This window comes from Azospirillum sp. A29, assembly GCF_042604625.1.
GTDB classification, from domain to species: domain Bacteria; phylum Pseudomonadota; class Alphaproteobacteria; order Azospirillales; family Azospirillaceae; genus Azospirillum; species Azospirillum palustre.
This window is the reverse complement of the sequence record NZ_CP170467.1, coordinates 1018534-1076204: the sequence shown is the minus strand read 5'-3', so window position 1 is coordinate 1076204 and position 57671 is coordinate 1018534. Positions and strand designations below refer to the sequence as shown.

General features: G+C 68.1%; 47 protein-coding genes (2 of these 47 only partly in view). 15 read left to right on the top strand and 32 right to left on the bottom strand.

All coding sequences use genetic code 11. From position 1 onward, the window contains the following. Nucleotides 1-59, bottom strand: the 5' end (the start) of a protein-coding gene (locus tag ABNQ38_RS32975) for an ABC transporter ATP-binding protein (RefSeq protein WP_204561907.1). Its footprint begins 835 nt before the window's first position; the window shows 59 of its 894 coding nt (coding positions 1-59); it begins with the start codon at nt 57-59; its stop codon lies off the left edge, out of view. Nucleotides 60-259: 200 nt separating this feature from the next. On the opposite strand from ABNQ38_RS32975, the gene ABNQ38_RS32970 reads away from it, so the two are divergent. Then, nucleotides 260-2005 carry an AMP-binding protein gene (locus ABNQ38_RS32970; RefSeq protein WP_377810490.1) on the top strand — a complete coding sequence of 582 codons (1746 nt, stop codon included), beginning with the start codon at nt 260-262 and terminating at the stop codon, nt 2003-2005. A gap of 77 nt (nt 2006-2082) precedes the next feature. Beyond that, nucleotides 2083-2652: a TetR/AcrR family transcriptional regulator gene (locus ABNQ38_RS32965; RefSeq protein ID WP_377810489.1), complete on the top strand. Its 570-nt coding sequence runs from the start codon at nt 2083-2085 to the stop codon at nt 2650-2652. A gap of 4 nt (nt 2653-2656) precedes the next feature. Here the strand turns inward: ABNQ38_RS32965 and ABNQ38_RS32960 are convergent, their stop codons facing one another. The 13 genes from ABNQ38_RS32960 to ABNQ38_RS32900 all read right to left on the bottom strand — a co-directional run bounded on the left by ABNQ38_RS32960 (nt 2657) and on the right by ABNQ38_RS32900 (nt 23313). After that, on the bottom strand, nt 2657-5620 hold the full coding sequence (locus tag ABNQ38_RS32960; RefSeq protein ID WP_377810488.1) for a methyl-accepting chemotaxis protein: 2964 nt from the start codon (nt 5618-5620) through the stop codon (nt 2657-2659). A gap of 275 nt (nt 5621-5895) precedes the next feature. Next, the gene (locus tag ABNQ38_RS32955) at nt 5896-6390 is read right to left on the bottom strand and encodes an Lrp/AsnC ligand binding domain-containing protein (RefSeq protein WP_098737064.1); all 495 of its coding nucleotides are present in this window, start codon (nt 6388-6390) and stop codon (nt 5896-5898) included. A gap of 132 nt (nt 6391-6522) precedes the next feature. Next, nucleotides 6523-8127, bottom strand: a complete 1605-nt coding sequence (locus ABNQ38_RS32950; RefSeq protein WP_377810487.1) for a sensor histidine kinase — start codon at nt 8125-8127, stop codon at nt 6523-6525. Next, nucleotides 8108-8932 (bottom strand): response regulator transcription factor, encoded by an 825-nt coding sequence (locus tag ABNQ38_RS32945; protein WP_377810486.1) that lies wholly within the window; start codon nt 8930-8932, stop codon nt 8108-8110. The genes ABNQ38_RS32950 and ABNQ38_RS32945 overlap by 20 nt, the downstream gene beginning before the upstream one ends. 28 nt (nt 8933-8960) lie before the next feature. Continuing rightward, complete coding sequence (locus tag ABNQ38_RS32940) at nt 8961-9683, bottom strand: hypothetical protein (RefSeq protein ID WP_377810485.1); 723 nt, start codon at nt 9681-9683, stop codon at nt 8961-8963. A gap of 703 nt (nt 9684-10386) precedes the next feature. After that, nucleotides 10387-13929 carry a class I SAM-dependent DNA methyltransferase gene (locus ABNQ38_RS32935; RefSeq protein WP_377810484.1) on the bottom strand — a complete coding sequence of 1181 codons (3543 nt, stop codon included), beginning with the start codon at nt 13927-13929 and terminating at the stop codon, nt 10387-10389. 386 nt (nt 13930-14315) lie between these two features. Next, nucleotides 14316-15215: a hydroxymethylglutaryl-CoA lyase gene (locus tag ABNQ38_RS32930; RefSeq protein ID WP_377810483.1), complete on the bottom strand. Its 900-nt coding sequence runs from the start codon at nt 15213-15215 to the stop codon at nt 14316-14318. A 2-nt stretch (nt 15216-15217) separates the two neighbouring features. Then, on the bottom strand, nt 15218-17221 hold the full coding sequence (locus tag ABNQ38_RS32925) for an acetyl-CoA carboxylase biotin carboxylase subunit (RefSeq protein WP_377810482.1): 2004 nt from the start codon (nt 17219-17221) through the stop codon (nt 15218-15220). Between the two features lie 5 nt (nt 17222-17226). Beyond that, entirely contained in the window at nt 17227-18009 is a 783-nt protein-coding gene (locus ABNQ38_RS32920) for an enoyl-CoA hydratase/isomerase family protein (RefSeq protein WP_377810481.1), read from the bottom strand. A gap of 10 nt (nt 18010-18019) precedes the next feature. Then, the gene (locus ABNQ38_RS32915) at nt 18020-19627 is read right to left on the bottom strand and encodes a carboxyl transferase domain-containing protein (RefSeq protein ID WP_377810480.1); all 1608 of its coding nucleotides are present in this window, start codon (nt 19625-19627) and stop codon (nt 18020-18022) included. Nucleotides 19628-19669: 42 nt separating this feature from the next. After that, nucleotides 19670-20803 (bottom strand): acyl-CoA dehydrogenase, encoded by a 1134-nt coding sequence (locus ABNQ38_RS32910; protein ID WP_377810479.1) that lies wholly within the window; start codon nt 20801-20803, stop codon nt 19670-19672. A 73-nt stretch (nt 20804-20876) separates the two neighbouring features. Then, nucleotides 20877-22058 (bottom strand): acetyl-CoA C-acyltransferase, encoded by a 1182-nt coding sequence (locus tag ABNQ38_RS32905; RefSeq protein ID WP_377810478.1) that lies wholly within the window; start codon nt 22056-22058, stop codon nt 20877-20879. A gap of 82 nt (nt 22059-22140) precedes the next feature. After that, nucleotides 22141-23313, bottom strand: coding sequence for an isovaleryl-CoA dehydrogenase (locus ABNQ38_RS32900; RefSeq protein ID WP_377810477.1), 1173 nt, complete (start codon nt 23311-23313; stop codon nt 22141-22143). Between the two features lie 300 nt (nt 23314-23613). On the opposite strand from ABNQ38_RS32900, the gene ABNQ38_RS32895 reads away from it, so the two are divergent. Then, nucleotides 23614-24609, top strand: a complete 996-nt coding sequence (locus ABNQ38_RS32895; protein WP_377810476.1) for a bile acid:sodium symporter family protein — start codon at nt 23614-23616, stop codon at nt 24607-24609. 16 nt (nt 24610-24625) lie between these two features. Here the strand turns inward: ABNQ38_RS32895 and ABNQ38_RS32890 are convergent, their stop codons facing one another. Both ABNQ38_RS32890 and ABNQ38_RS32885 read right to left on the bottom strand, forming a co-directional pair. Further along, complete coding sequence (locus tag ABNQ38_RS32890) at nt 24626-26056, bottom strand: hypothetical protein (RefSeq protein WP_377810475.1); 1431 nt, start codon at nt 26054-26056, stop codon at nt 24626-24628. After that, nucleotides 26053-27159: a hypothetical protein gene (locus ABNQ38_RS32885; protein ID WP_377810474.1), complete on the bottom strand. Its 1107-nt coding sequence runs from the start codon at nt 27157-27159 to the stop codon at nt 26053-26055. The genes ABNQ38_RS32890 and ABNQ38_RS32885 overlap by 4 nt, the downstream gene beginning before the upstream one ends. A 401-nt stretch (nt 27160-27560) precedes the next feature. Here ABNQ38_RS32885 and ABNQ38_RS32880 point away from each other — a divergent pair, with 401 nt between their 5' ends. Continuing rightward, the gene (locus tag ABNQ38_RS32880) at nt 27561-27965 is read left to right on the top strand and encodes a 6,7-dimethyl-8-ribityllumazine synthase (RefSeq protein WP_109447523.1); all 405 of its coding nucleotides are present in this window, start codon (nt 27561-27563) and stop codon (nt 27963-27965) included. 6 nt (nt 27966-27971) lie between these two features. Here the strand turns inward: ABNQ38_RS32880 and ABNQ38_RS32875 are convergent, their stop codons facing one another. Further along, nucleotides 27972-29183, bottom strand: a complete 1212-nt coding sequence (locus ABNQ38_RS32875; RefSeq protein ID WP_377810473.1) for a benzoate/H(+) symporter BenE family transporter — start codon at nt 29181-29183, stop codon at nt 27972-27974. A 96-nt stretch (nt 29184-29279) separates the two neighbouring features. Between ABNQ38_RS32875 and ABNQ38_RS32870 the strand changes: the two genes are divergently transcribed. Further along, a complete protein-coding gene (locus ABNQ38_RS32870) occupies nt 29280-29993 on the top strand; it encodes a GntR family transcriptional regulator (RefSeq protein ID WP_377810472.1) in 714 nt (237 codons plus the stop codon). A gap of 28 nt (nt 29994-30021) precedes the next feature. Here ABNQ38_RS32870 and ABNQ38_RS32865 read toward each other — a convergent pair whose 3' ends face one another. After that, the gene (locus tag ABNQ38_RS32865) at nt 30022-32481 is read right to left on the bottom strand and encodes a PAS domain-containing protein (RefSeq protein WP_377810471.1); all 2460 of its coding nucleotides are present in this window, start codon (nt 32479-32481) and stop codon (nt 30022-30024) included. 121 nt (nt 32482-32602) lie between these two features. Next, nucleotides 32603-33490: a LysR family transcriptional regulator gene (locus tag ABNQ38_RS32860; RefSeq protein ID WP_377810470.1), complete on the bottom strand. Its 888-nt coding sequence runs from the start codon at nt 33488-33490 to the stop codon at nt 32603-32605. 75 nt (nt 33491-33565) lie between these two features. Here ABNQ38_RS32860 and ABNQ38_RS32855 point away from each other — a divergent pair, with 75 nt between their 5' ends. After that, nucleotides 33566-34819, top strand: coding sequence for an MFS transporter (locus ABNQ38_RS32855; RefSeq protein WP_377810469.1), 1254 nt, complete (start codon nt 33566-33568; stop codon nt 34817-34819). A gap of 5 nt (nt 34820-34824) precedes the next feature. Then, nucleotides 34825-35370 carry a GNAT family N-acetyltransferase gene (locus tag ABNQ38_RS32850; protein WP_377810468.1) on the top strand — a complete coding sequence of 182 codons (546 nt, stop codon included), beginning with the start codon at nt 34825-34827 and terminating at the stop codon, nt 35368-35370. A gap of 12 nt (nt 35371-35382) precedes the next feature. On the opposite strand, the gene ABNQ38_RS32845 is transcribed toward ABNQ38_RS32850, so the two are convergent. Beyond that, nucleotides 35383-35634, bottom strand: coding sequence for a hypothetical protein (locus tag ABNQ38_RS32845; protein WP_377810467.1), 252 nt, complete (start codon nt 35632-35634; stop codon nt 35383-35385). 153 nt (nt 35635-35787) lie between these two features. After that, nucleotides 35788-36564 (bottom strand): SDR family NAD(P)-dependent oxidoreductase, encoded by a 777-nt coding sequence (locus tag ABNQ38_RS32840; protein WP_377810466.1) that lies wholly within the window; start codon nt 36562-36564, stop codon nt 35788-35790. 300 nt (nt 36565-36864) lie between these two features. On the opposite strand from ABNQ38_RS32840, the gene ABNQ38_RS32835 reads away from it, so the two are divergent. The 7 genes from ABNQ38_RS32835 (at nt 36865) to ABNQ38_RS32805 (ending at nt 43365) form a co-directional block, all read left to right on the top strand. Then, on the top strand, nt 36865-37677 hold the full coding sequence (locus ABNQ38_RS32835) for an IclR family transcriptional regulator (protein ID WP_377811134.1): 813 nt from the start codon (nt 36865-36867) through the stop codon (nt 37675-37677). Next, the gene (locus tag ABNQ38_RS32830; protein WP_377810465.1) at nt 37641-38660 is read left to right on the top strand and encodes a 2-dehydro-3-deoxygalactonokinase; all 1020 of its coding nucleotides are present in this window, start codon (nt 37641-37643) and stop codon (nt 38658-38660) included. Before ABNQ38_RS32835 ends, ABNQ38_RS32830 begins: the two co-directional genes overlap by 37 nt. Continuing rightward, nucleotides 38653-39303: a 2-dehydro-3-deoxy-6-phosphogalactonate aldolase gene (locus tag ABNQ38_RS32825; protein WP_377810464.1), complete on the top strand. Its 651-nt coding sequence runs from the start codon at nt 38653-38655 to the stop codon at nt 39301-39303. Before ABNQ38_RS32830 ends, ABNQ38_RS32825 begins: the two co-directional genes overlap by 8 nt. Before the next feature lie 73 nt (nt 39304-39376). Beyond that, on the top strand, nt 39377-40342 hold the full coding sequence (locus tag ABNQ38_RS32820) for a Bug family tripartite tricarboxylate transporter substrate binding protein (RefSeq protein ID WP_377810463.1): 966 nt from the start codon (nt 39377-39379) through the stop codon (nt 40340-40342). A 65-nt stretch (nt 40343-40407) separates the two neighbouring features. Next, nucleotides 40408-40935 carry a tripartite tricarboxylate transporter TctB family protein gene (locus ABNQ38_RS32815; protein ID WP_377810462.1) on the top strand — a complete coding sequence of 176 codons (528 nt, stop codon included), beginning with the start codon at nt 40408-40410 and terminating at the stop codon, nt 40933-40935. Between the two features lie 16 nt (nt 40936-40951). Next, on the top strand, nt 40952-42451 hold the full coding sequence (locus ABNQ38_RS32810) for a tripartite tricarboxylate transporter permease (protein ID WP_377810461.1): 1500 nt from the start codon (nt 40952-40954) through the stop codon (nt 42449-42451). Continuing rightward, entirely contained in the window at nt 42448-43365 is a 918-nt protein-coding gene (locus ABNQ38_RS32805; protein WP_377810460.1) for an SMP-30/gluconolactonase/LRE family protein, read from the top strand. The genes ABNQ38_RS32810 and ABNQ38_RS32805 overlap by 4 nt, the downstream gene beginning before the upstream one ends. A 96-nt stretch (nt 43366-43461) precedes the next feature. On the opposite strand, the gene ABNQ38_RS32800 is transcribed toward ABNQ38_RS32805, so the two are convergent. The 5 genes from ABNQ38_RS32800 to ABNQ38_RS32780 all read right to left on the bottom strand — a co-directional run bounded on the left by ABNQ38_RS32800 (nt 43462) and on the right by ABNQ38_RS32780 (nt 49952). Beyond that, on the bottom strand, nt 43462-45000 hold the full coding sequence (locus ABNQ38_RS32800) for an AMP-binding protein (RefSeq protein WP_377810459.1): 1539 nt from the start codon (nt 44998-45000) through the stop codon (nt 43462-43464). A gap of 72 nt (nt 45001-45072) precedes the next feature. Then, complete coding sequence (locus tag ABNQ38_RS32795; protein ID WP_377810458.1) at nt 45073-46836, bottom strand: ABC transporter permease subunit; 1764 nt, start codon at nt 46834-46836, stop codon at nt 45073-45075. Next, on the bottom strand, nt 46833-47930 hold the full coding sequence (locus tag ABNQ38_RS32790) for an ABC transporter ATP-binding protein (RefSeq protein ID WP_377810457.1): 1098 nt from the start codon (nt 47928-47930) through the stop codon (nt 46833-46835). The genes ABNQ38_RS32795 and ABNQ38_RS32790 overlap by 4 nt, the downstream gene beginning before the upstream one ends. Before the next feature lie 25 nt (nt 47931-47955). After that, nucleotides 47956-49056, bottom strand: a complete 1101-nt coding sequence (locus ABNQ38_RS32785; protein ID WP_377810456.1) for an ABC transporter substrate-binding protein — start codon at nt 49054-49056, stop codon at nt 47956-47958. Nucleotides 49057-49175: 119 nt separating this feature from the next. After that, nucleotides 49176-49952: an enoyl-CoA hydratase/isomerase family protein gene (locus ABNQ38_RS32780; RefSeq protein WP_377810455.1), complete on the bottom strand. Its 777-nt coding sequence runs from the start codon at nt 49950-49952 to the stop codon at nt 49176-49178. 201 nt (nt 49953-50153) lie between these two features. Here ABNQ38_RS32780 and ABNQ38_RS32775 point away from each other — a divergent pair, with 201 nt between their 5' ends. After that, nucleotides 50154-51011: an IclR family transcriptional regulator gene (locus tag ABNQ38_RS32775; RefSeq protein WP_377810454.1), complete on the top strand. Its 858-nt coding sequence runs from the start codon at nt 50154-50156 to the stop codon at nt 51009-51011. Between the two features lie 80 nt (nt 51012-51091). On the opposite strand, the gene ABNQ38_RS32770 is transcribed toward ABNQ38_RS32775, so the two are convergent. The 6 genes from ABNQ38_RS32770 to ABNQ38_RS32745 all read right to left on the bottom strand — a co-directional run. After that, on the bottom strand, nt 51092-52966 hold the full coding sequence (locus ABNQ38_RS32770) for a TRAP transporter large permease subunit (RefSeq protein ID WP_377810453.1): 1875 nt from the start codon (nt 52964-52966) through the stop codon (nt 51092-51094). Further along, nucleotides 52963-54000 carry a TRAP transporter substrate-binding protein gene (locus ABNQ38_RS32765; RefSeq protein WP_244592502.1) on the bottom strand — a complete coding sequence of 346 codons (1038 nt, stop codon included), beginning with the start codon at nt 53998-54000 and terminating at the stop codon, nt 52963-52965. The genes ABNQ38_RS32770 and ABNQ38_RS32765 overlap by 4 nt, the downstream gene beginning before the upstream one ends. 43 nt (nt 54001-54043) lie before the next feature. Further along, nucleotides 54044-55132, bottom strand: coding sequence for a maleylacetate reductase (locus tag ABNQ38_RS32760; protein WP_377810452.1), 1089 nt, complete (start codon nt 55130-55132; stop codon nt 54044-54046). A gap of 65 nt (nt 55133-55197) precedes the next feature. Beyond that, on the bottom strand, nt 55198-56418 hold the full coding sequence (locus tag ABNQ38_RS32755; RefSeq protein ID WP_222529853.1) for an enolase C-terminal domain-like protein: 1221 nt from the start codon (nt 56416-56418) through the stop codon (nt 55198-55200). Continuing rightward, the gene (locus ABNQ38_RS32750; RefSeq protein WP_377810451.1) at nt 56415-57416 is read right to left on the bottom strand and encodes a 2-hydroxyacid dehydrogenase; all 1002 of its coding nucleotides are present in this window, start codon (nt 57414-57416) and stop codon (nt 56415-56417) included. Before ABNQ38_RS32750 ends, ABNQ38_RS32755 begins: the two co-directional genes overlap by 4 nt. A gap of 143 nt (nt 57417-57559) precedes the next feature. Next, nucleotides 57560-57671, bottom strand: the final stretch of a protein-coding gene (locus tag ABNQ38_RS32745; RefSeq protein WP_377810450.1) for a LysR family transcriptional regulator. 779 nt of this gene lie beyond the right edge of the window; only the last 112 of its 891 coding nucleotides appear in the window; its start codon lies beyond the right edge, outside the window; its stop codon occupies nt 57560-57562.

Here is a 57671-nt window from a genome sequence, read left to right as displayed (position 1 = left end):
TTTTGGCCAAGGGAATTTTGGCCAGGGCCGGGGTGTGGTGCGACGGGCGCGCCGGACATTTCCTCCTCCGTTGCTGTTGGTACCGCTTCTTCGGGTCACGATCCGGCTCTTTGGCGGCCGGCGGGGTCCATATTGTGGACCGTTTCATGAGCAACTTCCGCACTATATACCGGGCTGCGGTCTGTTTTCAACACTGACATTCCGTCATTGCATGTTTTTTGTTGCGATGGACGGTCGCACGGTCCATATGATGGACCTCATGAGCAGTCACGCCGACATCGTCCCCACCCCGGCCGCTTCCCCCTCCACTCCGGGCGCGGCGGGTGGCACCCAGAGCCTGGAGCGCGCCATCGCGCTGCTGCGCGCGGTCGCCGACGCCGAAACCGACGGCGCACGGCTGGCCGACCTGATGACCGGGGTCGGGCTGTCGAAGGCCACCGCCCACCGGCTTCTGATGGCGCTGGCGCGCGACGGGCTGGTCGAGCAGGACGGCCGCAGCAAGCGCTATCACCTGGGGCCCGATCTGGTGGCGCTGGGCGATCTGGCGGCCCTGCGACACCGCTCGCCGCCTTCCCCTGCCCCGCCCCAGCCGCCGGAGGCCGCAGCACCTGTGACCGTGCAGCCCTCGCCGCCCGTCCTGACGGTGAGGCCCTCGGCCTTCCTGCGGCCGGAATACCGCGGCGAGTCCATCGCGCTGGCGGCGTTGCTGTGCGACCGCCATGTCCGCGCCGCCGACGGCGCGCGGGCAGCGCTGCTGCATGAAAGCGTGGCCGGACAGACGACGGAGCTGAGCTTCGCCCGGCTGGCCCGCGATTCGGCGCGCTTCGCCGCCGTGCTGGCCGGCATGGGGGTGGGACCGGGCGACCGGGTGGCGGTGCTGCTGCCGAAGGGGCCGGAACTGCTGATCACCGCGCTGGCGATCTGGCGGCTGGGCGGCGTCTACATGCCGCTGTTCACCACCTACACCGCCTCGGCAGTCGCCTACCGGCTGGCCGACAGCGACGCGCGGGCCATCGTCACCAACGGCTTCCTGCGCCGCAAGGTGCCGCGCGACAACACCCGCCCGGTGGTGACGGTGGAGGGCGACGAGGCCTTCGGTCCCGACGCTGTGCCCTTCTGGTCGTCGCTGCACGAGGCCACGCCGCTGGCCGAGGTGGCGCACTACCGCGAGGGCGACGCCTTCGCCCTGATCTACACCTCTGAGTCGGAGCCGACGCCGCTCGGCGTCTCGCTGCCGGTCAAGGCGCTGTCGGGGATCGAGCAGTACATGCGCATCGGCCTCGATCTGCGCGACGACGACATCTACTGGAACATGGCCGATCCCGGCTGGGCCTATGGCGCCTATTACGGGCTGGTCGGGCCGCTGCTGCTGGGACGGACGACGATCTTCTGCGACGGGCCCTACGACGTGCGGCAGGGCTACCGCATGCTGACCAAGTTCGGCGTCACCAACCTGACCGCCGCCCCGTCGCAGATCCGCGCCTGGCACGGCGCCGATCCCGGCGTGTCGCACCAGTTCGCCCTGCGCATCCTGTCGGTGGTGGGCGAACCGCTGCCGCCCGATTTGATCGCCTGGGCCAACCGGACGGTGAAGGTCCCCCTGCTCGACCAGTATGGCCAGCGCGAGACCGGCATCTTCATCGTGAACCGGTACGATCCCGACGGCATCGGCCGCCACGAGTCCGAAGGGCCGGACGGCGCGGATGCGGTCCAGCCGGCAAGCGGCTCGCTCGGCCGGCCGATGCCGGGCTTCCGCGTCGTCATCCTCGACCCCGACGGGCGGGAGGCGCCGGTGGGCGGCGCCGGCGAGATCGCCATCGACGTCGACCACTCTCCGCTGTTCTGGTTCGAATCCTACGCCAACAACCCGGACCGCACCGCCCAGCGCTTCCGCCACGGCCGGCGCTATTATCTGACCGGCGACCGGGCCTTCCTGGACGGCGACGGCAACATCCATTACCGCGGCCGGGCGTCCGACGCGATCCAGATGCAGCAGGGCGAATAGTCACGGACCACCCTTTTCGGGTATAGAACGCGTTCGGGACTGCGGCTGCGGCAACGGGAAGAGCGCGAAGGACGGGTATGGAATCCAAGACGAAGAACCGCGAATCCTGGCTGGCCGCTGCCTTCGCGGCGCTGGCCGAAGGCGGCGTCGACAAGGTGCGGGTGGAGGTGCTGGCGAAGGCCCTGAAGGTCACCAAGGGCAGCTTCTACTGGCATTTCCGCGACCGCACCGAGCTGATGAGCGCCCTGCTGGACAGCTGGAAGCTGGGCCGCATCGCCGCGATCAAGGAACAGACCCGGCTGGACGGGCGCGAACCGGCGCAGCAGCTGCGCGACATGCTGGCGCTCTATGGCGGCAGCAAGCCGCGCGGCATGGCAATCGAGCTGGCGGTGCGCGACTGGGCCCGGCGCGCGCCGGAGGCGGAAAGCGTCATCGCCGAGGTCGACCGCGAACGCCTGCACAGCGTCGCCGGTCTGTTCGTGGCGCTCGGGCTGCCCGCCGACCAGGCCTTCGCCCGCGCCTACCTGTTCTACGCCTTCGCCTTCGGCCAGGGCCTGCTCGCCCCCGGCGCCGCGGCCGACCGGGCCGAGGTGGTGCGGGCGATCTGCGCCGACGTGCTGGTGCCGGCGGCGCAGCCGCAGCCATAAGTCGTCAGGGCATGTAGGCCAGCCGCAGATTGCCCCAATGGCGGCCGCGCACCATGATCGGCGCATCGACCTCCTTCAGGCGGACCATCTGGCCGCCGCCCATGTCGCGGCGATAGGCCTGCAACAGGAACGACCGGGTGTTGCGTGCCGCGGCGAGGCCGGAGCGGTCGGCGAAGACCCGGCGGTTGCGGCAGTGAGCAGCGTTCCACGCGGCATCGCCCGGCCGCTGCGGGGCTGAATAGCGGCTGTTGTGGGTCGGCAGATAGCCGACGGCATTGACCGCCGCACAGAACTGGATGCGCGGGTTGGAGGCCAGCACCGGCTCCTGGATCGCCGGGAACAGGCGGTCGGTCAGGTCGGTGAAGGGGGCGAGGCACTGTTCAGGCTCCGTGCCGGGAATGGTGGACAGCTCGGTCGAGAACAGGGCGTCCTCGCCGATGCCGCCGCTGGCGAGCGCGCCCTCCAATGCCTTGCCCAGGGCCGCCGCGGCGTCCTGCGCGGTGGCGATGATGGCGGAATCGGCCTTGACCATCGCGTTGTAGACACTTTCCAGACGGCTGGCCTGGGCGTCCGAGAGGTCGTCCAAGGCCAGATGCAGGCCGAGATCGCTGGTTCCGGCGACGATGGCCGGCAAATCGCCGACCTCGCGCAGGGTCACGGTCAGCCGCGTCTGCTCGGGCAGCTCCGGCACCCCCTTGCTGTCGATCAGCAGCCCGTCGAGCGACAGGTCCAGCATGGTGACGGTGCGGCGGTCGCCCGCCACGGTCATGGCGATCGGCTCCTCGCAGGGGATGCGGTTGGAGACGCGGCGGTCACCCGCCACCGACTGGCGCAGCGCGATGACCAGCCGGCGCTTCAGGTCGGCCACCGCGCCCTGGGTGTCGGTCATGCGGCGAGTGACGTCGGTGGCGATGCTGGTGATCTCGTCGGTCTGATCGCGGATTTGCAGCACGCTGCCCGACACCTGGGAGGCACCGCCGGCGGAGTTGGTGGCGCTACGCCCGATCTCCGCATTGGCGGCGGACTGCTCCTCCACCGCGGCGGCGGTGGCGGTGGCCGCCTCGTCGATCTCCTCGATCACCGAGATGACGGTCTGTATGGCCGAGACGCTGCCACCGACCGCATGCTTCAGCTGTTCGATCTGGCGGGCGATGTCCTCGGTCGCACGCGAGGTCTGGTTGGCGAGCTGCTTAACCTCGCTGGCGACGACGGCGAAGCCCTTGCCGGCCTCCCCTGCCCTCGCCGCCTCGATGGTGGCGTTCAACGCCAGCAGGTTGGTCTGGCCGGCGATCTCGTTGATGAGGGTGGCGACCTTGGCGATCTCCTCCGTCGCGATCTCCATCCGGCCGATGGCGGAGGCCGAGCCGCGGGCGCTGTCCACCGCACGCCGCGCCACCTCGCTGGAGCGCGCCGCCTGCCGGGCGATTTCCTGCCCGGAGGAATTCAGTTCCTCCGTCGCGGCGGCGACCGACTGGGCGTTGGAACTGGCCTGCTCCGACGCGGCCGACACCACCACGGTGTTCTGGCGCACCACGCCCAGCGCCTCCATCAGGTGCTCGATGCCGTCGCCGGCCCGCCGGCTCGCCAGCTCCACGCCCATCCAGGTGGAGTCAAGGTCGCCTTCGATGGATTTGCAGGTTTCCAGCAGGGCCTGGCGGGTTAGCGCCTTCTGGCGCAGCTCGGTCTCGTGCTTCTCGTGAATGCCATAGGCCAGCTTCGCCTTCATCGCGTTCAGCTCCGACGCCACGCGCCGGAATTCCGGCACGCCGATGGCTTCAGCCGGGCTGACGAAATCTCCATGAGAAATGCGGGAAAACGTCTTTTCGAAAGATTTCAGCGGTCTCCGGAAGGTCATGAGCAGCCCCCAGGAGATCAGCCCGGACGCGATCGCCAGAGCGGAAACGATTGCCACCGTCTCCATGAACCGAACAGAGAAGTCATTCTGCGCCTCCGAAACCTCTTGCCCGGCGCTTTTCATCTGGAAGTTCAGCAGGTCACGGTTTGCTTCGAAGGCCGATGTGAACAGCGGCGTGACGACCGTCCGGACATCCCGTTCGACCGCAAGCGAATCGCCGTCCTTGATGTGCTCCATCGTCGGCCGCAGTCCGTCCTTCACGTATTTCGAGCGCAATTCGAAGAAACGGTCGGCCAACACCCGTTCCTCGGGCAGTTTCGGCAAGGCGCTGTATTCGGCCCAGACCGCCGTGATGGCGGCGATGTTGCCTTCGATCCGGGACAGCAGATCCTTGATCGCCGCCGGCTGGCCGCCATCCCGCACCTCGATGATCAGGCTGGTTATGATCTGCCGGTTGTCCGCCATACGGGTCAGGATTTCGTTGCTGATCCTGGCGGCAGCCAGACGTTGGCTGTACACGCGCGTCAGGGCGTCGTTCGATGCCGACATGCCCTCCAGCCCCAAGCCGCCCACGAAGATCATCGCCGCAATCAGCAGAACGAAAGCACCGAGTAGCCGCCCGGTCATGCTCGTCCATGCAGCATCCAGCCAGCGACGCGGCCCCTTCCGGTACAGTCCGCCACCGCGAAGCTCCACAGCCGCCCGGCTGTCGCGCATCTCCGCGTACAGCCTGTCGGCCGCCGCGATCTCGTCCCGCGACGGCTTGGAGCGGATGGAGATATAGCCGGTGATGGCACCGTCCTCCATCACCGGCGTGACGTTGGCGCGTACCCAATAGAAATCGCCGCTCTTGGTCCGGTTCTTTACCAGCCCTTCCCACGGCCGCCCCGTCTTCGCCGTCGCCCACAGATCGGCGAAGGCCTCCTTCGGCATGTGGGGGTGGCGGACAATGTTGTGCGGGGCGCCGATCAGCTCGTGCTCATCAAAGCCACTGATCTCGACGAAGGCCCGGTTCACGAATGTGATGCACCCGCCGGTGTCGGTGCGCGACACCAGAGGAACCCCGTCGGTCAGATGAACTTCTCGGTCGGTGATCGGTGTGTTGACGCGCATGTCGCGGTTCCGCTCCAGCCATAGCCTCGAACAAGTCGGTCGGGCATGGTGGCGAACCGATAGCAACAGCATGAAAGCACCGGTCGGCCTCCAGGACCGGAGCTTGCGCTGCAAGCGGCATGCCGCATCATTTTGTCGGTAAGCGAACAAATTTCGCGTTCGGGCGCACCGTCGGAGCGAAATCGAATGGCATCGCCCGTCGCAAAATGCCTCTGGAAAAGCGGACCGATCCCAAAGTATTACGCAATTTGGAAAAAGCTATATCGTCTGATCGTTCAGCCGCGCAACGGCCCGTTGGACAGCCCGTCCAGCGGGATGGCGGTGACGCTCTTCACCTCTTCCATCACGGCGTAGGTGTGGGTTTCCCGCACGCCGCGGGCGGTGGACAGCAGTTCGCCCAGGAACAGGCGGTATTCGTTCATGTCGCGCACGCGGGCCTTGACCAGATAGTCGAAGCCGCCCGCCACCATATGGCATTCCATGATCTGCGGCATGCGCAGGACGGTGGCCTTGAAGTCGTCGAAATTGTCCGGCGTCGTGCGGTCCAGCACCACCTCGACGAAGACCAGCATCCCCGCCTCCAGCCGGTGCGGGTCGAGCAGCGCGACGTAGCGCTGGATGATGCCCTCGGATTGCAGGCGCTTCACCCGTTCCAGGCAGGCGGCCGGGCTGAGGTTGATGCGGCGGGCCAGTTCCACATTGCTGAGGCGTCCATCGTCCTGCAACTCGCGCAGGATCTTGATGTCGGTGGAATCGAGGCTGCGGTCCATCGGCGGCTCGGAATGCTGTTCGGCTGGCGGCCCCGATCCTAGCGGAAAAATTGGCGCCAAGCCATGCCGGACCATAGCCGCAGCGGTTGGAACGATGCGGCTCCGAAGCCTGTTTGCCGCCAGCGGATTCTTTCAGGCCGCCAGCGGCAGGGTAACCGTCATGCGCAGGCCGCCGGTCGGACGGTTTTCGGCGCGCACACGGCCACCGAAGGCTTCGATGTTGCGCCGGACGATCCACAGGCCGATGCCGAAATGCGCCGCCCCGGCCTGATGCGCCGCCGCCTCGTCCTCCGGCATGCCGCGGCCGGGCTCGCGGTGGGAGAAGTAGCGCTCGAAGATGCGTTCCAGATTGGCGGGATCGACCCCCGGCCCCTCGTCGTCCACCACAAGCTCGGCGCAGGATGCGACACGGGTCAGGCGGACGCTGACCGTCCCGTCGGCTGGCGAGAAGCTGACGGCGTTCTCCACCAGATTCTCGACGATGGTCTCCAGCGTCTCCTCGCTGGCCCGCACCACCAGCCCGGCATCGATGCGCGAGCGCATGTGCAGGCGGCGTTCGGCCAAGAGCCCGGTGTAGCCGCCGGCCATCCGTTCCACCAGCGACGACAGGTCGACGCGGCGCCGTGCCGGGGCCAGCAGGTCGGCCGCCGCCTCGTCCATCCGGCGGGCGAAGGAGACGAGGCCGTCGAGCTTGTCCAGCGACTTCTCAATCATCGTCAGGGCGCGCTGGCTGCGGGCGTTCTCCGCCGGCAGGGCGCGGCGCAGCGGTTCCACCGACTGGCGGATCACGGCGATGGGCGTCTTGAAGGCGTGGGCGTTGTCCTCCGCCGCGCGGCGCAACGACTGGGCGCTGTCGCGCAGGGTGGAGACCAGCCGGTCGAAATCCTCGGCCACGCCGGCCAGTTCCGGCACGGTGTTGCGGGCGGCGAAGGAAGCGTTGCCGCTTTCCTGGTCGGGCACGTCCTCGCCGCCGACGATGCGGCGGGCCAGATCGCCGAAGCGGTTCAGGTTGCGCCAGATGCCGGCCAGCACGGCCAGCACCAGGGCGGCCATCGCCAGATAGATCGCCGCGGCGGCCTGCACCGCAGGCGTGCTCCAATAGGGGCGGCCGATGGAAGAGGAGATGTAGGCTTCGGTCGCGTGGCTGGTCACCAGCGCCCAGCAGCCGAAGCTGGTCTTGATCGGGGTGATGGAGGACAGCACCTCCTCCCCGCCTTCGGCATGGGGAACGCGCATCGCCAGCGTCGCGTTGCCGGCGCAGCTCGATCCCAGACGGTCCAGCACGCCCTGTTCGAGCAGCAGGCGCCGTTCGGCGTCGATGTCGGCGGTCGACAGGCTGGGCGCCGCCGCGACATAGAAGAAGGGCTCCGGACCGGCCTTGGCGCCGGACGCGCTGGCCGCCACCCGCGGGCGCACCAGCAGCTTCAGCCGCGTGCGGTCGTCGCCGTAGCGGGCAAGGGCGATGCTCAGGCTGGGAAGGGCCGTGCGGTCGACGCCCAGCAGTTCGGGCTCCAGCGCGCGGGCGATCAGTTCGCCCTGGCGCTGGGCGCTTTTCAGCAAAAGCTGCTGAGACGCCTCGTCGGCCCGCTGGAACTGGTCGTAGAGCAGGACCGGCACGGCGACGAAGACGAGGGTGAGCAGCACCAAGCGGCTCGCCATCGAGCGCCAGAGCCAGAGCAGGCGGGCGGACGCCCGTCGGGGCGCCCGCATCGCAAGGTCAATCGGCAGCAGCGCCATCGATCAGCATATCCTCGCCCATACCATCCTCGTCACGGCCCTGGTTGGCCGCGTTCTCACCCTTGCCCCAGCGGTAGCCGAAGCCCGGATAGTTCTCGATGCAGGCGAAGCTGGCGTCGACCGACCGGAATTTCTGGCGGATGCGCTTGATGAAGGCGCGGACGTTGGCGCGGTAGCCCGACGGGCCGTAGCCGGCGACAAAGCCCTTGCCGTGGACGAGGTCGTAGATCTCGCGGTAGGAGACGTCCTCCTCCGGGCGGGTCGACATCAGCTTGACGATGTTGAACTCGGTCAGCGTCAGGTCGATGCGCTTGCCCTTCCAGAAGGCGCGGCTGTTGTCCAGGCGCAGCTCCAGCTCGCCCAGGCGGTGGCTGGTGGCGCTGCCGCCGGCCTCCCCGTCCTCCGAGCCCTTGGCGCCGTCGCCCTTGATGCCGTCCAGGATCAGGCGCATGCGCTTCAGCAGGATCGACAGGCTGCGCGACTTCTCGACGAAGTCCAGCGCACCGCCGGCCAGCGCCGCCTCTTCATAAATCTGGTCGGACAGCACGGTCAGGAAGATGACCGGCGTGGCGATGCCGCGGGCGCGCATCTGGCGCAGCACGTCGATGCCGTCCAGCTTGGGCATGCGCCAGTCCAGCAGGACGATGTCGACCGATCCGCCCTCGGCGAAGAAATCGAGCGCCGGTTCGCCGCGGTCGAAGGTGATGACCTCGTAGCCCTCGTCGCCGAGGTTGAGGCTGAGCGACTCACGGAACAGATCGTCGTCGTCCACCAGAGCGATGCGGGCAATGGTCGGATCGGTCATCGCGGACATTCCCTTGTTCGGCTCCGGCTTACTGAAACCCGGGGCGGACAGGGCGCCCTGCGTCAGCTTGAGCGAGGAGTTGGGCGAAGCATCGGTGGTCGGCGTCAGGGACATTTTGGCTGCTCTTCATGTCGTAGGAAAGGGCGCGGAAGTCCTGGGACGAGGTCATATCCATGAAGAAGAAGACCTTAAGGGTACAATCGCCCTTGGCATACCGCCAGATCTTGGCGGGAGGCGCCTCTTCCCGTGCAACGGGGGACCCCAGGAGTTTGAGAGTCTGGACTTCGTCCAGCCCGACAAGGCTGTCGGGGTCGGCGTTGGGAGTTGCGGGTGGGGTGGACATGCCCCCCATGGCCGGCACCGTCATCGGCACCGCAGCGGCGTTCGCCGCCTGGGGAGTTGTATCGGGTGCGATGGCCGCCAGCTGTGTGGAGGCCTGGGTGGACGCCGCAGCGGTGGCCACGTCGCCGGTGGTCACCGGCGGGCCGGGCTGCGGCATCGGCAGGGCCGGCGCCAGCGCGGCGGCGTCGGGAACCTTGCGGGCCGGCTTCTGCCTGGGCACCGGCGGGGTTGCCGCGCGGGCGTTCGGGTTGGCCGATGTCACATCCGCCCCACCCCATCCCGGCCCGGCCGTGTTGGCCGGACAGCCGGCCAGCAGCAGGACCGCGACCAGCAGGCCCGCATGTCGGCCCCGGCCGGCGGCGTAGGCGCCGAACTGCGCCACATCGCGGAGGACTGCCGGCACGGTCATAGGGGCGGGCCTTTCAAATCCAAGAGGAACGGACATAACGCCATTAACACGGGACGACCCATTTCCATCTAGCCTGGAAGTCAACTTCGCGTGCTGGTTGGAGTTGGCCGCGTCTGATGTCTCTAAACTCAATCCAGTCTGGTTAATGGCGCGTTAAAGCCACAGCCCTTACCCCCATTTTGCGAAAGCGCATCAATATTTTTCGAAGTTTCGTTTGATTTTCGAGCGAATCCACGGGGGATCTCGCGGCTCTTTGCTCAAAAGTGGTATGAAAACCGGTCAAATCCATTGCTCGCCAGCCGCTTCGTTGAAGATTTGCGGGGCGACAGGACGTGACAGAAATGAGGCGGGAGGATGGCCGGAACGGGTCGGGACCGTGGCGATTGCCCAAAAAACAATCTGCACAAAAACAATCGGCGGCGGAGCCACCCGGGTATGGCTCCGCCGCCGTTCAGCCGGACGGGCAACAGGTCATGGAGCGGCGCGCGTGAAGCGGCCGTGGGTCGTTGCCACTGGAACTCCAGCCGTGGTTCCGGCCGGCCGTCAGGCCGGTCGGCGTCGTGGGAACGCTGCGTTTTCGGCACCATTCATCACGTAAATCATGATGCACCCACCGGATGGCAGCGTCAAGTTTGTGGCACGTACAATTTAGGATGCCACATATCCGGCCGATGGGGGAGGCGAGCGGCCGGGACGGTTCCGGTCACGGCGCATAGAGGTTGTTGATCTGCCGGGCATGGCCGACCGACACCAGGATGTCGAGCAGTTCCCGGACCCGCGGCGACTTGGCGCCCTTGAACTGGCGGGCGAGGCTTTCGGCTTCGACGGCACGGGCGCAACGGCTCAGCGCCGCCATCAGGCTGTGGACCTGTTCGGTCGGCGCCTTCGGCCAGACGATCCGCTTCGCCGTGTCCGCCGCGATGTCGAGCGTCGCCACGATCTGGACGGCGGCACCCTGCCCCTTCGGGTTCTGGTAGTCCGGCCGCAGCCAGCGGACGAGGCCGTCGCGTTCCTCGCGGTGGCGCTCTGCGTTCAGCGCCACGAGGTTTTCCAGAATCCGCGCATCCTCCAGATCGGCGGGCCAGCCATAGGCGTCGGCCACCGCATGGTCGATCCGGCCGTGGAGGTCCAGCATCACGCCGACCTGCCCCAGCTGGTAGATCTCCATCTCGCGCGCGGTCAGTTCCTCCCGGCTCCGCCCCTTTTCCAGGACATTGTAAAGCTCGGTCAGCGTCAGCCGGTCGGGATGCTCGGCCAGCACCCGCTTGCGATGGGCGTCGAGTTCCTCGGCAAGCTGACCGATCACGCGCTTTTGATGCGGCGTGGCGTTGGGGAAGGGGAAGGTGTCGAAGCAGCGGGTTTTGTTGTAGCGGGGCCGGTCTTCAAGCGTACCACCTGCCGCCAAAGACCATTTGACATGAATTTTGCTACTCAAAACACCAAGGGCATACCCCTCACTGAGCGCAATATTAATTAGCATATTGTCAGGAAGAATGATTTTTTCTAAAAATTGAAATACTCTATGTCTTGCCGTCTCCACGGTCGACACATATCTAATATGTCCACACAATGAACGCCTCAGTTCTTTCCTCGGCTCGCCAAATACCAGCCAGCCCTCACGATACGACTGTCTGCTGTTGGAATCTCGCTCCGGTTTCACGCGATCCAACAGCCACTGATAAACATCAGGATACTTCTGCCTGACCTCGGCTTCCGTCATGCCGAACAGGTCGATCACCATCAGCCCACGGGAGCGGCCGGTCAGATCACGGCCGTTCCGGTATTCGCGTATCCTCTCTTCCAATCCGGCAATCCGCCCCAAACCGAGGGCGCGCGCCTGTGCCGGGGTGACGAGAAAGCCCGACCCGTGCAGCTTCACGCCGGGAGAGGACAGCCCGTCATTTGCCTTGAGCGCTTTCGCTGCCGTCACGTCCGCTCCGGTGGTCAGGTTCGCGTGTATGCGCCCTTGCCGCACGGCAAGCACCACCGGCACCGCCCCATCCCGGTCCGGTGCCTGCCCTTCGCGCTCCACCGTCTTTAACAAGCCGGTCCGCTCGTCATGCTCGACGGGCGCACCCACCGTCATCGCCACCCGCACAGCCGCCGCGCCTTGTCCGTCCGCCCAGGGGTGGTCCGGGATGGCGAAGGTCAGATACAGGGGCGTCTTCGCGTCCAGATGGCGTTGGATGACCCGGCGGCTGAAGGTCTGGGTGATGCTGTTGGTGGTGATGAAGCCGAAGCGCCGGGCCGCTCCCTTGCGCACCAGATCGGCCGCCTTGTCCCACCAGTAGGTGACGAAATCGGCGCCCCCGGGCATGTGCGGATAAGCCTTCCACAGCGCTTCGGCATAGCCGTCGCCCAGTTCGGCGCGCAGGTCCTTGCCGGCGATGAAGGGCGGGTTGCCGACGATGTAGTCGGCCTGCGGCCAGTCCGCGGGCCTGGCGCCGACATGGCGTTGCAGCGGAACCGTCCGGCTTTCGTCCGGCACCTCCTGGCCGGTGAAGGGGTCGGTCTTCCAACTGACACCGTCCCACTTCACCCGCGGCTGCCCAGCCTCGTCCAGCATCGGCTCCACCCGCTCCCAGTTCAGCACCGCGTCGCACTGCCGGATGTTGTCGTAGGAGTGGAGGATCGGCTCGCTCAGGCTTTCCGGCCCGCGCTGGCGCAGGTGGCATTGCAGATGACCGATCCAGATCACCAGTTCGGCAATCGGCACGGCGCGGGGATTCTTTTCCAGCCCAAGAAGCTGGTGCGGGCCGACGGTATGACCGGCAAGGTCGAGATTGGCCTGCGTCCCTCCGCCGATTTCCTCCAGCGTCGCGATGACCTCCCCTTCCAGGGCCTTCATCTTCTCCAGGGCGACGTAAAGAAAATTTTCGCTTCCGCAGGCGGGATCCAATATTTTTACCGAACAGAGATCCTGGTGGAATTCCTTGATCTGCTTAATCGCCTGCGCCTGATCGTTCTTTTGCCGCGCGTTCTCGGCGATCACCTGCGCGTTGCGCCATTTCGCCATCAGCGGTTCGATGACGGCCGGCACCACCAGCCTTTCCACATAGGCGCGCGGCGTGAAGAACGCGCCGTACTGGCTGCGCTCGCGCTTGCTCAGTGCGTTTTCCAGCAGGGTGCCGAAGATCGCCGGCTCCACATTCTTCCAGTCGCGTGAACAGGCGGCGATCAACTCGCCGATCTCCTGTCCGTCGAGCGCCAGCGCCTCGGCTTCGCGGAACAGGCCGCCGTTGAAATGGCGGACGCGGGCGCGGATGGTGGTGTCGTGATCGCTGCCCTTGTCCATGTTGCGCCAGAAGGGCTCCAGATAGCGCGGCAGGAATTGCGGGTTCGGCCGGGCATCGTTCAGCACGCCGGTGAAGGCGCCGTCCGGCAACAGCCCGACATTCTGCGCGAAGGCGGTGAACAGGCAGCGCATCAGGAACAGCGCGACCGCTTTCGGTTCGTAGCGCTTTTCCAGGCTCTGCGCCAGCCGGGCGAGGCGTTGCGCGATGTCCCGCGTCACCTCGGCCCGCCGGGCGCTGGGATCGAGGCTTTTGGGGGCTTCCCAGATCGCCTTCAGCCGCGCCCGTATCTCCGGATCGGCGAGATCCGCCAGCCTGATCCGGTGCGACCGGCTGTCGGGAAAGGGCATGTAGGCCTTGCCCAGCCCGGTGAAGTCAGCATAGGTCTCGATCACATGCCCGACATCGACGACGATCAGGAAGGTCGGCCAGCCATGATCGGTCGGCAGCGCCTTGGCATAGCGTTCGGCCTGGGCGCGCGCCTGCCGCATCAGCCGGTCCCATGATGGCCGTGTCCCGGCCAGCGGGGAGCTGTGGGGCAGCCCGCCGAACAGGTCGCCGCCCTCCTGCCCGCCGCGCTGGCGCTTGCGCGACTGCTTGGCCTCGAGAACGAAGCAATCCCGCTTGTAGCAGTCGAGATAGTTGTTCCGCCCGTCGTCGCCCTCGAGGTCAAGCGCGCGAACCCTTTTCTCATAGACGTAGTTGTTGAGCGCGTCCTGTTCCGAAGAGGCGTCCGGCTCCGCCGTACCGATCAGGGCGCAGAGCTGGTTGATGAATTTCTGGTAGTTGGCACGCTCCGACCCGCCCTTGTCGCTCCAATATCTGATGAAGGCTTCGGGGGAGTGATGTGTCGCTTCATCGGCGGGAATGCCCTTGCGGTCAGCGCCAGGACCGGTATAGCCATCGAAATGCGACCTTGGCGCGCTTTCCCCAACCACCACAGACGATGCCATACCATCCCCGCCGAAGATTTCCCCAAATACGAGAAACTCGACCGTGAGATAGATATTTTCACGCCGTCAAAGCCTTCCTAATGTCGCCTCAATTTTGCAAGACTGAATGCATAAATCGCGTCATTCGGTGGAAGATATCCGCAGAGTTGATGACCACATTCCTTGCGTAACGAGGACTCAACAGAAAAACACCACCGACTCGGCAAGAGCAATGCGATGGTATGCATTGAGCTCATCATCTCTGATTTTCAAATATCATGCAGAAACTGCTAATTTTCCGCGGTAAAATTTGCAACATGCATATGAATTACTTTGGCGCTCCCCCAAAAATACGAAAGGGCCGCGCCCCCAGCCGGAGGCGCGACCCTTCGTTGCCGAAGGTTCCCTTACGCACAACCACGAGCGCGGGCCACCTTCGATGCGGTGGGGCGGCCGATGGCGTCGCTGATGAACGCCCCGGCCGCGATCAGCCTGTCCAGATCGACCCCGGTCTCGATGCCGAGGCCGTTCAGCATGTAGAGCACATCCTCGCTCGCCACATTGCCGCTGGCCCCCTTGGCATAGGGGCAGCCGCCCAGGCCCGCGACGGAGCTATCAACCACCGCCACACCCATCTGGAGCGCCGCAAGGATGTTGGCGAGCGCCTGCCCGTAGGTGTCGTGGAAATGGACGGCGATCTTGTCGACCGGCACCCGCTCTGCCACCGCGGCGATCATCGCCTGCGCCTTGGTCGGCGTGCCGGTGCCGATGGTATCGCCCAGCGAGATCTCGTAGCAGCCCATGGCGAACAGGCGTTCCGCCACGTCGGCCACCGCCTTGGGTGCGATCTTCCCCTCATAGGGGCAGCCGAGCACGCAGGAGACGTAGCCGCGGACCGGCACGCCGGCCGCCTTGGCCTGCTCCATCACCGGGGCGAAGCGGTCCAGGCTCTCGGCGATGGAGCAGTTGATGTTCTTCTGGCTGAAGCTCTCCGAGGCGGCGCCGAACACCGCCACCTCGTCGGCCCTGGCCGCCAGCGCGCCCTCCAGCCCCTTCAGGTTGGGGGTGAGGGCGGCGTAACGGACACCGGGCTTGCGGGCGATGCCGGCCAGCACCTCGGCGCTGTCGCCCATCTGCGGCACCCATTTGGGCGAGACGAAGCTGGCTGCCTCCACCACGCCCAAACCGGCGTCGGACAGGCGGTTGACCAGCTCCACCTTCACCGCGGTCGGCACCATCGACTTTTCGTTCTGGAGGCCGTCGCGCGGGCCGACCTCCACCATGCGGACGAATTTCGGCAGCTGCATCGTCAGGCCTCCGCGATGTCGAGAACCAGCAGGTCGACGCCTTCCGACACCTGATCGCCCGCCGCGAAATTCACCGCGCTGACGGTGCCCGCCGCCGGGGCCTTGATGGTGTGCTCCATCTTCATGGCCTCCAGCAGCATCAGCGGCGCGCCGGCCTCGACGCTCTGGCCCGGTTCGACCAGCACGCGGACCACGGTGCCCGGCATCGGCGCGGTCAGTCGGCCGGATCCGCCCTCCTGCTCCGCCGCGCGGGCGCTGGGGTCGTCCAGCGTCAGTCGGGACACCGCACCGTCGATCAGCACGGTGAGGTCCAGCCCCTGCCGCACCACGGTGGCGCGGGTGCGCATGCCATCCAGCGTCGCCGTCAGCAGCCCGTCGGCAAGGCTGACGCCGGTCACCGGCATCGGCTTGCCGCCATCCACCGCGACCTCATAGCCATCACTGCGGAAATGCAGCGTCACCTCGCGCGCGGTGTCGCCGTCCATCAGACGCAGGTCGTAATGGTTCTCCTCGTTCAGCCGCCAGCCATTGGCGAGCAGCCACGGGGAATAGCGGTCTGAGCGGGCGCGCAGGGCGGCCTGGGCCTCCTCCCGGCGCGTCAGCAGCACCGACAGGGATGCTGCGGCCAGCGCCCTGTCGGCCACCGGGGCCGGCGGCGGCAGCAGGTCGGCGCGGTGGCGCTCGATGAAGCCGGTGTCGATCTCCACCGCCTTGAAGGCGGGATGGCCGGCGATGGCACCGAGGAAGGCGACATTGGTGGTGACGCCGACGACCTCATACTCGGCGAGCGCCACGCGAAGGCGGCGCAGCGCGCTGTCGCGGTCCTCGTCCCAGACGATCAGCTTGGCGATCATCGGGTCGTAATACATGGTCACCGAATCGCCTTCGCGGACGCCGGTGTCGACGCGGACATGGTCGCTCTCGGCCGGCGGACGCAGGCGGACCAGCCTGCCGATGGCGGGCAGGAAGTCGCGCTGCGGGTCTTCGGCGTACAGCCGAGCCTCGAAGGCATGGCCCCGGCGGGTCAGCTGCTCCTGGCGCAACGGCAGCTCCGCCCCGGATGCCACCCGCAGTTGCCACTCGACCAGATCGAGGCCGGTGATCTTCTCGGTCACCGGATGCTCCACCTGCAACCGGGTGTTCATCTCGATAAAGTAGAAGCCACCATCCTCATAGAGGAACTCGACGGTGCCGGCGCCGACATAGTTCACCGCCTTGGCGGCGGCGACCGCGGCCTCGCCCATGCGGCGGCGGAGGTCGTCGGGCAGGTTGGGGGCCGGCGCCTCCTCGATCACCTTCTGGTGGCGGCGCTGCACCGAGCAGTCGCGCTCGAACAGATAGACGCCGTTGCCGTGGGTGTCGCAGAAGACCTGGATTTCGACATGGCGCGGCCGGCCGAGATACTTCTCCAGCAGCAGGCTGTCGTCGCCGAAGGCGGCCTTGGCCTCGCGCTGGGCGCCGGCCACCGCATCGGCCAGCTCGTTGGCGGCGCGCACCACGCGCATGCCCTTGCCGCCGCCGCCGGCCGATGCCTTGACCAGCACCGGATAGCCGATACGCTCGGCTTCCGCCGACAGGGTGGTGAAGTCCTGGTCGGTGCCGTGATAGCCCGGCACCAGCGGCACGTCAGCGTTCGCCATCAGCCGCTTGGATTCCGCCTTGGAGCCCATGACGCGGATCGCGTCGATCGGCGGGCCGATGAAGACGACACCGGCCTCGGCACAGGCGGCGGCGAAGCCGGCATTCTCCGACAGGAAGCCGTAGCCGGGATGGATGGCCTGGGCACCCGTGCGCTTCGCCACGTCGAGGATGGCGTCGCCGCGCAGATAGCTTTCGCCGACCGGGGCCGGGCCGATGCAGACGGCCTCGTCGGCCATCTGGACATGCATGGCTTTGGCGTCGGCCTCCGAATGGACGGCGACGGTCTTGATGCCCAGGCGGCGGGCGGTGCGGATGACCCGGCAGGCGATTTCGCCGCGGTTGGCGATCAGGATCTTGTCGAACATGTGGATCAGCTCCGCCAGGACGGGGTGCGTTTGTCGAGGAAGGCGCCGACGCCCTCCTTGCCTTCGGCGCTGGCGCGCTGGCGGGCGATGCGCTCCGCCGTGTCGCGCACCACGTCGTCGGTCAGCGGCCGGCGGGCGACGGCGCGGATCAGTTCCTTGGCGGCGGTGACCGCCGTGGGCGCGCTGTCCATCAGACTCTTCACCGTCTTCGCCACCGTCTCTTCCAGCCCGTCGGCATTGGTCAGCTCATGCAGCAGGCCGATGCGGTGGGCCTCCGCTGCGCTGAACCGCTCGCCGGTCAGGAAATAGCGGCGGCAGGCGCGCTCGCCGATGGCAGCGATGACATAGGGGCTGATGGCGGCGGGGATGATGCCCAGCCGAACCTCCGACAGGGCGAAGGTCGCGGTCTCGACGCCGATGGCGATGTCGCAGGCCGACACGAGGCCGACGCCGCCGCCGAAGGCCGGTCCCTGCACCACGGCGACCGTGGGCTTCGGGCATTCGTCCAGCGTGCGCAGCATGGTGGCGAGGCCCATGGCGTCGGCCAGATTCTCCTCGCGGGAGTAGCCGGCCATCTTCTTCATCCAGGACAGGTCAGCCCCGGCGGAGAAGCTCTTGCCCACCCCGCGCAGCAGGACGACGCGCACCGCCGGATCCTCGCCCACCCGGCGGAAGGCAGATGTCAAGTCGGCGATGACCTGCTCGTTGAAGGCGTTGTGCACGTCGCCGCGGTTCATGGTGACGGTGGCGACGCCGCTGTCGGCGATGTCGATGAGGATGTCGCTCATGGTCGCCCCCTCACATCCGGAAGACGCCGAAGGGCGTCTTCGGCACCGGGGCGTTCAGCGAGGCCGACAGGCCGAGGCCCAGCACCATGCGGGTGTCGGCGGGGTCGATGATGCCGTCGTCCCACAGCCGGGCGCTGGCGTAATAGGCGTGGCTCTCACGCTCGAACTGGGCGCGGATCGGTGCCTTCAGCGCCTCGTCGTCCTCGGCCGACCACGGCTTGCCCTGGGCTTCCATGGCGTCGCGCTTGACCTGGGCCAGCACGCCGGCGGCCTGCTCGCCGCCCATGACCGAGATGCGGGCGTTCGGCCACATCCACATGAAGCGCGGGCTGTAGGCGCGGCCGCACATGCCGTAATTGCCGGCGCCATAGCTGCCGCCGATGATGACGGTGAATTTCGGCACCTTGGCGCAGGCGACCGCCGTGACCAGCTTGGCGCCGTCCTTGGCGATGCCGCCGGCCTCATATTTGCGGCCGACCATGAAGCCGGTGATGTTCTGCAGGAACACCAGCGGGATGCGGCGCTGGCAGCACAGCTCGACGAAATGGGCGCCCTTCAGGGCGGATTCGCTGAACAGGATGCCGTTGTTGGCGATGATGCCGACGGGATAGCCGAAGATGTGGGCGAAGCCCGTCACCAGCGTCGTGCCGTAGAGCGGCTTGAACTCGTCGAAGCGCGATCCGTCGACCACCCGCGCGATCACCTCGCGCACGTCGAAGGGCTTGCGGGCGTCGCTGGGGATGACGCCGTAGAGTTCGCGCGGGTCGAAGGCGGGGTCCTCCGGCTCGCGCAGGTCGAGGTCGATGTGCTTGGCGCGGTTCAGGTTCGACACCACGCGGCGGGCCATCGCCAGCGCGTGGGCGTCGTTCATCGCGTAATGGTCGGTCACGCCGGAGGTGCGGGAATGGACGTCGGCACCGCCGAGATCCTCAGCCGACACCACCTCGCCGGTCGCCGCCTTCACCAGCGGCGGGCCGCCGAGGAAGATGGTGCCCTGGTTGCGGACGATGATCGCCTCGTCCGACATCGCCGGGACATAGGCGCCGCCGGCGGTGCAGCTTCCCATCACCACGGCGATCTGCGGGATGCCCTCGGCCGACATGTTGGCCTGGTTGTAGAAGATGCGGCCGAAATGGTCGCGGTCAGGGAAGACCTCGTCCTGATTCGGCAGGTTGGCGCCGCCCGAATCCACCAGATAGATGCAGGGCAGGTTGTTCTGCTGGGCGATTTCCTGCGCGCGCAGGTGCTTCTTGACCGTCAGCGGGTAATAGGTGCCGCCCTTCACCGTCGCGTCGTTGGCGACGATCATGCATTCCTGCCCAGCGACGCTGCCGATGCCGGCGATGATGCCGGCGGACGGAATGTCCTCGGCATAGACGCCGTCGGCTGCCAGCTGCGACAGCTCAAGGAAGGGCGAACCGACATCGAGCAGCTGGCGGATGCGCTCGCGCGGCAGCAGCTTGCCGCGGGCGAGGTGCTTGTCGCGCGCCTTGGCCCCGCCGCCCTGCTGGATGGCGGCGACCTTCCGGCGCAGATCGTCGACCAGGGCCTGCATGGCGTCGGCGTTGGCCTGGAACTCGGCGGAGCGCGCGTTCAGGGCGCTCTTCAGGACGGTCATGCCGTCTTCCTCCCGGTTTGGCGGTCTTGATTGCAGATTGTGTTACTGAACGAGGGCACGGCTGATGACCAGCCGCTGGATGTCGCTGGTGCCCTCGTAGATCTGGCAGACCCGGACGTCGCGATAGATGCGCTCGACCGGAAAATCGTTGAGATAGCCATAGCCGCCATGGATCTGGATGGCGTCGGAGCAGACCTTCTCGGCGATCTCCGAGGCGAACAGCTTGGCCATTGCCGCCTCCTTCATGCAGGGCACCCCGGCGTCGCGCAAGGACGCGGCATGAAGGACGAGCTGGCGCGCGGCCTCCACGCGGGTCGCCATGTCGGCAAGACGGAAGGCGACGGCCTGATGCTGGACGATCGGCACGCCCATGCTCTGGCGCTCCTGGGCGTAGCGGATGGCGTGGTCGAGTGCGGCGCGCGCCATGCCGACCGACTGCGAGGCGATGCCGATCCGCCCACCCTCCAGGTTCGCCAGCGCCACCTTATAGCCGGCGCCTTCGGCCCCGAGCATCAGGTCGGCGGGAACCCGGCAGTCCTCGAAGACGATCTGGCAGGTGTCGGAACAGTGCTGGCCCAGCTTCTCCTCGGTCCGCGCCACCTGATAGCCCGGCGTGTCCGTCGGCACGATGAAGGCGCTGAGCCCCTTCTTGCCGGCGGCCGGATCGGTCACCGCAAAGACGATGGCGACGTCGGCCTGCGAGCCCGAGGTGATGAACTGCTTGGTCCCGTTCAGAACCCAGTGATCGCCGTCGCGCCGGGCGCGGGTCTTGATCGCCGAGGCGTCGGAGCCCGCCTGCGGTTCGGTCAGGCAGAAGGCGCCCAGCATCTGGCCGCGCGCCATCGGCTTGAGGAAACGGTCCTTCTGGGCCTCATTGCCGAACTTCAGGATCGGCATGCAGCCGACCGAGTTGTGGACGCTCATGATGGTGGAGACGGCGCCGTCGCCGGCGGCGATTTCCTCGATGGCGAGCGCGTAGGCGACATGGTCGGTGGCGGCGCCGCCGAACTCCTCCGGCACCAGCATGCCCATCAGGCCAAGTTCACCCATCTCGGCCAATTCGGCCTTGGGGAAAGCACCGCTGCGGTCACGCTCGGCGGCGGTCGGGGCGAGCCGGTCCTGCGCGAAGGCGCGGGCCATGTCGCGGACCATGGTCTGTTCTTCGGTCAGGTGCATCGGGCGTTTCCTCACGATTTCTATAGCCCCCTCTCCCCAGGGGGGAGAGGGGGAATAACGGAAAGGGAGTGCCTTACACCCGCTCCACCGCGATGGCCGTCGCCTCGCCGCCGCCGATGCACAAGCTGGCCACACCGCGCTTCAGGTCGTACTTCTCCAGCGCCGCCAGCAGCGTGACGAGGATGCGTGCCCCCGAGGCGCCGATGGGGTGGCCGAGCGCGCAGGCGCCGCCATGGACGTTCACCTTGTCGTGCGGCAGGTCGAGATCGCGCATCGCCGCCATGGTGACCACGGCAAACGCCTCGTTGATCTCGAACAGGTCGACGTCGCGGGCTGACCAGCCCACCTTCTCGAACAGCTTCTGCATGGCGCCAACGGGCGCGGTGGTGAACAGCGCCGGCTGCTGGGCGTGGTTGGAATGGCCCTTGATCTCGGCGATCACGCGCAGGCCGCGGCGGTCGGCCTCGCTGCGGGTGGTGACGATCAGCGCCGCGCCGCCGTCCGAGATCGACGAGGCATTGGCCGCCGTCACCGTGCCGTCCTTGGCGAAGGCCGGTTTCAGCGTCGGGATCTTCTTGGGATCGCCCTTGCCCGGCTGCTCGTCGGTGTCGACCAGTGTATCACCCTTGCGCCCCTTGACCAGCACCGGCGCGATCTCCGCCTTGAAGGATCCGTCCTCCACCGCCTTGCGGGCGCGGGTCAGGCTTTCGATGGCGTAATTGTCCTGCGCCTCGCGGGTGAAGTTGTAGCTGCTGGCGCATTCCTCGGCGAAGGTGCCCATCAGGCGGCCCTTCTCGTAGGCATCCTCCAGACCGTCGAAGAACATGTGGTCCAGCACTTTGCCGTGACCCATGCGGTAGCCGGCGCGAGCGCGGTCCAGCAGGTAGGGGGCGTTCGACATGCTCTCCATGCCGCCGGCCACCACCACCTTGGCCGAGCCGGCCTTGATCACGTCATGGGCGAACATAACCGCCCGCATGCCCGAGCCGCAGACCTTGGAGATGGTGGTGCAGCCGACGCCCTTCGGCAGCCCGGCGCCGAGTGCCGCCTGACGCGCCGGGGCCTGGCCCAGCCCGGCCGACAGCACATTGCCCATGAACACCTCGTCCACCGCATCCGCGGCGAGGCCCGAGCGTTCCAGCGCCGCCTGGATGGCGACGGCGCCCAGCTGCGGGCCGGTCAGGCCCATGAGGTCGCCCTGGAAGCCGCCCATCGGCGTGCGGACGGCGGCGGCGATGACGATGCTGTCGGTCATGGTGGTCGGTCCCTTTCCCTCGATGCTCTCTGTGCTTTGCCGAACCGCTTTGCGCGGTTTCTCAGCCTTCAGGCCGTTTCCCTCAGGCCGTTTCTTTGAACAGTTCGCGTCCGATCAGCATGCGGCGGATCTCGCTGGTGCCGGCGCCGATCTCGTAGAGCTTGGCGTCGCGCAGCAGGCGGCCGGTCGGATACTCATTGATGTAGCCGTTGCCCCCCAACGTTTGAATGGCCTCCAGCGCCATCCAGGTCGCCTTTTCGGCAGAGAACAGGATGGCGGCGGCAGCATCCTTGCGGGTGGTCTCGCCACGGTCGCAGGCCTTGCAGACGGCGTACACATAGGCCTTGGCGGCGTTCATGATCGTGTACATGTCGGCGATCTTGCCCTGCATCAGCTGGAACTCGCCGATGGACTGGCCGAACTGCTTGCGGTCGTGGACATAGGGGATCACCACGTCCATGCAGGCCTGCATGATGCCGAGCGGGCCGCCGGACAGCACCGCGCGCTCGTAATCCAGGCCGGACATCAGCACGTTCACACCGCGGCCGACGCCGCCCAGGATGTTCTCCTCCGGCACCTCGCAGTCCTCGAACACCAGCTCGCCGGTGTTGGAACCGCGCATGCCCAGCTTGTCCAGCTTCTGCGCCACCGAGAAGCCCTTGAAGCCCTTCTCCACCAGAAAGGCGGTGATGCCGCGCGGGCCGGCGTTGATATCGGTCTTGGCGTAGATCACCAGCGTGTCGGCATCAGGACCGTTGGTGATCCACATCTTGGTGCCGTTCAGGACGTAGCGGTCGCCCTTCTTCTCGGCCCGCAGCTTCATCGACACCACGTCGGACCCGGCGTTCGGCTCCGACATCGCCAAGGCACCGATATGCTCGCCGGAAATCAGCTTGGGCAGATAACGGCGCTTCTGGTCCTCGGTGCCGTTCTTGCGGATCTGGTTGACGCAGAGGTTGGAGTGGGCGCCGTAGCTCAAGCCCACCGAGGCCGACGCGCGGGACACCTCCTCCATCGCCACGACATGCTCCAGATAGCCCATGCCGGCGCCGCCATACTCCTCCTCCACCGTCACGCCGAGGATGCCAAGGTCGCCCATCTTGCGCCACAGCTCGTTCGGGAACTCGTTGCTGCGGTCGATCTCGGCGGCGCGGAGGGCGATCTCGTTGGCGGCAAAGCTCCGCACCGAATCGCGCAGCATGTCGGCCGACTCACCAAGGTCGAAATTCAAGCTCGGGTACTGGTTGGACAGCATGGACGTATCGCTCCCCTGGGAAATCATCCGTTCTTTGACCATACGTTACCGTATGGCAAGGCGGCTGGCAAGGGGGTTGCCGAGCGGATCGAAAAGCCGTTCCGGGTCAGCAGTTTGGCCGCTCAAGAGGGTGCATCAGCATTTCCGCATCGTGGAAGCTACAAGGGGGCAGCCCGATTTCCCCAATCGATTCAAGGCTGCCATGCATGTTGGATACTGTATTCCAGAGCGGCGAAGGCGATTATAACGGGAGCCGACGCGTTATATCCGGCCAGTGATATCGATTTGGGGGACCAACGAATGATCCGCGTGCCTCGGCCCAACATGGACGGCTTCACCATGGCCCTGGTGGCGACCGTCGGGCTGGCGACCGTGCTTCCGGTGCAGGGGCAGTTCGCCCAGGGGGTGCACTGGCTGGCGGAGGCGGCCATCGCGCTGCTGTTCTTCCTGCACGGCGCCCGCCTGCCGCGGGAAGAGGTGGTGGCGGGCATGGCGCACTGGCGCCTGCATCTGCTGATCTTCAGCCTGACCTTCGCCGCCTTCCCGCTGATCGGCTGGGCAGTGGTGGAAACGCTGCCGCACAGCCTGCTGCCGCCGGCCGTCGCCATCGGCGTGCAGTTCCTCTGCCTGCTGCCCTCCACCGTGCAGTCCTCCATCGCCTTCACCTCGATGGCGCGGGGCAACGTGGCGGCGGCGGTGTGCAGTTCCACCCTGTCCAACATCTCCGGCATCCTGATGACGCCGCTGCTGGTGGCGCTGTTCCTCAAGGTGCAGGGATCGGCGCTGTCGCTCGATACCTTGCAGACCATCGCGGCGCAATTGCTGCTGCCCTTCGTCGCCGGCCAGCTGCTGCGGCGCTGGATCGGCGCCTGGGCGGCCCGGCACAAGACGATGCTGCGCTTCACCGACCGCGGCTCGATCCTGCTGGTCGTCTATCTCGCCTTCAGCGAGGCGGTGGTGAACGGGCTGTGGCATCAGGTGCCGCCGGCCGCACTGGGCATGGTGGTGGTGATCGACTGCGCCATCCTGGCGGTCTTCCTGGTCGGCACGACGCTGCTGAGCCGCCGCCTGGGCTTCTCCCGTGCCGACGAGGCGGTGATCGTTTTCTGCGGGTCGAAGAAGTCACTGGTCAGCGGCGTGCCGATGGCCGGCGTGCTGTTCGCCCCCGCCACCGCCGGACTGGTGCTGCTGCCGGTGATGCTGTTCCACCAGATCCAGCTGATGGTCTGCGCGGTCCTGGCCCGCCGCTATGCCGAGGAGGGCGAGGCGCGGGACGCCCTGCCGGCCACCTCGTGAGGGAGCGGGGCGCGCCCTACTCCTCCGCGAATTCTCCCGTCGCGGCCATGATGGCAGTGCGGAGCCGGTCGGCCTTGGCGGGACCGGCGACCAGTTCCAGCAGGCGCAGGGCGTAGAACAGGTTCATCTCCGCCGTCTCGGCATCGTCCGGGTCGCCGGCCGCCTTGGGATAGTCCGCCAGCAGGGCCTGCGCCCGCGCCATCAGCCCCTTTTCCATCGACACCATCGTGTCCTTCAACGGCTCGTGCAGGCCGAGCGCGCCGGCCAGCCCCTCGCAGCGGCGCAGCGCGCGGGCGTGATCCTCGGCGGCGGCCTGGGCGTCCTCGTCCACCGGGGCGGGGCGGCCGTTCCCGGCGGGGGCTGGAACGGCGGTCAGGATGCCGGCCGGTGCAGTGTCCAGGACGGTGCCGGCCACCATGGTCCGCACCGCCACCTTCACCGCGTCCAGCCGCTCGCGATAGGCCGGATCGGCCAGGACATCCATGGCGGCGGAGGTGGTGTCGATGCCGGCGACCAGCCGCTCGGCGATGGCGATGGCCTCCTCCGGAGCGATGGCGACGGCGGCTTCGCCCTGCCCGGCGCTGTGGCCGGTGCCGTCCAGCCGGGCAGACCGCTCCTCCAGATTGGTGACGACCAGACCGCTCAGCTGGGCGAAGATCGCCGGCTGTTCGCGCCGCGCCTTGCCGAGATCCAGATCGTTCAGCACCGTCAGCAGGTCGGCCGGGTTCGCCATGCGCGAGGCGGCGACCAGCAGCAGGTAATGGACCAGCCCGGCCGATTGCCGCGCCACCGCCTGGGCCGCCTGCTCGATGGCGTCCACATGCAGATCGTCCAGCGCGGCCAGCGGCTTCGGCGCCAGCGCGTCCTTCAGCGATTCGACCGTCAGCCCGATCTCGAGGAAGGTGGCGACGTCCAGCAGCTGCCGCCGCATCTCCTCGTCGCCCTGCAGGACGCGCCACAGCGCCTGACGGCCGGTGTTCGGCTCCCCGACATCGTCGACGGCGCCCCGTACGGCCTGGGCGGCCATCGGCCAAAGCCGGCGCCCGATGTTGCGCAGGGCGTTGAGATTGCCGGGTGCCGTCTCCTGCACCTGCCGGTCGAGCTGGTCGATCAGGGCGCGGTCGCCGCATTCCGTCACCAGCCGCCACACCGGGTCGATCACCCGCCGTTCGATGCGGCCCACCGGCACGTCGACGCCGTTGAAGCTTTCCAGCACGTCCTCGAACGGCATGCACAGCACGCGTTTCAGCGTCGGCCGGCGGTTCGGGCGCACCTGGACCAGCCGCGGGCGGATGGCGGCGAAGGTCTGGCGCACCTCGGGATGGTCGCGCACCCGCTCCAGCAGGCGGACCACCTCGATGAACTTGTCCTCGGGAATGTCGAACAGCCGGCTCTCCAGCCCCGGCAGGCGGTCGCCCCCGCCCTGTCCGTCCCCCGGTCCGCTCATGGCGCGCGGGCTTTCACCGCCTCGATCCGGCGGATGGCGTCGATGTCCATCTGGCCGGTGCGCCAATCCTCCAGCATGCGGACGGAGCGGCGGTGGGCCACCTTGACCTGCTTGGAATCCTCGACGAAATCGCGGCTGGACTCCCGGCGCGGCAGCAGCGGCAGGATGCGGAACAGGTCGTTGACGGCGGCGGCCTGCTGGTGGCGGTCCTCGGCCTGCGCCACCTCCCACGCCCCGGTGATGTGGCTCCAGCCGTCGAGCAGCCAAGCCATGCGGGCGGCCTGGGTGCGGACGCGGATGAACGCGTCGTCCCAGTCGCGCATCAGCGGCCCGATGGCCTCGATGCGGCGGTGGAAATCGCCCAGCACCTTTTCGCCGATGCCGATGGTGTGCTGCGCCACCTCCGCGCAGAACTCCGCGACCGGGCCGGCATCGCTCGGCACGTCGCGCGCCCAGTCGATCATGCCGTCGCGGAAGCTCTTCAGGTCGTTCAGCCCGCGCGTCAGCCGGCCCGGCCGGGGCGAGTGCGCCAGCCCCACCGGCGCGGTGACCATGGCAATGTCGGCCAGCCGGGCATAGAGCAGCGTCGCGTCCATGCGCAGGCTTTCGGCCGCGCGGGTCATCAGCTGCCGGGTCAGGCGCTGGCCCTCGTCGGTGTCGATGCCGGCCTTCAGCATCTCCGGCGATTCCAGCCCGACCGCCTTCAGGATCGACAGGATCAGCAGGTAATGGGTGAGGGTGCCCTGGTCCTCATCCTCGTCCAGCGCGCGGCGGGCGGCCTGCGCCGCCTTCGGCCCGGCGAGCCCGCGCCGCGCCGCCCTCAGCGTCGCCCGGCGGATCTCATGCGGGGAGCAGGCCTCCTCCTTCACGATCAGGTCGTGCAGGTAGCGGTCGTGCATGGTCATCGACACCATCTCGGGCACCGACTTCCAGGCGACGACATAGATGCCCATGCCCTGCGACAGGCTGGGGATCAGCACTTCGAGCTTCGACCGCTCGCCGCGGCGCACGCGGGTCTGGGACAGCAGCGGCGTGGTGAAGGCCACCGCGGCCCCCCGCTCCTCGAAGGTCGACGGCGCGTATTCGATCGCACCTTTCAACATGATTGCCGTTCCGGATTCGCCTGATCGCTCTGCCGGCACCATTACGGGTCCGTTGGCCGGCCCCCCGCAATTGCACCATAGCGGCATTATTACATGGTCATAAGAAATACGGCGGCGACCAATTTGTTCTGAATTGTAGCGCCATGCAACGGCCTGTCGCGGTTGGCAACAGCTTGCAGGACGAGCGTGGGCCTATCCATAAGGTTTGTCCCCGGTCTGCTTGCCGGACGCTTGGGCATCACCGCAAAGCGGCGCGATTTACCCAGGAAACTTTATAAAGCCGGACGGAAATCTTCGTGCCGGCGCGCCCCTTCCGGATGCCGCGCGACGGCCCTTGCGCTTTCCGCGGCGACGCGACAGTTTGGACGGACGTTACACCGCGACCATGGGAGAAGCAGAGGGTGAGCAACATCGGCATCGTGCTCGGACGGTTCCACCGCAAAGAGGTGGAAGAGATGCTGGACGAGGCGCGCACCGTCGCCGCCAGCCGCGGCCTCGGCATCGTGGCGGAGGTCTGGGTTCCCGGTTCGATGGAAAAGCCGCTGGCGATCAAGCGCCTGCTGATGCGCGAGGATGTCGCCGGCGCGGTCGCGCTGGGCATCATCGAGCGGGGCGAGACCGAACATGGCAACGTCATGGGCCATGCGGTCATCGGCAGCCTGATCGACCTGCAGCTCCAGTTCATGAAGCCGGTCGGCGTCGGCATCCTCGGGCCGGGCATCAACCCGTCGCAGATCCCGCCGCGCATCCGCCCCTACGCCGCCGCCGCGGTGAACGCCTGCGCCGACCTGATCGAGCAGGGCTGAGGCCTCTTATGCTTTGGCGGGGCGCCACCGGTGCAGCACATGCATCGCCCCGCCGAACAGCAGGCCCCAGAAGGCCGATCCGACCCCGAAGAAGGACAGGCCGGACGCGGTCACCAGCAGCGTGACCAGGGCGGGGATGCGCTCCTCCTCCGCCTGCACCGCCGCCAGCAGCGAACCGCCGAAGGCACCGATCAGCGCGAGACCGGCCACCGCCTCGATCAGGATCGGCGGCGAACGGGTGACCAGCGTGGCGGTGACCGCCGCCAGCGCCGTCAGCGCGATATAGCCGACACCGCCGGTGACGGCGGCCTGCCAGCGCCGCTCCGGCCTGGGGTCGGCATCGGGGCCGGCGCACATCGCCGCGGTGATCGCCGCCAGATTGACCGTCGGCGCCCCCAGCGGCGCCGTCAGGGCCGAGGCAAAGCCGGTCGCCAGGAAGGCCGGCGGCACCCGCGGCGTGTAGCCGAAGGTCGCCAGCACCGCCAGACCGGGAATGTTCTGCGACGCCATGGTGACGACGAACAGCGGCAGGGCCAGCCCGACCAGCGCCTCCCAGGTGAAGGCGGGGGCGACCAGCGACAGCGTCGGCCAGGGGTCGGCCGGCAGCGCGCCCGACACCGGCGGGTTCATCGCCATCGCCGCCAGCGCCACCGCGACCGCCGCCGGCACCGCATAGAGCCGGGCGAAGCGACCGACCACCGCCCAGGTGGCCAGCACCAGCAGGCCCAGCCCCGGCGCCTGCCCGATCGCCATGAAGGGTGCCAGGCACAGCTTCAGCAGAAGCCCGGCCAGCATGCCGTTGGCGAGCGGCTTCGGGATCGCCCCGATCCAGCGGCCGAGCGGCCGCCACAGCCCCGCCACCATGATGAGCGCACCGACCGTCAGGAAGGCCCCCACCGCCGCCGGAAAGCCGCCGGCCACCGGCCCGGTCGCCGCCAGAAGCGCCATGCCCGGCGTGGTCCAGGCGACGCTGATCGGCTTTCGCTGCGTCGAGGCCAGCCAGATCGCCGACAGCCCCATGGAAAAGCCGACGGCCACCAGCCCGGAGGTGATCTGCGCCGTGTCCGCCCCGACCGCCGCCAGCCCCTGGATCACCACCGCGACCGAACTGGCATAGCCGACCAGCGCCACCAGACCGCCGGTGGCGAGCGCCGAGGGCGACAGGCCGCGACGCGATGCGTCGGAGACGGTCTGGTCGGCGGATGACGAGCCGGTCATGGCCGGTCCTTTCGCATGCATGGACAGGAGAGGATCCGACAGGTAAATTGGATCCAATATCCAGGCAAGCGTTTTTCTCACCTCCCAGGTCCCCGCATGTCCCAGCTTCCCGATTCCCGACCCTCCGATGCGCGCCTTGCCGATCTGGCCGTGCTGATCGCGCGCAACCGGCCGCGCTTCCGCACCGCGACCGAGTTCGTCGAGGCGGCGATGCGCGAGGCGATCCTGGAGGGGGTTCTTCCGGCCGGCGCCCCGCTGCGCCAGGAGGATCTCGCCGCCGCCTTCGGCGTCAGCCGCATGCCGGTGCGCGAGGCCCTGCGCCAGCTGGAGGCCCGCGCGCTGGTGGAGTTCCATCCCCACCGGGGTGCGGTGGTGGCGGAGATCTCGGCGGAGGATTCGGCCGACATCGGCGCCATCCGGGCAGCGCTGGAGCCGGCGGCCCTGCGGCTGTCGCTGCCGCATCTGACGGCGGACGACCTTGCCCTGGCGGCGGAGCTGATCGCGGAGATGGATGCGGAGGCCGATCCCGGCCGCATGGGGGAGCTGAACCGGCGCTTCCACATGACGCTCTATTCCCGCGCCGGCCGGCCGCGCCTGCTGGCGCTGGTGGAGCAGCATCTCTCCGCCGCCGACCGCTATCTGCGCTTCCAGTTCTCGGCGCTGGGCTACCATCCCCGCTCACAGGACGAGCATCACGCCCTGCTGGCGGCCTGCCGTGCCGGCGATGCGGACGCCGCCTGCGACATCGTTGTGCGCCACGTCATCCAGGCTGGCGAGCAGCTGAGCGCCTTTCTGGACGGGCGGGGATGAGGTCGGCGGGGATGGCGCCCCGCCTCTCCTACGGCGTTCCCAGCAGTTCGCCCAGCGCGTGGCTGAGCTGGCGCGGGGTCACCGGCTTGTGGATGATGCCCAGCCCATGGGCGGCGGCGTCGCGCTCGCACTCCGGACCGGTCTCGCCGGTCAGGATCAGGCCGGGGACCGGCGCGCTGCCGGGATCGTCATACAGCGCGCGGATGCGGGCGACCGCCTCGGTGCCATAGCGCCCTTCACGCAGCCGGTAATCGGCGACGATCAGGTCGGGGCGGCGGCCCATGCGGCTCAACCCCTCCACCGCCTTCTGGGCGGAGCCGGCGACCAGCACCTGATAGCCCCATTCGCGGAAGATCGTCTCCAGCCCCAGCAGCACGATGGCGTCGTCGTCGACCACCACGGCGAAACGGCCGCGACCGGCGGTCGCCGCCTCCGCCGCGGTGACCGCCGTCTCGACCTTGCGGCCGAGTGGCAGGGCGATGACGAAGCTGGTCCCCTGCCCCGGCTTCGAGGTCACGTCCACCGGATGGTTCAGCAGCAGCGACAGCCGCCGCACGATGGCCAGCCCAAGCCCAAGCCCGCGGTTGCGGTCGCGCTCCGGGTTGCCGACCTGATGGAACTCCTCCCAGATGCGTTCCAGATGGTCGGGCGGGATGCCGATGCCGGTGTCGCGCACCTCGATCAGCAGCCGCGCGCCGGCCCGCCGGCATTCGATGTCGATCCGCCCACTCTCGGTATAGCGCAGGGCGTTTTCCACCAGATTGCGCACCATGCGGGTTAGCAGGGTGCGGTCGGTCCGGGCCGCGGCGTTGCAGGACAGGACGTGCAGTTCCAGCCCCTTGGCCGCCGCCACCGGCCGGTAGGAGGCGGCGATGTGGTCGAACAGCGGGGCGACAGACACGCTCTCGATGTTGGGCTGGACAACGCCGGCATCGAGCCGCGACATGTCCAGCAGGCTGTCGAGAAGCTCCTTCAGCGCGTCCAGCCCGCGGCCCAGATGCATCAGCGCGGTGGCGCCCTGGCTGCCCTGGACATGCGGCTTCAGCACGTCGACGAACAGCAGCAGCGCCTGCAACGGCTGGCGCAGGTCGTGGCTGGCCGCGGCCAGGAACTTGCCCTTGGCGAGGGCGGCTGCCTCCGCCGTTTCTTTCGCCTGCAACAGCGCCTGCTGCGCCTGCCGGCGGGCGGTGATGTCGCGGAAATAGACGGACAGCCCGTCGGCATTGGGATAGATGCTGATCTCCACCCAGTCGCCCAGGATGGGAGAGAGAACCTCGATGGTCATCTCCCGCCCTTCGCGCACCGCCTGCTTCTGCGCTTCGAAGGCTTCGCTGCCCACCACCTTGGGGAAGGCTTCCCAGATACGGCGGCCGAGCAGAGTCTCACGCGACCGCCGCCACAACTGCTCGGCCTTTCGGTTGATGTAGGTGAAGCGCCAGTCATGGTCGACGGCATAGAAGGCGTCGCTGATGCTCTCCAGGATCTTCACCGCCCGCTCGTGCGAGGCACGGGCCTCCTCCTCCGCCCGCTTGCGCATGGTGATGTCGCGGAAGAAGCAGCCCACCCCCTCCGCCGTCGGCAGAAAGCGGATCTCCAGCCACAGGGTGGTGCCTTCGCCGTCGAAGCGCTTTTCCATGCTGGTCGGCTGCCGCTCCGTCATCGTTTTACGGCACAGCGCCTCCAGGTCCGACCCGGCAAGCTGCGGCCACACCTCCCACAGCAGTCGGCCGCGCATCGCCGACAGCGACTGGTGGTCGAGCTGTTCGGCACGGCGGTTCTGGTAGATCACGCGGTAATCGCCGTCCAGCGCCACCAGCGCCTCGTCGATGCTGTCCAGAATGTCGGTCGCGCGCCGACGCACGTCGGCAATCGCCTCCTCCATCCGCCGCTCGTCGGAGCGGTCATGCAGGATCCACAGGAATCCCTCCTCGTCGCCCTGAAGCGGCAGGATGGTCAGCGCGCCCCAGACGGCGAAGCCGTCCCGGTGGCAGAACGGACGCTCCTCCTGGATGCGGCCCTCGGCCAGCGCGCGGACCCGCAGGGCGTCGGGCGCGCCGGCGGCGACCTCTTCCGCCGGAAACAGGATGTCGACCGGCTGTCCCCTCGCCTCCTCCTCGGCCCAGCCCAGAATGCGGACGGCGCCGGGGTTCCAACTGGTTATCCGGCCGTCCGGCGCCAGGGTCAGGATGGCGTGGCCGATGGCGCTGTCGAGGATCGCGCGCAGCCGCCTCTCGCTGTCGGCATGGGCGGTGCGGCTGCGCTCCAGCGCGTTGAAGGCGGTGCGCAGATCCTCATTCAGCGCCGTGACAGTCAGCAGGTCGTCGCGGCCGCTGTAGGCGGTGGACAGCGCCGACTGGAGCCGGGCGTTCTCCCGCTCAAGCTCCTCCAGCCTTGCCAGCAGTTCCGCGTCCGGTCGAGCAGGCGAATCCGGCCCGGCTCCCGTTCGGTTATCGGCGGGCTCGTTCGGGACGGACGGCTGTTTGGTCATAGGCGCCCAAAGAAAAACGAAACGCTCATTCGTCGAGAGTGCGCAATGCCCAAAGCCGATGTAAACCTTCCAAAAGCAATATTCCGGACGATTGCGATATCCCGAAATGCAATCGATGTCGTTACCGCATATCAGTGATCGCCTTCACCATTGCCCGCACGCCGGCATCGAGCACTTTGTCACGCCGCAACACCAACCCCAGGGTGCGGATCAATGGCGGCGTCAGAGCTTGTACTGCGAACCGGTCGCAATCCTGCGGCCCCGCCACGGTGACCGACGGCAGGATCGACCGGCCGAGCCCGGCGGCGACGAGGTTCTTGATCGCCTCCACATTGCCCAGCTCCATCGATGGGCGCGGCTGGATGCCGCCGGCCATGAACCAGCCGTCGATCACCGCCCGCATGGTCCCGCCGCGCTCGTAAAGGATCAGCGTTTCATCCGCCAGCGCCGCCGGCGCGACGGTCCGATCCGGCGGTGACGCGTCGCCGCGGGGGCCGACACAGACCAGCTCCTCGGCGCAGACCGGTTCGATGGACAGGCCGGGGCGGCCGGCCGGCAGAGTGACCAGCGCCAGATCCAGCGTTCCACCCTCCACCGCATCCAGGATGTCCGGCGTGTTGCCGGTGACGACGATGATCTCCAGCCCGGGATAGGCGTTGCGCAGGGCGGTCAGGATCGGCGGCAGGCGGTAGATGCAGGCGGTGGCCCCGGTACCGATGCGCACGCGCCCGACCTGCCCGGCACGGTGGCGCCCCATGGCGGCCGATGCCGCCTCCATCTCCTCGCGCAGGCGGCGGATGAAGGGCAGCAGGTCGCGGCCGGCCGCGGTCGGCAGGGCGCGCTTGCCCACCCGCTCCACCAGCCGCACGCCGAAGCGCTCCTCCAGATTGCGGATCTGCATGCTGACCGCCGGCTGGGTCAGGCCGAGCCGCCCGGCGGCTTCGGTGAAGCCGCCATGCTCGACGACGGTCGCGAAGGTGATGAGCTGGTCGAGGTTAAGGCCACGCATACCCCCAGTCTTCCTTATGATTTCGATCAGATCAATAAATTTGCCTTTTCCCCGGCGGTCCGCGACGGTGTGGGCATGACGACCGCCGCCATCGCCACTCCCGCCCCCGCTCCTGCTGAAGCGCCCCGACCGATCTGGTTCGTGCTGCTCTGCGCCAGCCGCTTCGCCACCTCGCTGTCCTTCATGGTCTATGCCGGCGCGCTCGTGCCCGCGATGCAGGCCTGGGGCATGTCGGCGGGAGAGGCCGGGTCGATCCAGACCGCCTTCAACGTCGGCTACGCCCTGTCGCTGGTGGGCTCCTCCTGGTTCGCCGACAGCCTGGGCGCCAGGCGCGTCTTCCTGTGGGCGAGCTGGGCGACGGCGCTGACTGGCATCGCCTTCGCCTTCTTCGCCCGCTCGGCGGAAAGCGGACTGCTGCTGTTCGCGCTGATGGGACTGACCCAGGGCGGCACCTATGCCCCCTCCATCATGCTGGTGGCGCAAGGCGTGCCGGCCGAACGGCGCGGTGCTGCGGTGGGCTGGCTGCTGGCGGCGGGGTCGCTCGGCTATTTCGCCTCCATCGCGCTCGCCGCCGGGCTGGCCGAGCGGTTCGGCTACGAGGCCGCCTTCATCGCCTGCGGGCTGGGACCGCTGCTGGCGGCGCTGCTCGCCACGCCGGGGCTGCTCGGACGACCCAATCTGGTGGCGGGCGGGGGAGCGCGCCGGCTGCGCGGCGCCTTCCGGTTCCTGTCCGACCGCCGGTCCTTCCTGCTGACCGCCGGCTACACCGCCCATTGCTGGGAACTGCTGGGCATGTGGGCGTGGCTGCCGGCCTTTCTGACCGCCAGTCTGGCCGGCGCCGGCGGCGACGGGGCGGGCATGCGCGGGCTGTGGATCGCCGGTGCCATCCATCTCTCGGGCTTCCTGTCGTCGCTGCTGATGGGACGCGCATCCGACCGGCTGGGCCGGCGGGCAGTGCTCGTGGCGATGGGCGTGCTGGGCGCCGCCTGCTCCTTCGCCATCGGCTGGATGGACGGGATGCCGCTGGCCCTGGTCCTGGCGGTGGCGGCGCTCTACGGCTTCTCCGCGCTGGGCGACTCCCCCGTGCTGTCGACGGCGATGACCGAATCGGTCGAACCGGGCAGCCTGGGGGCGGCGCTCGCCGTCCGCTCCATCCTGGGCTTCGGCGCCGGAGGTGCGGCGCCGCTGGCGGTCGGCCTGGTGCTGGATCGGGCCGGCGGCGCAGCCGGTGCCGGCTGGGGCTGGGGTTTCGCGCTTCTCGGCGTCGGCGGCGGGTTGGCGACCGTCTGCGCCCTTCTTCTTCCCGCCGACCGTCCTGACCGGAGTTGATTCACATGGTCTTCATTGCCGGGCCTGCCATCACCGTGCGGGCGTCCGCCGACGCCGACATTCCCGCCATCACCGCCCTTTACGCCCGCCATGTGCTGCACGGCACCGCCTCGTTCGAGGAGATTCCGCCGGACGAGGCCGAGATCGCCCGCCGCCGCGCCGACATCCTTGGGCGCGGGCTGCCCTATCTGGCGGCGGAGTGCGAGGGACGGCTGGTCGGCTATGCCTATGCCGGCCTGTACCGCACCCGCAGCGCCTACCGCTTCACGCTGGAGAATTCCGTCTATGTCGCCGACGGCATGGGCCGGCGCGGCATCGGCCGGGCGTTGATGGACCCGCTGATCGAGATGTGCGAGGCGGCGGGCTACCGCCGGATGATCGCGGCAATCGGCGACAGCGCCAACCACGGCTCCATCGGCCTGCACAGCGCCTGCGGCTTCCGTCCTGTCGGCATCCTGCCCGCCGTGGGCTTCAAGTTCGGCCGCTGGCTGGACGGCGTGCTGATGGAACGGCCGCTCGGCGACGGGAGCGACAGCCCGCCGGCCGGCTGAGCGGAAACCTCGTCAGTCGGCCCCCAGCAGCTCGTCCGGGCGGGGGCTGGGCGCCTTCGCCATCGGCACCGTCCGCGGCAGCTCCATGCCGGGCAGCTGCCAATCCACCGGCAGCGCCGATCCCGGCGTCGGCCGGTACTGGTCCAGAACCGCCAGCAGGGTCAGCAGCGCCAGGGCCAGCGCCACCACCAGCAGTCGGCGGTCCACCCCGGCCATCGGGCCTTTGCCATCGGCCTCGGCGTTGTCGCGATCCAGCAGGGCCATGCTCCGTCCTCCTGTCCTCTCGTCCTTCGTATCTGGGACAAGCTTGATCGATGCGGCGGAACGTCACAATGTGGCTTTGCCGCAGTCTGCCTTCGGTTCAGGCGAAGGCAGACTGCGGCCTCAAGGTCTATGCGGATCGCCGGACCGGCAGCCTCAGGGCATGTACTGGCCACCGTTGACGTCGAGGATCTGTCCGGTGATGTAGCCGCTGCAGGCGTGCGAGGCGAAGAACAGGAAGGTCGGCGCGCATTCCTCCGGCTTGCCGAAGCGGCCCATCGGGAAGCCGGCGCCGATGCGGGCCTTGGTGTCCGTGTCCTTGTCGGCGTGGAAGGCGGTGTCGAAGGTGCCGGGCGACACCGTGTTGAAGCGGATGCCGTCCTTCGTGTGGAAGGCCACCCAGTTCTTCTGGATGTTGTGCAGCCACGCCTTCGCCGCACCGTACAGCCCGGCGCCGGGGCCGCCGCCGGTGTAACCGGCGACCGAGCCGACCAGGATCACCGATGCGGTGGTGCCGCTCTGCGTGGCGGACGACTTCAGGTGCGGCAGCGCGTATTTGGTGACCATCAGGGCGGAGCGCGCGTTCAGGTCGGTCACCGCATCGAAGAACGCGTCGTCGATCTCCTCCAGCGGCTTGCGCGCGACCAGACCGCCCGCATTGTTGATCAGCACGTCGATGCCGCCGAAGCGGGCGACGAAATCCTCGACCAGACGCCTGGCCCCCTCGCTGGACGACACGTCGCCGGGCAGGAAGGCGACCTCGCCGTCCAGCGCGTTCAGCCGGGCCAGCGTGGGGTCGAGGTCGGCCGGTGCCTTGCGGCCGTTCATGCCGACCAGCGCGCCGTGGCGGGCGAACGCCTCGACCGCCGCCAGACCGATTCCCTGGGTCGACCCCGTCACCAGAACGCGCCGGCCTTTCAGATCACCGAACATGCGTGAGCCCTTCCTTGCCATCGTTGAAAACCGCGGAGCGCGGTATGGTCCGCACCCAACACACCTATTGTCTCAAATATTGAGATACAGTTCTCAATATTTCCCGGATAGTAGGGACGGAGAGCGGTCTGGTCAAGAATGGCTGCGTCAACACGTCATATTGCCTTCTTTATATATGTCTCACTATGTGGCATCATCTATGTTGGATTTGACAACATACAACGCGGCCACTAAGGTCCCGTCATCGAGGCGACACGAATGCCCACCAGAACCGATCCCATGACCCAGCCCGTTGACGCGATCGACCCGGCCACGCCCGAAAGGCGGCAGGCCGCCGGAACGCAGACCCTGCTCCGCGGGCTGGCGGCGATCGAGTGCGTGGCGACCGGCACGACCGAAGTGAAGGGCATCGCCGCAAGGCTGTACACGCCGCGCAGCACCGTCCACCGCATGCTGAACAGCCTGGTGGCGGAGGGGTACCTGCACCATGTCCCCTACAAGGGCTATCTGCTGGGACCGAAGCTGATCGAACTCGGCATGAAGGCGCTGGAGCAGCGGCCGCTGGTGGCGCTGGCCCGGCCCCACATCGAGGCGCTGGCCCAGCGCACCGGCGACACCGTCCATCTCGGCGTGGTCGACGGCGACGCGGTCTTCTATCTCGACAAGATTCCGAGCACGCGCGGGCTGGAAATGCGCTCTCGCGTCGGCCTGCGCATGCCGCTGGCCTCGACCGGCATTGGCAAGGCGCTGATGCTGGGGATGCCGCCGTCGCGCTGGCGCGAGCTGCACGACGCGGTGGCGACGGCGCCGGACACGGTGGGCGGACGCCCCGGACCGCTGCCCTGGCCGAAATACGAAAAGCTGATGGCGGGCTTCCTGCGGCGGGACTGGGTGCTCGACCTCGAGGAGAACGAGATCGGCGTCCGCTGCGTCGGCGCGCCGGTGCGCGACATCAGCAATCAGGTGGTCGCCGCCATCAGCGTGGCGAGCGCGGTGCCCTACATGCCGGACGAACGGATGGCTGAACTCGGACCGGTCGTCCGTGCGGCGGCCGGCGCGATATCGAAGGAATTGGGATGGAAACAGGACGGAAGCGCGACGGGGCGGCCCTGATCGCGCTGGACTGGGGCACCTCCAGTCTGCGCGGATTCCTCATGGACGGCGCCGGCACGGTGCTGGAGCAGCGCGCCAACGCGCACGGCATCCAGAATCTGCCGCAGCCCGGCCTGCCCGGCTTCGAGCAGGCCTTCGCCGAGCTGTGCGGCGACTGGCTGGCCGGCAATCCGGGCATCCCGGTGGTAGCCGGCGGCATGGTCGGCAGCGCCCAGGGCTGGGTCGAGGCGCCCTATGTCGCCTGCCCGGCCGACACCGGCACGCTCGCCTTGCACGCCATCGCGGTGGACAGCGCTGCCGGCGTCCGCATCCTCATCGCCCCCGGCGTCACCTACGCCCCGCCCGACGCGCCGCCCGACATCCTGCGCGGCGAGGAGATCCAGATCGCCGGGGTGCTGGCCGACCGCCCCGACTGGGCGCGCGAGGCCTGCATGGTGCTGCCCGGCACCCATTCCAAATGGGTGCAGATCCAGGACGGGCGGATGACCCGTTTCGCCACCTACATGACCGGCGAGCTGTTCGCCGTGCTGACCAAGCACTCAATCCTCGGGCGGCTGATGCCGGCGGACGCCGAGATTGAGGCAGGGGCCGATGCGGACGCCCGCGACGCGGCCTTCGCCGACGGCGTGCAGGCGGCGCAGGCCAGCGGGCCGGGCGACCTGACACACCAGATCTTCGCCGCGCGCACGCTCGGCATCACCCGCCGCATGGCGCCGGAATTGCTGAAGGACTTCCTGTCCGGCCTGCTGATCGGGCACGAGATGGTGTCCGGCCTCAATCGGATGGGGGCGGCGCTGGGCAGCGGCCGGCCGCTGCTGCTGATCGGCGACGGCATGCTGTGCCGCCGCTACGTCCAGGGCCTAGCCCTGCTGGGCATCGAGCCCACCGCCCGGCTCGAGAACACCGCGCCCAAGGGGCTGTTCCAGTTCGCCATCGCCGCCGGCCTGATCGCGCCGCCGGCCGGAAAGGACACTCATGTCTGAAGAAAGCCTGAAGGCCCGGCTCGACGCCGCCTTCGCCGCCCTGCCGCTGGTCGCCATTCTGCGCGGCCTGAAGCCCGTCGAATGCGAGGACGCCGCCCGCGCCCTCTACGAGCGCGGCTTCCGGCTGATCGAGGTGCCGCTGAACTCGCCGGAGCCGTTCGACAGCATCGCTGCCATCCGCCGCATCCTGCCGCAGGACGCGCTGGTCGGCGCCGGCACCGTGCTAGAGGTGGCGCAGGTCGCCCGCCTCAAGGAGATCGGCGCCGATCTGGTGGTGATGCCGCATGCCGACACCGCGGTGATCCGGGCCGCCAAGGCCGCCGGTCTGGCCTGCGTTCCCGGCGTCGCCACGGCGACCGAGGCCTTTGCCGCACTGGCGGCCGGCGCCGACGCGCTGAAGCTGTTCCCGGCCGAGCAGATCAACCCGACCATCGTCAAGGCGATCCGCACCGTGCTGCCGGCCGGCACCCGGCTGCTGCCGGTGGGCGGCATCGCTCCCGACACCATGAAGCCCTTCCTGGAGGCCGGCGTCGCCGGTTTCGGGCTGGGATCGGCGCTCTACAAGCCGGGCATGACCGCAGCTGAGATCGCCGGGCGGGCCGAGGCCTTCGTCGCGTCCTGGACGGCGCTCAACCCGCGCTGACTTCACGCGGGCGGCGACGCCGTCCGCTGTTCCTGTCCGCACTCCACCAAGCAAAATTCGAGGGAGAACGTTTATGAAGGGCTATCGCCTCCTGACCGGCGCCGTCGTCGGCGTCCTGGCCACGGCCAGCCTGATTGCCGGCGCGCAGGCCGCCGACTACCCGACCAAGCCGATCGAGCTGACCGTGCCGTACGCGGCCGGCGGCGGCACCGATCTGGTCGCCCGCGCCTATGCCGACGCCGCGAAGAAGCACCTGCCGCAGTCGATGGGCGTCGTCAACAAGACCGGCGGCGCCGGTGCGGTCGGCCTGACCGAGATCATGGCCGCGCGCGCCGACGGCTACAAGATCGGCATGGGCACGGTAGAGATCACCATGCTGCCGCACATGGGCATCGCCCGCTTCACGGCCGACGACTTCACCCCGATCGCCCGCCTGAACGCCGAGCCGAGCGCCATCACGGTGAACGCCGACTCGCCCTTCAAGACCTACGAGGACTTCATCGCCAACGCCAAGGCGAACCCCGGCAAGGTCCGCATTGGCAACTCCGGCACCGGTGCCATCTGGCACCTCGCCGCCGCCGCGTTGCAGGAGAAGACCGGCATCACCTTCAACCACATCCCCTATGACGGCGCCAACCCGGCGGTCACGGCACTGCTCGGCAACCACATCGAGGCGGTCAGCGTCAGCCCGGCCGAGGTGGTGAACCATGTCGCCGCCGGCAAGCTGCGCATCCTGGCGGTGATGGCAGACGAACGCTCTCCGGCCTTCCCGGATGTCCCGACCGTCAAGGAAAAGGGCGTCGACCTGTCGGTCTACACCTGGCGCGGCATCGTCGTTCCGAAGAAGACCCCGCAGGCCGTCGTCGAAACGCTGCGCAAGGCCTCCAAGGCGACCGTCGAGGAGGCGTCCTTCAAAGAGACGCTGGCCAAGATGAACCTGACCCTGGCCTACGCCGACGGTCCCGAGTTCGGCCAAGTCATGCAGAAGGACAACGCCTTCTTCAAGGACCTGATGACCAAGCTCGGCATGGCCAAGTAAGCAGCAAGACGGAAAGGCGGGGCACGGCCGGCATCATCGCCGCGCCCCGTCCCAGGAGATCTCGAATGAGTCATTCCCCCGAGGGAGCCCCGGGACCGGGCGCGCCGCGTTCCGCGGACATCGCCGCCGGCATCATCGTCGCCGTGGTCGCCATCGCGGCGATCTTCGTGTCGCGCGACTTTCCGACCACCGGCCTGGACAGCGACGTCGGGCCGGCCCGCTTCCCGCTGATCTATGCCGGCATCCTGGTCGTGCTGAGCGCCATCCTGGTGATCGGCCGCCTGCTGCCGTCGCGGCGCAACCGGGAGCGCACCGCCGCCGAGCGGGCCCAACCCGCGACCGGCTTCCGCTTCGCCCCGGTGGCCATCGGGGTGGTGGCCACGGCCGCCTACATCTACCTGATCTCGCTGGTTGGCTACATCCCGACGACGGTGGTGTTCCTCATCGGCATGATGCGGCTGATGGGCCAGCGCAGCTGGATCCGCGTCCCGCTGCTCGCCGTCGGCATCACCGCCTTCCTCTACCTGATCTTCCTGTACGGCCTGCAAATCCCGCTGCCCGTCGGAAGCCTGTTCGAAGCCGCCGAGCTGTAGGCGAGGAGTTTGGAAGATGTATGAAATCGACATGCTCCTCAAAGGATTCGCCAGCTTGGCGGCGGATCCCGCGACCCTGCTGCTCGCCTTCATGGGCGTCGTGCTCGGCATCGTCATCGGCGTGCTGCCCGGCCTGACAGCCACCATGGGCGTCGCCATCCTGCTGCCCTTCACCTTCGGCATGGCCCCGGCCCCCGCCATCCTGATGCTCTCCGGCGTCTTCTTCGGCGGCATCTACGGCGGCTCCATCACCGCGATCCTGCTCAAGATTCCCGGCACGCCGGCCGCCGCCGCCACGGCGATGGACGGCTACGCGCTGAGCCAGAAGGGACAGGCCGGCATCGCGCTCGGCACAGCCACCATCTCGTCCTGCATCGGCGGCACCTTCAGCGTCTTCATGCTGATCTTCCTCGCCCCGCTGCTGGCCGGCATCGCGCTGGAATTCTCTGCTGCCGAGACCTTCGCGCTCGCCATCTTCGGCCTGTCGATCATCACCAGCGTGTCGGGCGAATCGCTGGTCAAGGGGCTGATCGCCGGCTTCCTCGGTCTGCTGCTCTCCACCGTCGGTCTCGACCCGATGGGCGGCTTCCCGCGCTTCACCGGCGGCTTCAACGAACTGCTGAACGTCCCCTTCATCCCGGTGATGATCGGTCTGTTCGCCGCTTCGGAAGCCTTCAAGTCGCTGGGCCAGCCCGCCGCCCGCGCCGAAGTGAAGGTCCATATCGGCCGGATCATTCCGCCCTGGACCGTCTTCAAGGGCCTGATCTTCACGATCCTGCGCTCCTCGGGCCTCGGCATCATCGTCGGCATCATCCCCGGCGCCGGCGCCGACATCGCCTCCTTCGTCGCCTACAACGAGGCCAAGCGCTTCTCCAGGAATCCGGGGAATTTCGGCAAGGGCGAGCTGAAGGGGGTCGCCGCCGCCGAGTCCGGCGCGAACGCCTGCACCGGCGGCGACCTGCTGCCGATGATGACGCTGGGCATTCCCGGCGATGCGGTGACCGCGGTGATGCTGGGTGCCTTGACCATGCAGGGCCTGCAACCCGGTCCGCTGCTGTTCAAGGACCATGCCGGTCTGGTGTTCACCCTGTTCGCCGGCATGCTGTTCTGCTACGCGGCGCTGCTGGTCGTCGGCCTGTCCTCGCTGCGCCTGATGGGCAAGGTGCTGGAGATGCCGCGCGCCATCCTGACGCCGCTGATCCTGACGCTCTGCGTCGTCGGCGCCTACGCCATCAACAACAGCATGTTCGACGTCGGCATCATGCTGGCGACCGGCGTGGTCGGCTTCTTCAAGCAGCGTTGGGACTATCCGGCCTCGCCGGTCGTGCTGGCGCTGATCATGGGCCCGATGGCCGAATCGAGCTTCCGCCGCGCCCTGTCGCTGTCGGGCGGCAGCCTGGACTTCCTCTATACCCGCCCGATCACGCTGGTCCTGCTGCTGATCGCCGCCATCACCCTGCTGCTGCCGTTGCTGAAGTATCTGAAGACCAGCAACGACGAAAGGCAGGCGGTATGAGCCCGACCGTCACCGCCATCGGCCTCGACGCCGTCATCGAACCGGACCTGCGCAACGGCACCGGCGAGAATCCCGTCTGGGACGCCGAGCGCCGCAGCTGGACCTGGATCGACATTCCGGGCCGCCGCATCCACCGGCTGGATCCGTCCAGCGGCGTGCGGCGCGACTGGACGCTGCCGGAACCGGTCGGCAGCCTCGTGCTGCGGCCGGACGGCGGTGCGGTCGTCGCCTGCCAGACCGGCCTCTTCGATGCGGAGCTGCCCGAGGCGGGCGGCGAAGCGGTGCTCGGCCGCCTCGCCGACAGCCCGTTCCCGACGGAGGGCATGCGCTTCAACGACGGGCGTTGCGACCGGCAGGGGCGGCTGTGGGTGTCTGCCATGGTGATGGACATCGCCAAGGGCGACCCGTCCGGCGCGTGGTACCGCTACACCCGCGCCGAGGGGCTGGTGGAGACCGGGCTGACCGGCTTCGTCATCCCCAACGGCTCCGCCTTCAGCCCGGACGGCCGCACGCTCTACGCGTCCGACACCCACCGCGACGTGCGGATGGTCTGGGCCTGGGACTACGATCCGGAGACCGGCACCGCCGGCAACCGGCGCCCATTCATCGACATGCGGGCGATGGTCGGCCGGCCGGACGGCGCGGCGGTCGACACCGACGGCTGCTATTGGATCTGCTGCCTGGACGAAGGCTGCATCAAGCGCTTCACCCCGCGCGGCGATCTCGACCGCCGGATCGAGGTGCCGATGCGCAAGCCGACCATGTGCGCCTTCGGCGGGGAGGGCTTGCGCACGATGCTGGTCACCTCGCTCAGCCGCGGTCCGGCCGATCTGGCCGAGGATCCCCACGGCGGCCGGGTCCTGATGTTCGACGCCGGCGTCCAGGGCCTGCCGGAGCCGCGCCTGACCCGGTGAGGGCGAGGGCCTCGCACCAAGGCGATCCATTCCTGGCGAACGGCAAAGCCGGCGGTGTCTTACAGCCGGCTTTGTCCGTTATTGGCAGGGGCGGCCTCAGCGCACCGCCTGCCGGTCCCAGCTGTCGTTCACCGCGGGCGACAGGCGGTGCTTCATGATGCGCTGGCTGGGCGTGCGCTCGAACCCCTCCACCAGGGCGATGTATCGCGGGTTCTGGTAGGGCGCCAGTTGGCGGCCGAGCCAGTCGGACAGGGCCGGGATGTCCACGGTAGCGCCCAGCCTGGGCTTCACGAACAGCTTGATGTCCTGCTCGCCGATGTCCGCCTGCACGCCGATGACGGCGCAGTCCTCGATGGCGGGATGGGTGGCGGCGATGTGCTCGATCTCCCAGGCGGAGACGTTCTCGCCCTTGCAGCGCATGCTGTCGGTCATCCGGCCGTGGAACAGCAGCGTGCCGTCCGGCAGCAGCGACCCCAGATCCCCGGTGTGCAGCGCGCCGTTGCGGAGCGCCTTCGCCGTCGCCTCCGGATTGCGGAAATAGCCGGCGAACAGGGCGCCGGACGTGTCGGTGCGCACCACAATCTCGCCGCGCTCGCCGCGGGCGACCGGCTTGCCGGCCTCGTCCAGCAGCTCAACGGTGAACCAGGGCATCGGCCGCCCCACCGCGCCGACAACGCCCTCGTCGTTGCAGGTGGTGATGCTCGACGCCTCGGTCATGCCGTAGCATTCGCGGATCTCGACGCCGAACCGCTGCTGGAACGGCGTCCAGGTCTCCTTGGGGCAGCCGCCGCCCCAGGCGATGCGCACGGGATGGTCGCGGTCGCGCGGGTCCGCCGGCTGCTTCAGCAGGATTTGCAGGATGCCGCCGAGATAATGGATGTGGGTGGCGCCATAGTCGCGGACCTGATCCCAGAAGCGGCTGGCGCTGAAGCGGTCGACCATCGCCAGCGACACCTTGGCGATCAGCGGCAGCACGATCATCTGCGCACCGCCGATGTGATAGAGCGGTTCCCAGACGAACAGCACGTCGCCGTCGCGGACCGCCGAAACGCGGGCCACCGCTTCGCCCGCCAGACGCATCATGCGGTGGGTGACCAGCGCGCCCTTCGGCCGGCCGGTGGTCCCCGACGTGTACATGATGGCGAAGAGGTCGTCGGGCCCGGGAAGCGTTCCCTCGAACAGGGCGCCGCTGTCCAGCATCGGCTCCAGCCGCGGCATGGACGAGGCGCCGTCGGCACCGGCCACGATTAGCAGCTTGCCCGACAGGTCGGCGCCGCACTCCGCGATGGTCGCCACGAGGTCGGCGTCGGCCAGCACCGCCGCCGGATCGGAATGCTCCAGGATGTAGCGCAGCCCGTCGCCGCGCTGCTGGGCGTTGATCGGGATCCACACCAGCCCGGCCTTGGCGATGCCGAACAGGGTGGACAGAACGGCTGGGCTGTTGCGCAGCATCAGCGCCACGCGGTCGCCGGGGACCAGACCCATCCGCCGCAGCTCCGCCGCCATGCTGTCGGACTGGCGGTCGAGGGTGCCGGCGGTCAGCGGGGCGCCGTTGTAGCGGGCGAACAGACGCTCGCCGTCGGTCCGCGCGGCCTGGGTCAGCAGGCCGGCGAACCCGGTGGAGAAATCGGACATGGTCGGGGATCTCGGGTCGGGAAATCTCGGGGTGAACGGACGGTGGCGCGGTCTGCCGCTTAGGTCTGCCGCTCAGCGGCCGGACCGGCGCAGCCGTTCGGCGATCAGCAGAAGCGCCATGACGATGAGGAAGACGACGACCGACACCGCGGCCAGGGTCGGGTTCAGCTGCAGGATCATGTCGTCCCACATCTGCTTGGGCAGCGTGGTCTTGACCCCGCCGCTGACGAAGATGGCCACCGTCAGCTCGTCGAAGGAAGTGATGAAGGCGAACAGGAAGGCGGCGACCAGACCGCCGCGGATCAGCGGAACCGTGACCCGCATCAGCGTCTGCACCCGGTTGGCGCCGAGCGTCGCCGCCGCCTGGTCCAGCCGCCAGTCATGCCCCTTGACCACCGCGGCGATGGCGACGAAGGCGAAGGGCAGCGCCAGCACCGTATGGCCGATGACGAGGCCGAGGTCGGTGGCGACCAGCCCGATCTGGGCGAACAGATAGAACAGGCCGACCGCGATGACGATGCGCGGAACGATCATCGGCGCCAGGAACAGGGCGAAGATGGCGCCGCGCCAGCGCGAGGTCGAGCGGGCCAGCGCCAGGGCCGCCAGCCCGGCGATCAGGGTCGCCAGGATGGCGGTGGCGAAGGCGACGCCGAAGGAGCGCAGCGTGGCGCCCAGCCACAGGTCCGACCCGAAATAGACCTCGAACCATTTCAGGCTGTAGCCCGGCGGCGGGAAATCGAGGAAGGGCGAACTGGTGAAGGCGATGGGCACCACCACGATGGCCGGCGCCACCAGGAAGACCAGCACCAGGGTCGAATAGACCGCCGGCAGCCGGTCGCGGCCGCGCTCGCCCAGCACGGGCGCGGTGACGCGCGCGGCGGCTGCGGTCAGCGTCGCCAGCCCCGCCAGGATGCCCTGCCCGGCTTTGCGCATGGAGCCGCCGCCCTTTTTGCGCCGGGATCCCTCGCCGGACAAAGTCGACAGGCCGAAGATGCGGTCGTAGACCCAGCAGGTGACCAGAGCCGCCGCCAGCATGAAGGTGGCCAGCGCACCGGCGAAGGCCCAGTTCAGCATCTCTTGAATCTGGGCGATGATCAGCTGCGCCAGCATGGTCTGCTGCGGCCCGCCCAGCAAAGCGGGAACGATGAAGAAGCCCAGCGAGGAGATGAAGGTCAGCAGCCCCGCCGCGGCGATGCCCGGCAGCGACAGCTGGAAATAGACGAGCCAGAAGGCGTGGCCCGGCGCCGCCCCCAGCGTTTCCGCCGCCTGCACCAGCCGGCGGTCGATGCCGGTCATCACCGGCAGCATGGTGAGCACGGCCAGTGGCAGCATGGCGTGCACCATGCCGATCATCACGCCGAACTCGTTGTGCAGCATCTCCGGCTGCGGCAGCCCACCGGCCGCCAGGATGCTGCCGATGACGCCGGTGCGGCCCAGGATCACCATCCAGGCGAAGGTCTTCACCAGATAGCTGGTCCAGAACGGCACCATCACCGCCAGGATCATCACCCCGCGCCTGCGCTCCGGCAGCTGCGCCAGCCAATAGGCCAGCGGATAGCCCAGCAGCAGCGAGAACAGCGCCGTCAGTCCGGCGATGCGGAAGGTGCCCATCAGCACGCGGAAATAGACGCCGGTGTCGACGATGCGGGCGTAATGCTCCCCCGTCCAGCCGCCGGTGTCGGCATCCTGAACGCTGAGGCCGAGCAGCCGCAGGACCGGATAGAGGAAGAAGACGGCGAGGAAGGCGATGCCGGGCGCCGCCAGCCAGAGCGGTCCGAAGCGCAGGCGCTGCCTCAGACCGCCCTCGTCGGTGCCGTGCAGGAGGACGGCGCTCATGACACCAGCACTCCGGCGTCGCTGCGCCAGCGCACGGCGACGCGGTTGCCCAGCGGCGGCGGCGACATGCCGCGCCGCAGCCGGACCGTGACGGTGGACTGGTCGCCCAGCGCCACCAGCACGCGGGTCTCGGAGCCGGCAAAGACGGTGTCGACCACCTGGCCCGACACCTCGTTGTCGCCCTCGCCGTCGAGGTCGAGCTGTTCGGGCCGGACGATCAGCGACGCCTCGCCCTGGCCGGCTGCAGCGCCCGCTGCGGCAGCGGTGGCAGGCGACAGGCGGAACCGTCCGCCGCCGGTCACCAGGATCGGCGCCCCGCCCTCGTCGCGCTGGAGCCGGCCGCGGAAGATGTTCGACACGCCGATGAAGTCGGCGGCGAAGGCGGTCTTCGGCCGGGCGTAGATGTCGTGTGGGGTGCCGATCTGCTCGATGCGCGCGTGGTTCATCAGGCAGATGCGGTCGGACATGGCCAGGGCTTCCTCCTGGTCATGGGTGACGTAGATGATGGTGGCGCCGGTCTCGCGGTGCAGCCGCTTGATCTCGTACTGCATGTGCTCGCGCAGCTTCTTGTCGAGCGCCCCCAGCGGCTCGTCCATCAGGATGACGGAGGGCTGGTAGACGAAGCAGCGGGCCAGCGCCACCCGCTGCTGCTGGCCGCCCGACAGCTCCTTGGGGAAGCGGTCGCCGAGATGGCCGAGATGGACCATCTCCAGCGCGTCGCGGACCCGGCGGTCGACATCGGCGCCCGGAATCCCGCGCATGCGCAGGGGAAAGCCGATGTTCTCCGCCACCGTCAGGTGGGGGAACAGGGCGTAATGCTGGAAGACCAGTCCGATGTCGCGCTTGTGGACGGGCGTGCGGGTTTCGTCACGGCCATCGATCAGGATGCGCCCGCCGTTCGGCTCCACCAGCCCGCAGATCATCTGCAACAGCGTGGTCTTGCCCGAACCGGAGGGGCCCAGCAGGGTCAGGAATTCGCCCGCCGGGACCTCCAGCCGGGTGGGCTGGAGGGCGACGACGGACCCGTAGCTCTTGGTGAGGCCATCGACCAGAAGCTTGCAGGCGGGAGGGGCCGTTCCGTGAGAGGGGAGCATGGCGGCGGGTCTCCTGTGATGGTCGTCAGCCGAGGATCCAGGCGTTGAAGCGTTCGCTCATCTTGGAGCGGTTGGCGCCCCACCAATCCTCGCGGGCGATGGTCATGGTCTTGAGATTCTCCGGGAAGGTGGGCAGGGCCTGCGCCCGCTCCTTCGGGATGTCGTCATAGGCCTTGAGGTTGGTCGGACCGTAGGCCAGCACCTCGGTGAAGATGGCCTGGCGCTGCGGATCGGCGCAGAACTTGATGAACTTGCGCGCGGCGTCGGCGCGCGGGTTGCCGCGCGGGATGCCCCACCCCTCGATGGAATAGAGGCCCTGGTTCCACGAGATCTTCACCGGCGCGCCGCCGTCGATGGCGGCCTGGGCGCGGGCGTTCCACAGGGCGATCATGTCGACCTCGCCGCTCTGGATCAGCTGGGTGGACTGGGCGCCGCCGGTCCACCAGGCAGCGATGTGCGGGCGGATGCGGTCCAGGCTCTTGTAGGCTCGGTCGACGTCGAGCGGGTAGAGCTTGTCCAGCGGCACGCCGTCGGCCAGCAGCGCCTGCTCCAGCGTGTCGATGGGGTTCTTGCGCAGCGACCGGCGGCCGGGGAATTTCTCGACATTCCAGAAATCGGCCCAGCTCTGCGGCGGGTTGGACGGGAACTTGTCGGTCCGGTAGCCGAGGATGGTGGAATAGACGTCCGTCCCCATCCACTGGCCGGTCAGCGCATCGGGCATCAGGCCCGGCGCGTCGGCAGCGACGAAATCCAGCGGTTCCAGCAGGTTCTGGCGGGTCAGGATGTCGCGCGCCGACAGCGTCAGCGTGCAGACGTCCCAGCTGTAGGATTTGGTTTCGACGATTGCCTTGAACTGGGCGGTCGGTTCGGCCTCGCGGGCGACATTGACGACCTTGATGCCGGTGGCTTTCTCGAACGGGTCGTAGAACGCCTTGCGGAAGGCCGGGCTGTAGGGGCCGCCCGGATCGGCCACGGTGATCTGCGAAGCCTGCGCCATCGCCGGGCCGCTCATCCCGGCTGCCAGGACCGGCGGAAGGGCCGCCGCAACGGCGGTGCCCGCGGCCCCCTTCAGCGCGGTGGAGAGCAGGCCGCGGCGGTCGATGGAGAAACCGTCGTTCTTTCCCATTGTCGTAATCCCTGTTCGCTGGCCGGATCTTGGCAATCGTCCGGTTGATGGAGGAGCTGTCGGGTGGGTGGGACGGCGGCGAACCGTCCCGTTTTTAAAAGACGTGCCGGAACGGCTGGTCAGGCGGCCGTCTTGCGCGCGGCGCGCTTGGCCAGGAATTCCTCCATCATGCGGGCCGGCTCGCCCGACGCGTAGGCTTCCCGCTGGATGCGCACGCCGGCGGCCAGACAGTCGCGGAACCCGGCCTCGGTCATCTCGCGGAAGCGCTGCTTGTCGAGGCGCATGGCGACCGGCGGCTTGGCGGCCAGTTCGCCGGCCAGCTCGAGCGCCTCGGCCATCACGCGGTCCTGCGGAACGATGCGGTTGATCAGGCCGATGGCGTGGCATTCCTCCGCGTCCATCAGACGGCCGGTCAGCGTCAGGTCCATGGTCCGGGCCAGCCCGATCATTTCCTTCATGATCCAGGGGCCGGTGGTGCTGGCGATGCCGGAATTGATCTCCGGCTGGCCCATGCGCACGCCGGGATGGCCGACGCGGAGGTCGCCTAGCAGCGCCACCTGGAAAGCGGAACCGGCGGCGACGCCGTTCAGCGCCACCACCAGCGCCTTCGACAGGCTGCGCATGCGGTTGTAGAGCCGTTCCCACTCCGCCACCCATTCCTCGGCGCGGTCGGCGTCGAAGCTCTTGGTTTCGTTGAGATCCTGGCCCGCACCGAAGGCGCGGTCGCCGGCACCGGTCAGGATGATCGCCCGGATGGACTCGTCTGCCTCCATACGGTCGAAGGCGACGACCAGATCGTCGCGCATCGCCTTGTTCCAGGCATTCAGCACATTGGGACGGTTCAGCGTGATGATGCCGACCGGGCCGCGGGTCTCGGTGAGGATGAAGTCGGTCACTGATGCGCTCCTGTCGATGCGGGAAGCCGGTCCGGCCCGGCGAATTGTTGCCGGCAGCCGGGAGCCCCCGCGGGAATGAGGGATCGAAGGGTGATCGCGAGGCGGTGTATTGAAATACAATACTTTGTATTGATTAGCTTGGCTTGCTTTCGGTACGCTGTCAACGGTATCTCTCACCGCGCACAGTCAGGACCGACCGACATGGCACCGCGCCGATCCGCCTCTTCAGCGCCCAGGACGGGCGTTCCCGCCGGCACGGACATCGATGCCAGCACCGCCGAAAACCCCGGTTCCGAAAGCCGGGCCGGCGATCCGCTGATGGTGATGTCGGTGGACAAGGCGTTCCGCGTGCTGCACGCCTTCGATTCCTCGCGGCCGTCCATGAGCCTGACCCAGGTCGCCGCCGCCGTCGGCATGGACAAGAGCGCGGCGCAGCGCTTCACCTACACGCTGGAGAAGCTGGGCTATCTGCGGAAGGATCCGGTCACCAAGCGGTTCGAGCTGACCGTCCGCAGCCTGGACATCGCGCATCACTATCTGCACAGCAATGCGATGCTGCAGCGCGCGATGCCCTATCTGATGCATCTGAGCAAGACGACGGAAGAGACGATCAACCTGACCATGATGGACGGGACGGAGATCGTCTTCGTGTCGCGTTTCATGAGCCGGCATGTGCTGAACACCGACGTCATCGTCGGCACGCGGATGCCGGCCTATTGCACCGCGCCGGGGATCGCCATCCTGTCGCGCCTGCCGGCGGCGGAGGCGGCGGCGCTGGTCGACCGGATGGATTTGAAGCCCTATACGCCCACCACCACCTGGAAGCGCGACGAACTGCTGGCCAAGATCGCGAAATCGGCGGTGAGCGGCTATGCCACCGCCTTCGAGGAATTCTATCACGGCGACCTGTCGGTCGCGGCGGCCATCACCGGATCGGGCGGCGTACCGGTGGGCGCTCTGAACATCGCCGTGTCGCGTGCACGCTTCACGCCGGAGGAGATGGAGGAGCGCTTCGCCCCGCTGGTGGTGGCGGCGGCCGGCTCGGTCTCGCAGCGCTGACCGGCCGGGAAAAGACGAAGCCGGCCCCGGAATGAACCGGGGCCGGCTTGGGCAACGCGCCGAAAACCAGACGATACGGATTACAGGAAGCCGGTCGAGATCCAGGGAAAGGCCGCGACCAGCGCCAGTCCGGCCAGCAGCGCCGCCAGATAGCCCATGATCGGGCGCATGCCCTCGTCCGGGTTGACACGTCCGATGGCCGAGGCGACATAGAAGCCGACGCCGAATGGCGGGGCGAACAGGCCCAGCCCCATGGCGAGGATCACCACCATCGCATACTGCACCTCATGCACGCCCATCTCGCGGGCGATGGGGAACAGCAGCGGGCCGAACAGCACGATGGCCGGAATGCCTTCCAGCACGCTGCCCAGGACGATGAAGGCGACGATGGACACCGCCAGGAAGGTGAAGGAGCCTCCCGGCAGGCTGGCCATGAAATGGGCCAGATCGGTCGAGAAGCCAGAGCGCGTCAGGCACCACGCCATCCCCGTCGCGGTGCCGATGATGAACAGGATCGCTCCCGACAGGGCCGCGGTCTCGACCAGCATGGGGACCACCCGCCGCCAGTCGAAACGGCGATAGACCAGCAGCCCGACGGCAACGGCATAGACGATGCCGATGGTCGACACCTCGGTCGCGGTGGCGACGCCCTCGATCACCGCGGTGCGGATCACGAAAGGCAGGGCGAGCGCCGGCAGCGCCACCACCAGGCTTTTGCCCAATTCGCCGCCGGTCGGCCGGCGCACGCCCGACAGGTCTTCGTTGCGGTAGCGGTGCCGCACGACCAGACACAGCATCACCGCCAGCAGCAGGCCGGGCAGCAGGCCGCCGGTGAAGAGCGCGGCGATGGAGACGCCGGTGACCGACCCGATGGTGATCAGGACGATGCTGGGCGGAATGGTCTCGGTCTGTGCGCCGGTCGCGGCCAGCAGCGCCACCAGATCGCCCGGCTTGGCGCCGCGGTTCTTCATCTCCGGGAACAGCACAGGGGCGACCGCCGCCATGTCGGCGGCCTTCGAACCGGAAATGCCGGAGACCAGATACATGGCACCGATCAGCACATAGGACAGGCCGCCACGCACATGGCCGAGCAGGTTGGCCAGCACCGCCACCATGGCGCGGGCCATGCCGGTCATCTCGATCAGGAGACCGAGAAAGACGAACAGCGGCACCGACAGCAGGATCAGGTGCGACATGCCCTCGTCCATCCGGCCGACGACGACCAGCAGCGGCACCTTCGTGGTCAAGGCGAGATAGCCGAAGCTCGACAGCCCGAAGGCGAAGGCGATGGGCACGCCGGCGAACACCGACCCGGCCACCACGACCACGAAGAAGACCAGCAGGTTGATCTTGCCGAGATCGGCCAGCACCGGCTGGAGAACCGTGAACAGTGCGGCGATGGCCGCCACCGCCACCAGGGCGCCCGCCACCAGCCGGACATCGCCCACCCGTGCCAGCCGGACCAGGGCCGTCGCGATCATCAGCCCGAGGCCGGTCGGCAGGGCCGCCGCGCGCCACATGTTCGAGATCTGCAAAGCCGGGGTGGTGATCTCCAGCTCCTCCCAGGCGAATTCGCCGGCCGGCAGGATGACCAGCAGCAGGAAGCAGAGTGCCGCCGCCACCGCGAAGACGTCGAGGAAGGCCCGCGCGCGGGGCGATGCCCAGCTGACGAAGGCGGTCATCCGCATATGCTCGCCGCGGCGGAAGGCGACGACGGCCCCCAACATCGCCAGCCACAGGAACAGGATCGACGCCAGCTCGTCCGACCAGGTGATCGGCGCGTGCAGCACGTAGCGGGCAACGATGCCGGTGAAGAGGATCACCACCTCCGCCGCCACCAGAAGCGCCACCGGCAATTCGGACAGCCAGCCCAGAAGCCGGTCGACCTGCGCCAGCCACGGGCTGGCGCCGTCGGATGGACCGGCGGTGGATTTGTGATCCACCACCGTCGTCATGTCAGGGCCCCCACCGAGCTTTCCAGGGCGTTCCAGGCCTCCTCGCCGTATTTGGCCTTCCATTCGCCGTAGAAGCCGGACTTGCGCAGAACCTCCCGGAAGGGTGCCGGATCGACCTTGTTGAAGGTCAGCCCCTTCTGCGAAAGCGAGTTTTGCAGCGCCTCGTTGAGGCCGGCGATGTCCTGGCGCTGCTGCTGCGCGCCGTCATTCAGGTTGCGGCTGACGATCTGGCGCAGATCCTCGGGCAGCCCGCGCCAGGACCGGCCATTGGTGACGATCCAGGACCCGTCCCAGACATGGTTGGTGATCGAGCAGAATTTCTGCACCTCGTAGAATTTGGCGGTGTCGGCGACCACCAGCGGATTCTCCTGCCCGTCGACCACGCCGGTCTGAAGGGCGGCATAGACCTCGCCCAGGTTGATGCTGGTCGGCGATGCGCCCAGCCCCTTGAACAGCGACACATAGACCGGGCTGACCGGGACGCGGATCTTGAAGGCGGCCAGATCGGCCGGCCCGGTGATCGGCTTTGTGGCGGTGGTGATCTGGCGGAAACCGTTGTCCCAGATGCGCTCGAAGGCGTGGAGACCGGCCTTGTCGAAGCCCTTGCGGATCACGCCGCCGAGCTGGCCGTCCATCGCCTTCCAGACCGCGTCGTAATCCTTGAACGCGAACCCCATGCCGTTGATCGAGGCCACCGGGACCAGGGTGGACAGGATCAGGCCGCCGGTGCTGAAGAACTCGATGCCGCCGGAACGGACCTGCGCCAGCAGGTCGCTGTCGCCGCCGAGCTGGCTGTTGGGGAAGACGGCGATGTCGACCTTGCCGTTGGTCTCCTTGCGGATGCGCTCGGCGGCCTCGACGGCGCGGACGTGCAGCGGGTGGCTGGCGGGGAAGCCGTGACCGAACTTCCAGGCGAATTCCGCGGCATGCGCCTTCGAGATGAAGGGGGCGGCCAAGGGGACGGCCAGGGCGCCCGCCGCGGTGGCGGCCAGAAACTGTCTGCGCTTGATCGTCATGGTGGGCTTGATCGTCATGGTGGTTCCCTCCCTTTTTGCGTTTTCTCGTCCGGTTCGGCCTCTATCGGCCCGGATGCGGACCCGGGCGGCGCCCCTCCACCGCCGCGGCGAGGATGCCGCGCACGGCCTCCTCGGTCACCGGTCCGGGGTTGTAGCGGTTGTCGGTCTCGACGGTGATGCGGGCGGCCTCCGCGATTTGGTCGGCGGAGAAGCCGACCTCCGTCAGGCGCGTCGGCAGGCCGACCGTTTCCATCACGTCGAAGATGGCGGCGCCGACGTCCGCCACCCCCATGGCGGCGGCCAGCCGGTCCATCGCCTGGGGGGCGAAGGGCGCATTGTAGGCCGCGACATAGGGCAGCACCAGCGCATGGGACAACCCGTGCGACACGCCGTAGGTGCCGCCCAGCACATGGGCGACGCCATGTTGCAGGGCGAAGCCGCCAGCCAGCGCCGCACCGGCGAGATGGGCGCCGTAGAGCAGGTCGGCACGCGCATCCCCATCGTCCGGACGGGCGGCCACCCGTGGCAGCGCGTCCATGATCGCCCGCGCGCCCTCCATCGCCGCCGGCACGATCACCGGGCTGATGGTGGGGGTGTAGATGGCATCGACGCAATGGGCGAGCGCGTTCATGGCGCTGGCCATGCTGACGTCCACCGGCAGACCGAGCGTCAGCGAGGGATCGTAGACGACGGTGCCGGCCAGCATGCGCAGGCTTTGGTGCATCCGTTTGACGCCGTCGATGGTGATCCCGCAGAAGCCGGTCATCTCGGAGCCGGAATAGGTGGTCGGCACGGCGATGATCGGCAGCCCGAGTTCCAGCGCGATGGCCTTGCCCAGACCGATGGAGGCGCCGCCGCCGACGCTGACCAGACAGTCGGCGCCCATCTCGCGCGCCTTGGCCCGGCCCCGGATCGCCAGTTCGATGGGCACCTGGGAAATCGCTTCCGGCAGGATGCCGATGCAGCGGCTGCCGAGGCGGTCGGCGACACGCCCGCCCATGGCGCTGCGGCCGGGCGTGGAGACGACGAGCGCGCGTTTGGCCCCCAGCCGCTCCACCTCCCCGTCGATGCGGTCGACCGCGCCCGCCCCGAAGACGACCCGCGACGGCAGCGCGTTGAACACGTCGCCTGGGGTGCTGAATTCTCTCATGATGGAAATCCGTCCGATGAAACCCGTCCGATGAAGCAGGGAAGCAGCGCCTTACCGGTTGCGGCTTACCAATCGACGATGGTGCCGTCGTCGAGCACGGCGGAGGTCGTGTGCATCACCTCCGGCTTGAAGGGATGCTTGGCCGCTTCCGCCTCGTTCACCTCGATGCCGAAGCCGGGAACGTCCGGCACCTCCCAGTGGCTGCCGGTGCGGCGGATCGGTGTCTGCACGACGTCGTCGTACCAGGGCACCGCACCGCTCATCTCCTCCTGGATGACGAAGTTCGGGGTTGAGATGTCGAAATGCAGGGCGGCGACGCCGGCCAGCGGGCCGTTGGGATTGTGGGGCGCAATGCCGATCAGCTCCGCCTCCGCCAGTGCGGCGATCCTCTTCCCTTCCAGCAGGCCGCCGGTGTGGTTCAGATCGGGCTGGGCGATGTGCACCGCCTTCTGGGCGAAGACCGGCATGAACTCCCTCAAACCGACCAGCCGCTCGCCCGACGCGATGGGACAGTCGGCCTGTTCGGCGATGCGGCGCAGCGCCTCGGTGTCGCCGGGCTGGACCGGCTCCTCGCAGAACATCGGCCGATAGGGCTCCAGTTCGCGGATATAGCCCATGGCGGCGGCGATGGAGCCGGGGCGGCCGTGGAAGTCGATCATGATGTCGACGCCGTCGCCCACCGTGTCGCGCAGCGCCTGCATCATCTTGCCGACATGGCGCTGGGCCGGGACCGGGGCGCTGTGGGCGCCGTAGGGAATGAACACCACCTTCAGCGCGTCGTAGCCCTTCTCGGTCACCGCGGCGGCGCGCTCCTTCAGCGAACCGACGTCGAAGGTCTCGTACACCGACTTCATCTCACCGAGGCCGAGATGGGTGTAGACGCGGACGCGGTCGCGGACCTTGCCGCCCAGCAGGCGCCACACCGGCAGGCCGACGCTCTTGCCGAAGATGTCCCACAGCGCGTGCTCGATGCCGCTGATCGCGGTGACGCCGACCATGCCCAGCTTGTAATAGCTGAACTTGTTCATCGCGCGGACGCACTGCTCGATGTCGCGCGGGTCGCGGCCGAGCACGGTCGGCTCCAGATCCTCGACGGCGCCGGTGACGGCCCGCGTCTTCCAGTTCAGGCTGGCCTCGCCCCAACCATACAGGCCGGGCTGGTCGGTCAATACCTTCACGAAGATCCAGTTGCGCATCTCGGCATTGACGACGAAGGTCTTCACGCCAGTGATCTTGATCGGCACGCCGGCGCTGCGGCGGGCGAGGTCCTCGGTGTCTCGGATCATGGGAAGCTCGTGTTCTGGTGGACGGGCCGCGCTGCCTGAGCAGGCGCCCGCACAAGGTTCAGCAGCGGTTCGCCGGCAATCAGCCGGTCGATGTTCCGGGCGATGAAGGCATAGCGGCGTTCGGGCAGCCGGGTGGTCCAGGCCGAGGAATGCGGGGTGCAGACCGCGTTCGGCAGATCCTCGAAGCGGAAGCGCGCGGGCGCCACCCGGTCGTCCGCCCCGGCCGGATAGCCGTACCAGACGTCGAGCACCGCACCGCCGATGGTCCGGCGTTGCAAAGCGCCGTACAGCGCCTCCTCGTCGGCGATGGGCGCACGCGATACGTTGATCAGCACGCCCGTCGGCTTCATGGCGGCAAGTTCGTCCGCGCCGATCAACCCGCGCGTCCCGTCGGTCAGCGGACAGGCGATCACCACGAAATCGGACTGCGCCAGCATTTCCGGCAGGCGGTCCGGCGGCAGGATCGCCTCGGCCAGACCGTCGGGGTCGGCAGCGAACTGGTCCACGGCGAGGATGCGCATGCCGAAGGCCGCCGCCCGCCGGGCAATCGTCCGCCCTATGCGGCCGAAACCGATCAGCCCCAGGGTCATGCCGTGGATCTCTCCGTGCGGCACGCGCGCCCGATAAACGTCGGACCAAGTGTCGGTGGCGAAGGAACCGCGCAGGGCGTCGGGACGGATTTCCCAGTTCAGCATCGCCGCCATGACGAACTCAGAGATGGGAATTTCATGTTCGAAGACGTTGCACAGGCTGGCCCCGGATGGCAGGGAGGCCATGTCGATGCCATCCAGCCCGGCCCCCGGCACATGCAAAAGTCGAAAATCCGGCACAGCCCTATCGTTTCGGGAGAAGCGCAAAGACACGACCACGTCGTCCGTGGTGATCGCCGAATCGAAATCGGGCGAGTGGGCGGCCTCACGGGGAAGGGGAATGATCTCGCAGGGTGTCGTCAGGAAAGCGCCGAGCTTGTCCTTGTGATTGGCGGCTTCCCCAATCATGAAGACTTTCATTGGCTTGATCCTCCGTTACGCAAACGATAGGGCCAACGAACTGAGTAGGTCCAACTTTTAAAAATGATCGATTGATAAGGAAAAGTTTTTACTGCCCCACGCCACCGATCCCCGTGGCGGAGAAAATCCGCTCAGGAGACCAGTTCGCCGACGGTCGCGGCGACGTCGAGGAATGTCTGGATCGCCGGGGATGTGTCGTCGCTCTGGTAGGCGACCCCGAGCGTCAGATAGGGGGCCGGCCCG

Coding starts and splice junctions, on each gene's coding strand:
- ABNQ38_RS32795 (WP_377810458.1), bottom strand. CDS start 46,836: ATGAGCGCCGTCCTCCTGCACGGCACCGACGAGGGCGGTCTGAGGCAG.
- ABNQ38_RS32970 (WP_377810490.1), top strand. CDS start 260: ATGAGCAGTCACGCCGACATCGTCCCCACCCCGGCCGCTTCCCCCTCC.
- ABNQ38_RS32950 (WP_377810487.1), bottom strand. CDS start 8,127: ATGGCGCTGCTGCCGATTGACCTTGCGATGCGGGCGCCCCGACGGGCG.
- ABNQ38_RS32815 (WP_377810462.1), top strand. CDS start 40,408: ATGAGTCATTCCCCCGAGGGAGCCCCGGGACCGGGCGCGCCGCGTTCC.
- ABNQ38_RS32775 (WP_377810454.1), top strand. CDS start 50,154: ATGGCACCGCGCCGATCCGCCTCTTCAGCGCCCAGGACGGGCGTTCCC.
- ABNQ38_RS32920 (WP_377810481.1), bottom strand. CDS start 18,009: ATGAGCGACATCCTCATCGACATCGCCGACAGCGGCGTCGCCACCGTC.
- ABNQ38_RS32965 (WP_377810489.1), top strand. CDS start 2,083: ATGGAATCCAAGACGAAGAACCGCGAATCCTGGCTGGCCGCTGCCTTC.
- ABNQ38_RS32825 (WP_377810464.1), top strand. CDS start 38,653: ATGTCTGAAGAAAGCCTGAAGGCCCGGCTCGACGCCGCCTTCGCCGCC.
- ABNQ38_RS32750 (WP_377810451.1), bottom strand. CDS start 57,416: ATGATTGGGGAAGCCGCCAATCACAAGGACAAGCTCGGCGCTTTCCTG.
- ABNQ38_RS32960 (WP_377810488.1), bottom strand. CDS start 5,620: ATGCGCGTCAACACACCGATCACCGACCGAGAAGTTCATCTGACCGAC.
- ABNQ38_RS32810 (WP_377810461.1), top strand. CDS start 40,952: ATGTATGAAATCGACATGCTCCTCAAAGGATTCGCCAGCTTGGCGGCG.
- ABNQ38_RS32805 (WP_377810460.1), top strand. CDS start 42,448: ATGAGCCCGACCGTCACCGCCATCGGCCTCGACGCCGTCATCGAACCG.
- ABNQ38_RS32845 (WP_377810467.1), bottom strand. CDS start 35,634: ATGGCCCTGCTGGATCGCGACAACGCCGAGGCCGATGGCAAAGGCCCG.
- ABNQ38_RS32870 (WP_377810472.1), top strand. CDS start 29,280: ATGTCCCAGCTTCCCGATTCCCGACCCTCCGATGCGCGCCTTGCCGAT.
- ABNQ38_RS32840 (WP_377810466.1), bottom strand. CDS start 36,564: ATGTTCGGTGATCTGAAAGGCCGGCGCGTTCTGGTGACGGGGTCGACC.
- ABNQ38_RS32860 (WP_377810470.1), bottom strand. CDS start 33,490: ATGCGTGGCCTTAACCTCGACCAGCTCATCACCTTCGCGACCGTCGTC.
- ABNQ38_RS32755 (WP_222529853.1), bottom strand. CDS start 56,418: ATGATCCGAGACACCGAGGACCTCGCCCGCCGCAGCGCCGGCGTGCCG.
- ABNQ38_RS32820 (WP_377810463.1), top strand. CDS start 39,377: ATGAAGGGCTATCGCCTCCTGACCGGCGCCGTCGTCGGCGTCCTGGCC.
- ABNQ38_RS32850 (WP_377810468.1), top strand. CDS start 34,825: ATGGTCTTCATTGCCGGGCCTGCCATCACCGTGCGGGCGTCCGCCGAC.
- ABNQ38_RS32945 (WP_377810486.1), bottom strand. CDS start 8,932: ATGACCGATCCGACCATTGCCCGCATCGCTCTGGTGGACGACGACGAT.
- ABNQ38_RS32940 (WP_377810485.1), bottom strand. CDS start 9,683: ATGACCGTGCCGGCAGTCCTCCGCGATGTGGCGCAGTTCGGCGCCTAC.
- ABNQ38_RS32855 (WP_377810469.1), top strand. CDS start 33,566: ATGACGACCGCCGCCATCGCCACTCCCGCCCCCGCTCCTGCTGAAGCG.
- ABNQ38_RS32895 (WP_377810476.1), top strand. CDS start 23,614: ATGATCCGCGTGCCTCGGCCCAACATGGACGGCTTCACCATGGCCCTG.
- ABNQ38_RS32800 (WP_377810459.1), bottom strand. CDS start 45,000: ATGTCCGATTTCTCCACCGGGTTCGCCGGCCTGCTGACCCAGGCCGCG.
- ABNQ38_RS32955 (WP_098737064.1), bottom strand. CDS start 6,390: ATGGACCGCAGCCTCGATTCCACCGACATCAAGATCCTGCGCGAGTTG.
- ABNQ38_RS32875 (WP_377810473.1), bottom strand. CDS start 29,183: ATGACCGGCTCGTCATCCGCCGACCAGACCGTCTCCGACGCATCGCGT.
- ABNQ38_RS32760 (WP_377810452.1), bottom strand. CDS start 55,132: ATGAGAGAATTCAGCACCCCAGGCGACGTGTTCAACGCGCTGCCGTCG.
- ABNQ38_RS32885 (WP_377810474.1), bottom strand. CDS start 27,159: ATGTTGAAAGGTGCGATCGAATACGCGCCGTCGACCTTCGAGGAGCGG.
- ABNQ38_RS32785 (WP_377810456.1), bottom strand. CDS start 49,056: ATGGGAAAGAACGACGGTTTCTCCATCGACCGCCGCGGCCTGCTCTCC.
- ABNQ38_RS32925 (WP_377810482.1), bottom strand. CDS start 17,221: ATGTTCGACAAGATCCTGATCGCCAACCGCGGCGAAATCGCCTGCCGG.
- ABNQ38_RS32765 (WP_244592502.1), bottom strand. CDS start 54,000: ATGACGATCAAGCCCACCATGACGATCAAGCGCAGACAGTTTCTGGCC.
- ABNQ38_RS32905 (WP_377810478.1), bottom strand. CDS start 22,058: ATGACCGACAGCATCGTCATCGCCGCCGCCGTCCGCACGCCGATGGGC.
- ABNQ38_RS32830 (WP_377810465.1), top strand. CDS start 37,641: ATGGAAACAGGACGGAAGCGCGACGGGGCGGCCCTGATCGCGCTGGAC.
- ABNQ38_RS32900 (WP_377810477.1), bottom strand. CDS start 23,313: ATGCTGTCCAACCAGTACCCGAGCTTGAATTTCGACCTTGGTGAGTCG.
- ABNQ38_RS32890 (WP_377810475.1), bottom strand. CDS start 26,056: ATGAGCGGACCGGGGGACGGACAGGGCGGGGGCGACCGCCTGCCGGGG.
- ABNQ38_RS32770 (WP_377810453.1), bottom strand. CDS start 52,966: ATGACGACGGTGGTGGATCACAAATCCACCGCCGGTCCATCCGACGGC.
- ABNQ38_RS32865 (WP_377810471.1), bottom strand. CDS start 32,481: ATGACCAAACAGCCGTCCGTCCCGAACGAGCCCGCCGATAACCGAACG.
- ABNQ38_RS32910 (WP_377810479.1), bottom strand. CDS start 20,803: ATGCACCTGACCGAAGAACAGACCATGGTCCGCGACATGGCCCGCGCC.
- ABNQ38_RS32935 (WP_377810484.1), bottom strand. CDS start 13,929: ATGGCATCGTCTGTGGTGGTTGGGGAAAGCGCGCCAAGGTCGCATTTC.
- ABNQ38_RS32930 (WP_377810483.1), bottom strand. CDS start 15,215: ATGCAGCTGCCGAAATTCGTCCGCATGGTGGAGGTCGGCCCGCGCGAC.
- ABNQ38_RS32915 (WP_377810480.1), bottom strand. CDS start 19,627: ATGACCGTCCTGAAGAGCGCCCTGAACGCGCGCTCCGCCGAGTTCCAG.
- ABNQ38_RS32790 (WP_377810457.1), bottom strand. CDS start 47,930: ATGCTCCCCTCTCACGGAACGGCCCCTCCCGCCTGCAAGCTTCTGGTC.